This is a genomic window from Campylobacter concisus, from assembly GCF_003048875.2.
GTDB lineage: Bacteria > Campylobacterota > Campylobacteria > Campylobacterales > Campylobacteraceae > Campylobacter_A > Campylobacter_A concisus_AU.
In genome coordinates this window covers 1,437,283-1,494,953 of the sequence record NZ_CP049264.1, presented here as the reverse complement: position 1 = coordinate 1,494,953, position 57,671 = coordinate 1,437,283, and the positions used below count along the sequence as shown (strand labels likewise).

At 39.1% G+C, this 57,671-nt stretch carries 59 protein-coding genes, 1 tRNA gene and 2 pseudogenes (2 of these 62 only partly in view); 47 read left to right on the top strand and 15 right to left on the bottom strand.

The window, feature by feature from the left end:
• The 22 genes and pseudogenes from CVT07_RS07465 to CVT07_RS07360 all read left to right on the top strand — a co-directional run.
• On the top strand, positions 1-426 hold the 3' portion of the coding sequence (locus tag CVT07_RS07465; protein WP_012001332.1) for a F0F1 ATP synthase subunit B. 87 nt of this gene lie to the left of the window's left edge; only the last 426 of its 513 coding nucleotides appear in the window; its start codon lies beyond the left edge, outside the window; the stop codon is at positions 424-426.
• The gene (locus tag CVT07_RS07460; RefSeq protein WP_107937380.1) at positions 426-956 is read left to right on the top strand and encodes a F0F1 ATP synthase subunit delta; all 531 of its coding nucleotides are present in this window, start codon (positions 426-428) and stop codon (positions 954-956) included. Before CVT07_RS07465 ends, CVT07_RS07460 begins: the two co-directional genes overlap by 1 nt.
• A gap of 14 nt (positions 957-970) precedes the next feature.
• Positions 971-2,488 (top strand): F0F1 ATP synthase subunit alpha, encoded by a 1,518-nt coding sequence (gene atpA / locus CVT07_RS07455; protein WP_107937382.1) that lies wholly within the window; start codon positions 971-973, stop codon positions 2,486-2,488.
• 9 nt (positions 2,489-2,497) lie between these two features.
• Entirely contained in the window at positions 2,498-3,385 is an 888-nt protein-coding gene (gene atpG / locus CVT07_RS07450; protein WP_002939426.1) for an ATP synthase F1 subunit gamma, read from the top strand.
• Positions 3,386-3,396: 11 nt separating this feature from the next.
• On the top strand, positions 3,397-4,794 hold the full coding sequence (gene atpD, locus CVT07_RS07445; RefSeq protein WP_002939420.1) for a F0F1 ATP synthase subunit beta: 1,398 nt from the start codon (positions 3,397-3,399) through the stop codon (positions 4,792-4,794).
• Between the two features lie 18 nt (positions 4,795-4,812).
• Positions 4,813-5,202 (top strand): ATP synthase F1 subunit epsilon, encoded by a 390-nt coding sequence (gene atpC / locus CVT07_RS07440; protein WP_002939398.1) that lies wholly within the window; start codon positions 4,813-4,815, stop codon positions 5,200-5,202.
• Entirely contained in the window at positions 5,203-5,787 is a 585-nt protein-coding gene (locus tag CVT07_RS07435; protein WP_051282749.1) for a MotA/TolQ/ExbB proton channel family protein, read from the top strand.
• Positions 5,788-6,186, top strand: a complete 399-nt coding sequence (locus tag CVT07_RS07430; RefSeq protein WP_002939405.1) for a biopolymer transporter ExbD — start codon at positions 5,788-5,790, stop codon at positions 6,184-6,186.
• Position 6,187: 1 nt separating this feature from the next.
• Positions 6,188-7,135 carry a TonB C-terminal domain-containing protein gene (locus CVT07_RS07425; protein ID WP_103613481.1) on the top strand — a complete coding sequence of 316 codons (948 nt, stop codon included), beginning with the start codon at positions 6,188-6,190 and terminating at the stop codon, positions 7,133-7,135.
• A gap of 24 nt (positions 7,136-7,159) precedes the next feature.
• Complete coding sequence (gene tolB / locus CVT07_RS07420; protein WP_009294339.1) at positions 7,160-8,416, top strand: Tol-Pal system protein TolB; 1,257 nt, start codon at positions 7,160-7,162, stop codon at positions 8,414-8,416.
• Positions 8,417-8,480: 64 nt separating this feature from the next.
• Positions 8,481-8,987: an OmpA family protein gene (locus CVT07_RS07415; RefSeq protein ID WP_107937384.1), complete on the top strand. Its 507-nt coding sequence runs from the start codon at positions 8,481-8,483 to the stop codon at positions 8,985-8,987.
• Positions 8,988-9,000: 13 nt separating this feature from the next.
• Complete coding sequence (locus tag CVT07_RS07410; protein ID WP_021086867.1) at positions 9,001-9,843, top strand: tetratricopeptide repeat protein; 843 nt, start codon at positions 9,001-9,003, stop codon at positions 9,841-9,843.
• A 55-nt stretch (positions 9,844-9,898) separates the two neighbouring features.
• On the top strand, positions 9,899-10,483 hold the full coding sequence (locus CVT07_RS07405) for an FKBP-type peptidyl-prolyl cis-trans isomerase (RefSeq protein WP_223154902.1): 585 nt from the start codon (positions 9,899-9,901) through the stop codon (positions 10,481-10,483).
• Positions 10,484-10,492: 9 nt separating this feature from the next.
• Entirely contained in the window at positions 10,493-11,422 is a 930-nt protein-coding gene (fabD, locus tag CVT07_RS07400) for an ACP S-malonyltransferase (RefSeq protein WP_107937386.1), read from the top strand.
• The gene (locus CVT07_RS07395; RefSeq protein ID WP_021084954.1) at positions 11,419-12,102 is read left to right on the top strand and encodes a 5'-methylthioadenosine/adenosylhomocysteine nucleosidase; all 684 of its coding nucleotides are present in this window, start codon (positions 11,419-11,421) and stop codon (positions 12,100-12,102) included. Before fabD ends, CVT07_RS07395 begins: the two co-directional genes overlap by 4 nt.
• Entirely contained in the window at positions 12,099-12,857 is a 759-nt protein-coding gene (locus tag CVT07_RS07390; protein ID WP_103597313.1) for a tRNA 2-thiocytidine biosynthesis TtcA family protein, read from the top strand. Before CVT07_RS07395 ends, CVT07_RS07390 begins: the two co-directional genes overlap by 4 nt.
• A 135-nt stretch (positions 12,858-12,992) precedes the next feature.
• Positions 12,993-13,280, top strand: a complete 288-nt coding sequence (locus tag CVT07_RS07385; RefSeq protein WP_196375715.1) for a hypothetical protein — start codon at positions 12,993-12,995, stop codon at positions 13,278-13,280.
• 12 nt (positions 13,281-13,292) lie between these two features.
• Positions 13,293-14,096: pseudogene (locus tag CVT07_RS07380) on the top strand (Cj0814 family flagellar-dependent secreted protein); the annotation flags it as partial.
• Between the two features lie 69 nt (positions 14,097-14,165).
• The gene (locus tag CVT07_RS07375; protein ID WP_107937388.1) at positions 14,166-15,347 is read left to right on the top strand and encodes a Cj0814 family flagellar-dependent secreted protein; all 1,182 of its coding nucleotides are present in this window, start codon (positions 14,166-14,168) and stop codon (positions 15,345-15,347) included.
• Positions 15,348-15,373: 26 nt separating this feature from the next.
• Entirely contained in the window at positions 15,374-16,135 is a 762-nt protein-coding gene (locus CVT07_RS07370) for a hypothetical protein (RefSeq protein ID WP_103613487.1), read from the top strand.
• Between the two features lie 13 nt (positions 16,136-16,148).
• On the top strand, positions 16,149-16,940 hold the full coding sequence (locus CVT07_RS07365; protein WP_103613488.1) for a cell surface protein: 792 nt from the start codon (positions 16,149-16,151) through the stop codon (positions 16,938-16,940).
• Positions 16,941-16,998: 58 nt separating this feature from the next.
• On the top strand, positions 16,999-18,147 hold the full coding sequence (locus tag CVT07_RS07360; protein WP_196375713.1) for a Cj0814 family flagellar-dependent secreted protein: 1,149 nt from the start codon (positions 16,999-17,001) through the stop codon (positions 18,145-18,147).
• Here CVT07_RS07360 and recO read toward each other — a convergent pair.
• From recO to bamA, 7 genes are all read right to left on the bottom strand, one after another.
• Positions 18,144-18,758, bottom strand: a complete 615-nt coding sequence (gene recO, locus CVT07_RS07355) for a recombination protein RecO (RefSeq protein ID WP_107936428.1) — start codon at positions 18,756-18,758, stop codon at positions 18,144-18,146. The genes CVT07_RS07360 and recO overlap by 4 nt on opposite strands.
• Positions 18,759-19,682, bottom strand: coding sequence for a tRNA dihydrouridine synthase (locus tag CVT07_RS07350; protein ID WP_103613489.1), 924 nt, complete (start codon positions 19,680-19,682; stop codon positions 18,759-18,761).
• On the bottom strand, positions 19,679-20,677 hold the full coding sequence (locus CVT07_RS07345; RefSeq protein WP_103613490.1) for a uroporphyrinogen III synthase HEM4: 999 nt from the start codon (positions 20,675-20,677) through the stop codon (positions 19,679-19,681). Before CVT07_RS07345 ends, CVT07_RS07350 begins: the two co-directional genes overlap by 4 nt.
• 9 nt (positions 20,678-20,686) lie before the next feature.
• Positions 20,687-21,043, bottom strand: a complete 357-nt coding sequence (gene dksA / locus CVT07_RS07340) for an RNA polymerase-binding protein DksA (protein ID WP_009294329.1) — start codon at positions 21,041-21,043, stop codon at positions 20,687-20,689.
• Positions 21,044-21,054: 11 nt separating this feature from the next.
• On the bottom strand, positions 21,055-21,510 hold the full coding sequence (locus CVT07_RS07335; RefSeq protein WP_009294328.1) for a 23S rRNA (pseudouridine(1915)-N(3))-methyltransferase RlmH: 456 nt from the start codon (positions 21,508-21,510) through the stop codon (positions 21,055-21,057).
• A gap of 2 nt (positions 21,511-21,512) precedes the next feature.
• Positions 21,513-22,430, bottom strand: a complete 918-nt coding sequence (accD, locus tag CVT07_RS07330) for an acetyl-CoA carboxylase, carboxyltransferase subunit beta (protein WP_103607608.1) — start codon at positions 22,428-22,430, stop codon at positions 21,513-21,515.
• 129 nt (positions 22,431-22,559) lie between these two features.
• The gene (gene bamA, locus CVT07_RS07325; protein ID WP_107936426.1) at positions 22,560-24,815 is read right to left on the bottom strand and encodes an outer membrane protein assembly factor BamA; all 2,256 of its coding nucleotides are present in this window, start codon (positions 24,813-24,815) and stop codon (positions 22,560-22,562) included.
• A gap of 89 nt (positions 24,816-24,904) precedes the next feature.
• On the opposite strand from bamA, the gene CVT07_RS07320 reads away from it, so the two are divergent.
• The 12 genes from CVT07_RS07320 (at position 24,905) to ribD (ending at position 36,424) form a co-directional block, all read left to right on the top strand.
• Positions 24,905-25,735 (top strand): prephenate dehydrogenase, encoded by an 831-nt coding sequence (locus tag CVT07_RS07320; RefSeq protein WP_009294324.1) that lies wholly within the window; start codon positions 24,905-24,907, stop codon positions 25,733-25,735.
• A 61-nt stretch (positions 25,736-25,796) separates the two neighbouring features.
• Entirely contained in the window at positions 25,797-27,167 is a 1,371-nt protein-coding gene (locus CVT07_RS07315; RefSeq protein ID WP_103586809.1) for a M23 family metallopeptidase, read from the top strand.
• Positions 27,168-27,227: 60 nt separating this feature from the next.
• A complete protein-coding gene (lpxC, locus tag CVT07_RS07310) occupies positions 27,228-28,112 on the top strand; it encodes a UDP-3-O-acyl-N-acetylglucosamine deacetylase (protein ID WP_103576126.1) in 885 nt (294 codons plus the stop codon).
• An 80-nt stretch (positions 28,113-28,192) separates the two neighbouring features.
• Positions 28,193-28,555, top strand: coding sequence for a glycoprotease (locus tag CVT07_RS07305; protein ID WP_035144924.1), 363 nt, complete (start codon positions 28,193-28,195; stop codon positions 28,553-28,555).
• Positions 28,556-28,563: 8 nt separating this feature from the next.
• Complete coding sequence (gene thrB / locus CVT07_RS07300; RefSeq protein WP_107936424.1) at positions 28,564-29,448, top strand: homoserine kinase; 885 nt, start codon at positions 28,564-28,566, stop codon at positions 29,446-29,448.
• 21 nt (positions 29,449-29,469) lie between these two features.
• The gene (locus CVT07_RS07295) at positions 29,470-29,724 is read left to right on the top strand and encodes a hypothetical protein (protein WP_021085774.1); all 255 of its coding nucleotides are present in this window, start codon (positions 29,470-29,472) and stop codon (positions 29,722-29,724) included.
• Positions 29,711-32,368 (top strand): translation initiation factor IF-2, encoded by a 2,658-nt coding sequence (infB, locus tag CVT07_RS07290; protein ID WP_107936423.1) that lies wholly within the window; start codon positions 29,711-29,713, stop codon positions 32,366-32,368. The genes CVT07_RS07295 and infB overlap by 14 nt, the downstream gene beginning before the upstream one ends.
• Positions 32,365-32,730, top strand: a complete 366-nt coding sequence (rbfA, locus tag CVT07_RS07285; RefSeq protein ID WP_107936422.1) for a 30S ribosome-binding factor RbfA — start codon at positions 32,365-32,367, stop codon at positions 32,728-32,730. The genes infB and rbfA overlap by 4 nt, the downstream gene beginning before the upstream one ends.
• Positions 32,723-33,139, top strand: a complete 417-nt coding sequence (gene rimP, locus CVT07_RS07280; protein WP_107936421.1) for a ribosome maturation factor RimP — start codon at positions 32,723-32,725, stop codon at positions 33,137-33,139. The genes rbfA and rimP overlap by 8 nt, the downstream gene beginning before the upstream one ends.
• 1 nt (position 33,140) lies before the next feature.
• Positions 33,141-34,790, top strand: coding sequence for a formate--tetrahydrofolate ligase (locus CVT07_RS07275; protein WP_107936420.1), 1,650 nt, complete (start codon positions 33,141-33,143; stop codon positions 34,788-34,790).
• 11 nt (positions 34,791-34,801) lie between these two features.
• Positions 34,802-35,353, top strand: coding sequence for a hypothetical protein (locus tag CVT07_RS07270; RefSeq protein ID WP_103581554.1), 552 nt, complete (start codon positions 34,802-34,804; stop codon positions 35,351-35,353).
• A gap of 15 nt (positions 35,354-35,368) precedes the next feature.
• Positions 35,369-36,424 carry a bifunctional diaminohydroxyphosphoribosylaminopyrimidine deaminase/5-amino-6-(5-phosphoribosylamino)uracil reductase RibD gene (gene ribD / locus CVT07_RS07265; protein WP_107936419.1) on the top strand — a complete coding sequence of 352 codons (1,056 nt, stop codon included), beginning with the start codon at positions 35,369-35,371 and terminating at the stop codon, positions 36,422-36,424.
• A 1-nt stretch (position 36,425) separates the two neighbouring features.
• On the opposite strand, the gene CVT07_RS07260 is transcribed toward ribD, so the two are convergent.
• From CVT07_RS07260 to CVT07_RS07250, 3 genes are all read right to left on the bottom strand, one after another.
• Positions 36,426-37,289 carry a VIT1/CCC1 transporter family protein gene (locus tag CVT07_RS07260; protein WP_004317231.1) on the bottom strand — a complete coding sequence of 288 codons (864 nt, stop codon included), beginning with the start codon at positions 37,287-37,289 and terminating at the stop codon, positions 36,426-36,428.
• Positions 37,290-37,349: 60 nt separating this feature from the next.
• Positions 37,350-37,434: transfer RNA gene (locus tag CVT07_RS07255), tRNA-Leu, on the bottom strand.
• Between the two features lie 47 nt (positions 37,435-37,481).
• Positions 37,482-37,784, bottom strand: a complete 303-nt coding sequence (locus CVT07_RS07250) for a F0F1 ATP synthase subunit C (protein WP_004317263.1) — start codon at positions 37,782-37,784, stop codon at positions 37,482-37,484.
• Between the two features lie 206 nt (positions 37,785-37,990).
• On the opposite strand from CVT07_RS07250, the gene CVT07_RS07245 reads away from it, so the two are divergent.
• From CVT07_RS07245 to pckA, 7 genes are all read left to right on the top strand, one after another.
• Positions 37,991-39,337 (top strand): sodium-dependent transporter, encoded by a 1,347-nt coding sequence (locus tag CVT07_RS07245; protein ID WP_107936418.1) that lies wholly within the window; start codon positions 37,991-37,993, stop codon positions 39,335-39,337.
• The gene (locus tag CVT07_RS07240) at positions 39,337-40,668 is read left to right on the top strand and encodes a sodium-dependent transporter (protein ID WP_107936416.1); all 1,332 of its coding nucleotides are present in this window, start codon (positions 39,337-39,339) and stop codon (positions 40,666-40,668) included. Before CVT07_RS07245 ends, CVT07_RS07240 begins: the two co-directional genes overlap by 1 nt.
• A gap of 1 nt (position 40,669) precedes the next feature.
• The gene (locus tag CVT07_RS07235) at positions 40,670-42,022 is read left to right on the top strand and encodes a sodium-dependent transporter (RefSeq protein ID WP_107936414.1); all 1,353 of its coding nucleotides are present in this window, start codon (positions 40,670-40,672) and stop codon (positions 42,020-42,022) included.
• Positions 42,015-42,536: a TRAP transporter small permease subunit gene (locus CVT07_RS07230; RefSeq protein WP_103608333.1), complete on the top strand. Its 522-nt coding sequence runs from the start codon at positions 42,015-42,017 to the stop codon at positions 42,534-42,536. The genes CVT07_RS07235 and CVT07_RS07230 overlap by 8 nt, the downstream gene beginning before the upstream one ends.
• Positions 42,524-43,912, top strand: a complete 1,389-nt coding sequence (locus CVT07_RS07225; RefSeq protein WP_087581112.1) for a TRAP transporter large permease — start codon at positions 42,524-42,526, stop codon at positions 43,910-43,912. The genes CVT07_RS07230 and CVT07_RS07225 overlap by 13 nt, the downstream gene beginning before the upstream one ends.
• A 121-nt stretch (positions 43,913-44,033) precedes the next feature.
• Positions 44,034-45,836: a biotin/lipoyl-containing protein gene (locus CVT07_RS07220; protein WP_107936411.1), complete on the top strand. Its 1,803-nt coding sequence runs from the start codon at positions 44,034-44,036 to the stop codon at positions 45,834-45,836.
• Between the two features lie 105 nt (positions 45,837-45,941).
• Entirely contained in the window at positions 45,942-47,516 is a 1,575-nt protein-coding gene (pckA, locus tag CVT07_RS07215) for a phosphoenolpyruvate carboxykinase (ATP) (RefSeq protein WP_196375761.1), read from the top strand.
• A 538-nt stretch (positions 47,517-48,054) separates the two neighbouring features.
• Here the strand turns inward: pckA and CVT07_RS07210 are convergent.
• From CVT07_RS07210 to CVT07_RS07195, 4 genes are all read right to left on the bottom strand, one after another.
• Entirely contained in the window at positions 48,055-48,747 is a 693-nt protein-coding gene (locus CVT07_RS07210) for an aspartate/glutamate racemase family protein (protein ID WP_009294309.1), read from the bottom strand.
• A gap of 165 nt (positions 48,748-48,912) precedes the next feature.
• A complete protein-coding gene (locus CVT07_RS07205; protein WP_087581109.1) occupies positions 48,913-50,268 on the bottom strand; it encodes a cation:dicarboxylate symporter family transporter in 1,356 nt (451 codons plus the stop codon).
• A gap of 11 nt (positions 50,269-50,279) precedes the next feature.
• Positions 50,280-50,774, bottom strand: coding sequence for a peptidylprolyl isomerase (locus tag CVT07_RS07200; protein ID WP_103558829.1), 495 nt, complete (start codon positions 50,772-50,774; stop codon positions 50,280-50,282).
• Positions 50,775-50,785: 11 nt separating this feature from the next.
• Positions 50,786-51,493, bottom strand: a complete 708-nt coding sequence (locus CVT07_RS07195) for a YebC/PmpR family DNA-binding transcriptional regulator (protein WP_021093135.1) — start codon at positions 51,491-51,493, stop codon at positions 50,786-50,788.
• Positions 51,494-51,643: 150 nt separating this feature from the next.
• On the opposite strand from CVT07_RS07195, the gene CVT07_RS07190 reads away from it, so the two are divergent.
• From CVT07_RS07190 to CVT07_RS07175, 4 genes are read left to right on the top strand one after another with little or no spacing between them, the layout of a single operon-like run.
• Positions 51,644-52,198 carry a GNAT family N-acetyltransferase gene (locus CVT07_RS07190; protein WP_107936407.1) on the top strand — a complete coding sequence of 185 codons (555 nt, stop codon included), beginning with the start codon at positions 51,644-51,646 and terminating at the stop codon, positions 52,196-52,198.
• Positions 52,195-52,398 (top strand): heavy-metal-associated domain-containing protein, encoded by a 204-nt coding sequence (locus tag CVT07_RS07185; protein ID WP_004317198.1) that lies wholly within the window; start codon positions 52,195-52,197, stop codon positions 52,396-52,398. The genes CVT07_RS07190 and CVT07_RS07185 overlap by 4 nt, the downstream gene beginning before the upstream one ends.
• Before the next feature lies 1 nt (position 52,399).
• Positions 52,400-54,577 carry a heavy metal translocating P-type ATPase gene (locus CVT07_RS07180; protein ID WP_107936405.1) on the top strand — a complete coding sequence of 726 codons (2,178 nt, stop codon included), beginning with the start codon at positions 52,400-52,402 and terminating at the stop codon, positions 54,575-54,577.
• 2 nt (positions 54,578-54,579) lie between these two features.
• Positions 54,580-55,119, top strand: a complete 540-nt coding sequence (locus CVT07_RS07175; RefSeq protein WP_107936403.1) for an oxidoreductase — start codon at positions 54,580-54,582, stop codon at positions 55,117-55,119.
• Between the two features lie 2 nt (positions 55,120-55,121).
• Here the strand turns inward: CVT07_RS07175 and CVT07_RS07170 are convergent, their stop codons facing one another.
• Positions 55,122-55,511 carry a hypothetical protein gene (locus tag CVT07_RS07170; protein WP_012001374.1) on the bottom strand — a complete coding sequence of 130 codons (390 nt, stop codon included), beginning with the start codon at positions 55,509-55,511 and terminating at the stop codon, positions 55,122-55,124.
• A 269-nt stretch (positions 55,512-55,780) separates the two neighbouring features.
• Between CVT07_RS07170 and argH the strand changes: the two genes are divergently transcribed.
• On the top strand, positions 55,781-57,181 hold the full coding sequence (argH, locus tag CVT07_RS07165) for an argininosuccinate lyase (protein ID WP_107936401.1): 1,401 nt from the start codon (positions 55,781-55,783) through the stop codon (positions 57,179-57,181).
• A 457-nt stretch (positions 57,182-57,638) separates the two neighbouring features.
• A pseudogene (locus CVT07_RS10400) lies at positions 57,639-57,671 on the top strand (methyl-accepting chemotaxis protein); its annotated part runs 273 nt beyond the window's last position; the annotation flags it as partial.

Below are 57,671 nucleotides of genomic sequence, written 5' to 3'. Positions count from 1 at the left end.
AGAACGCTAAACTTCTTACTTTTCTTTGCTATTTTGGTCTATTTTGCTGCTAAACCACTAAAAGCTCTTTATCAAAGCAGGATCGACAGGATCGCAAATAAGCTTGAGAGTATCCAAGAGAAACTTCGTGAGTCAAAAGCTAAAAAAGATGATGTTTTAAAGCGTGTAGAAGAGGCTAAGCAAAATGCAAATGCTCTAATCGAAACTGCGAAAAAAGAGGCTGTAAATTTAGCTGCTAAAGTTAAAAAAGAGGCTCAAAACGATATCGCAAATATCGAAAAAGGCTACAAAGAGCAAAAAGAATTTGAAGAGCGCAAGATGACAAAAGGCGTTGTAAATGAAATTTTGAGCGACATTTTCTCAAGTGATAGCCTAAAAGTCGATCAAAAAGAGCTTGTAAATATCATACTTAAAAAGGTTAGCTAATGAATGAAGTAGTAGCTAAAAAATACGTAAAGGCGATCTTAAGCGACGTAAAGTCTAATGAACTTAATGTATTTGTTGAAAATTTATCAGAGCTAGCTGCTGCTTTTGCTAGCGATAAATTTAAAAGCATTATAAGTTTGCCGACATTAAAGGCTTCACAAAAGGTTGAATTTGTATTATCTTTGGTTAAAAATCAAGATGTTAAATTTGCAAATTTTATAAAGCTTCTTGGTGCGAACAAAAGACTAGAGCTCATACCTGCGATACTAGATGAGATGAAGATAGAGCAATCTTTACTTGAAAATACATATCGCGGCGAGGTTGTTGGAAATTTTGATCTAAGCGCTGAGCAGCTAAAAGCTTTAGAAGAGAATTTCTCTAAGAAATTTGACTCTAAGATCAAGCTTGATGGCTCAAAGAGCGATTACAACGGTGTAAAAGTTGAGTTAGATGATTTAGGTGTCGAGGTAAATTTCTCTATCGACAGACTAAAAAGTCAAATGAGTGAATATATATTAAAAGCAATTTAAAAAGGAGTGAAAGCGTGAGTGCAAAAATTAAAGCTGACGAAATTAGCACGATAATCAAAGAGCGTATTGAAAATTTTGATTTAAGTGTTGATGTAGAAGAGACCGGTAAAGTCATCTCAGTCGCTGATGGCGTTGCTAACGTTTATGGTTTGAAAAACGTTATGGCTGGTGAGATGGTAGAGTTTGAAAGCGGCGAAAAGGGTATGGCTCTTAACCTTGAAGAGAGCAGTGTTGGTATAGTTATCCTTGGAAAAACTAGCGGTATTACAGAAGGAAGCTCTGTAAAAAGACTTAAAAAACTTCTACGTGTGCCAGTTGGCGACGCATTGATCGGCCGTGTTGTAAATTCACTCGGTGAGCCAATCGATGCAAAAGGTCCAATCGAAGCTACTGAATCTCGCTTCGTCGAAGAAAAAGCAAAAGGTATCATGGCTAGAAAAAGCGTTCATGAGCCACTTCAAACAGGTATCAAAGCTATCGACGCACTTGTGCCAATCGGTAGAGGCCAAAGAGAGCTGATCATCGGCGACCGCCAAACTGGTAAAACAACAGTTGCTATCGATACTATCATCAACCAAAAAGGTCAAGATGTCATTTGTATCTACGTAGCTATCGGTCAAAAACAATCAACCGTTGCTCAAGTCGTTAAAAAACTTGAAGAATATGGCGCTATGGATTATACGATAGTTGTAAATGCTGGTGCTAGTGACGCAGCTGCGCTTCAATACCTTGCACCATACGCTGGCGTAACAATGGGTGAATACTTTAGAGATAACTCTCGCCACGCGCTAATCATCTATGATGACTTGTCAAAACACGCGGTTGCTTACCGTGAGATGTCTTTGATCCTAAGAAGACCACCAGGTCGTGAAGCTTACCCAGGTGACGTTTTCTACCTTCACTCAAGACTTCTAGAAAGAGCAAGTAAGCTAAATGACGCACTAGGTGCTGGATCTTTAACAGCTCTGCCTATTATCGAGACTCAAGCAGGCGACGTTTCAGCTTATATTCCAACAAACGTTATTTCTATTACAGATGGTCAAATTTTCCTTGAGAGCGACCTATTTAACTCAGGTATCCGCCCAGCGATCAACGTCGGTCTTTCTGTTTCTCGTGTCGGTGGTGCAGCTCAGATCAAAGCTATCAAACAAGTTTCTGGCACACTAAGACTAGACCTTGCTCAGTACCGTGAACTACAAGCTTTTGCTCAGTTTGCAAGCGACCTTGACGAGAGCTCAAGAAAACAACTAGAGCGTGGTCAAAAGATGGTTGAAGTACTAAAACAATCTCCATATTCTCCGCTTCCAGTTGAGAATCAAGTAGTTATTATATTTGCTGGTGCTAAGGGTTATTTAGATGACGTTGCGACTGCAAATGTAACAAAATTTGAAGCAGAGCTATATCCATATATCGAGGCAAAATACCCTGAAATTTTTGAGCAGATCAGAACTAAAAAAGTTCTTGATAAAGAAGTAGAAGAAATTTTACATAAAGCGTTGAAAGATTTTAAAGCGACTTTTGCCGCTAACTAGGGCTAAGATATGTCAAATTTAAAAGATATAAAACGAAAGATCAAGAGCGTCCAGAACACTCAAAAGACGACGCGTGCGATGAAGCTTGTCTCTACAGCAAAGCTTCGTAAAGCTGAAGAGGCTGCACGCTACTCTAGAGTTTACGCACTTAAGATCAATGAGGTTTTATCAGAGATAGCTTATAAGATCAATCAATACGCTTCAGTTATGACTGAGAGTAAATTTTTCAACACAACAAAAAGTGTAGAAAAGGTTGATATTATATTTGTTACCGCTGATAAAGGGCTTTGCGGTGGCTTTAATGTCCAGACTATAAAGACAGTTAGGCGCATGATCGATGAGCTAAAAGCCAAAAAGATCAAAGTTAGACTAAGAGCTGTTGGTAAAAAAGGCATTGAATTTTTCAATTTCCAAGGCGTTGAACTACTCGAGACTTACGTTGGAGCTAGCTCATCACCTACATATGAAAAAGCTCAAAAAATCATAAAAGATGCTATTGATGATTTTACAAACGGCATAACAGATAAGGTTGTGCTAATACACAATGGCTATAAAAATATGATTTCTCAAGAGATTAGAGTAAATGATATTGTGCCTATTGAGCCGTCTAAGATAGTTGCGGTTGAGACAAATTCTTTGATGGAATTTGAGCCAGAGGACAACTATACTAAGATTATGGATGAATTGCTCAATAAATATTTTGAGTATAGTATGTATTATGCTTTAGTTGATTCTTTGGCGGCTGAGCACAGTGCTAGAATGCAAGCTATGGATAATGCAACAAACAATGCTAAACAACGCGTCAAACAGTTAAATCTTGCTTACAATAAAGCAAGACAAGAGTCTATTACCACTGAGCTTATCGAGATCATCAGTGGTGTTGAATCAATGAAATAAAAGGAGTATGAATGAAGGGTGTTATTAGTCAAGTTATGGGCCCTGTGGTCGATGTTGACTTTAATGACTACTTGCCGAAGATCAATGAAGCTATCGAAGTTTTCTTTGAGGTTGAGGGCAAGAAACATAAACTAATATTAGAAGTTGCTGCTCACCTAGGTGATAATAGAGTTAGAACGATCGCTATGGATATGAGTGAAGGTTTAACTCGTGGCTTAGAGGCTAAAGCGCTTGGCGCACCTATAAGTGTGCCAGTTGGCGAAAAAGTTTTGGGTAGAATTTTTAACGTAGTTGGCGATTTGATCGACGAAGGCGAGGGTATAAATTTTGATAAGCACTGGTCTATCCACCGCGATCCTCCTCCATTTGAAGAGCAAAGCACAAAGAGTGAAATTTTCGAAACTGGTATCAAGGTAGTTGATCTTCTAGCTCCTTATGCAAAGGGTGGTAAAGTTGGTCTATTTGGTGGTGCTGGTGTTGGTAAAACGGTTATTATTATGGAGCTTATCCACAACGTTGCGTTTAAACATAGCGGTTACTCTGTATTTGCAGGCGTTGGTGAGAGAACTCGTGAAGGAAATGACCTTTATCACGAAATGAAAGAAAGTAACGTTTTGGATAAAGTTGCCTTGTGCTATGGCCAAATGAACGAGCCACCAGGAGCAAGAAACCGTATCGCACTAACTGGTCTTACAATGGCTGAGTACTTCCGTGATGAGATGGGACTTGACGTTTTGATGTTTATCGATAACATCTTCCGTTTCTCTCAATCAGGTGCAGAGATGTCAGCTCTACTTGGACGTATCCCATCAGCTGTTGGTTATCAGCCAACTCTTGCAAGTGAGATGGGCAAATTCCAAGAGAGAATTACATCAACTAAAAAAGGCTCAATCACGTCTGTTCAAGCTGTTTATGTTCCAGCTGACGACCTTACAGACCCAGCTCCTGCAACTGTTTTTGCTCACCTCGATGCCACGACAGTTCTTAACAGATCGATTGCAGAAAAAGGTATCTATCCAGCTGTTGATCCGCTTGATTCAACTTCAAGAATGCTCGATCCTCAAATTTTAGGAGCAGATCACTATAAGGTAGCTCGCGGCGTTCAAGCTGTGCTTCAAAAATATAAAGACCTTCAAGATATCATCGCTATCCTTGGTATGGACGAGCTTAGCGAAGAAGATAAGCTAACAGTTGATAGAGCAAGAAAGATAGAGAGATTTTTATCTCAGCCATTCTTCGTTGCTGAAGTATTTACAGGCAGCCCTGGTAAATATGTAAGTCTTGACGAAAATATCGCTGGCTTTAAGGGAATTTTAGAAGGCAAATATGATCATCTACCAGAAGCAGCATTTTATATGGTTGGAAATATAGATGAGGCTTTAGCTAAAGCTGAGAAACTTAAGGCTTAAATTTAAAAAGGAAGCGTAATGGATAAATTACATTTAGAGATCGTAACTCCTCAAGGTCAGATATTTAATGATGACGTGAGTAGTGTAGTGCTTCCAGGTAGCGAGGGTGAGTTTGGTGTTTTGCCAAACCACGCCTCATTAATATCTCTTTTAAAAGCAGGTATTATAGATATAGAAGATAAGCATAAAAAGCATGATGTAGTTGCTATCAACTGGGGCTATGCAAAGATCGACGAAGGCAAAGTAGTTATACTAGCTGACGGTGCGGTCTATGTCTCTGGCAATAGTGAAAGCGAGCTTGCAAATTCATTAGAAGCTGCTAGAAATTTGATAGAGAGTATGAGCAGTGATACAAATGCTTTTGCAGCAACTATATCAAAAATGGAAAATGTAGTGAGAGCAAGATAAGTGGGCGGAATAGATATATTTTTAAATTACATTCAAAGAAGTAGTTTTATTACAATTATAGTTTTAACTTGGTTGTCAATATATTTTATAGTTAGTTTTACAATTCTTTTTTCAAGAATGGCTGGTATAGGAGCTTGGCAAAAACGTGAGCAAAATGCACTTGAAGCATTGCTTATGGGTGCTAAAAATATACCAAATGACTCATCTTTAAAGAAATGTGCAAGTGGTAGAATTTCGAAAGAAAAGCTAAATGTTTGCATAAGCATTGCCGAAAAGAATGCTACAAGTGGGCTTACATGGCTTAGCGTAATAGCTTCTACTTCTCCATTTATCGGTCTTTTTGGAACAGTCGTATCTATCTTGGAGACATTTTCACAGCTAGGAAATGGTACAGGCTCATCTCTTGGAGTTATAGCCCCAGCTATCTCTGAAGCGCTTGTCGCTACTGGATGCGGAATTTTTGTTGCGATCCCAGCATATACATTTAACTTGCTTATAAAAAGAAAAGCTTACGAATTAATGAGCGTTATCGAGCGTCAAGCTGACGTTATGATAGCACTTAAAAAAGATGACGAGACGTTATAGATGGCTCTTAAATTTGACGACGAAACACCAGAGTTGAACATAACGCCTCTTGTTGATATCATGCTTGTTTTGTTGGCTATTTTAATGGTTACAATGCCAACTATAACATATCAAGAAGATATAACATTGCCAGATGGCTCAAAGGCAAAAACATCTACGTCTAAGCAAAAAGATCTTATAGTCTCTATAAATGCACAAGGACAAGTTAGAATAGATCAAAGTACAATGAGCCTTGCTGAACTTCCAGATAACATTGCACTAATGAGTGCAAAATACGATAAAACCTCGCCTATATACATAAAGGCTGATAAAAATTTAAAATACGATGATGTTATGTTTGTATTAAAGACTTTAAAAGGTGCTGGTTTTAATAAAGTAGCTTTAGAGACAAACGGTTAATATGCCTAATAAAGTTAAATTTCCAACGCTTAGTTCATTTTTTGTAGCGTTTTGCATTTACATTATCATTGTGCTTGCTTTGTTTATAAAGCTTACTTTTTTTAGCGAACCTCCTAAAAAATATACTGATGACAAAGATGCTATTATGGACGTAGTTATGGTTGATAGAGAAGTCGATCAAACCATAAAAGCGCCAAAACAAGCAAAAGAGGTCGTAAAAGAGACAAAACCAGAACCTAAAAAAGAGTCAGATGAAGATAAACAAGAGACTACAAATAAACCTGTTGTGCCAGATGAGCCATTACCAACCCCAAGCTTGCCAACTCCTCCAAAAGAAGAGCCAAAGCCTGAGCCTAAGAAACCAGAACCAAAGCCTGAAATCCCAAAACCTAGTGAAGAGCCTAAAGAGGATGTCAAGCCAGAGACAAAACCTGAGCCTAAACCTACGCCAAAGCCAGTTGAAAAGCCAAAACCAAAAGAGCCAAATATAAAAGATCTCTTTAGCGACATAGACTCGACTAAGCTTAAAAAAGACGATGGTATAAAAAAGGCTGAAAATAAAGTACAAAGCCGCAAAAAAAGCGAGGCTTCTAGCTCAAAAGCTGCAAAAGAGGCTAGCGACATCATCAAGAGTTTAAAGATAGATCAAAACCCAACTGCACCAAAATCGCAAATGACTGGCACTTATGATCCATTGATGGGAGCCATAACAAAGCAAATTCAAAGAAGATGGCAAAGCTATAAAGCTGACTCTGCAAATCTTGCCAAAGTAAAAGTCATGATAGATCAGAGTGGAAATTTTAGCTATGAAATTTTAGAGCTATCATATAATGAAGAGTTTAATGCAAAGGTTAGAGAGTGCCTGGAAAAGCTTACTGCAGAGAAATTTCCATTTAATCCAGACAAAAGTACTACTTTTAATTTAAATTTAGAAGATAAAATAAACTAAAATTTATAAATTTACGGAGTAGAGATGAAGAAAATTTTTCTTTTTTTGTGCGTTGCTCTAGGGCTTTATGCTGCTGATGCGACCATATCTGTTATAAACCAAGGTGTTGCTTTGCCAAAGATAGCTTTGCAAGATGCAACTACAGCTGTTAGTGATGCGGGCTTTAAAGATAAATTCTTTAAGATCATGCTAGGCGACTTGAAAGTTAGTTCAGACTTTGAGGTTATCGAAGATCACGTGCCTTCAACTTACGAGGGAACAGCAGCTACAAATACAATGAGCGACAAAGGTGTTGAGCTTATCTTTAGATATGCTCTTGAGGGTTCTATGGGCTCACCTCTTACTTTAAGAGTAAAACTCATCGATGCAAAGACTGCAACTACAAGGTATGAGAGAGTCTATAACATGCCAGATGGTGCAAAGTATCCGTTTTTGGCACACAAAAGTATAGTTGAGCTAACAAATGAGCTAAATTTACCACCAGTTGGCTGGATGGAGAAATTTATCATCCTAGCAAAATACACTTCAGCTCGCCAAAGCTCTATTATAGTGGCTGACTACACACTTACATATCAAAAAACAATCGTAAGCGGTGGTCTAAACATCTTCCCTAAATGGGCAGGCGCTGATCAGAGTAAATTTTACTATACATCTTATGTAAATAACAGGCCAACTTTGTTTAGATATGACCTAAATTCAGGCACTAAAACAAAGATAATAGATAGTATGGGTATGCTTATAGCATCTGATGTTAGTAAAGATGGAAGTAAAATTCTATTAACCATGGCTCCAAAAGATCAACCAGATATTTTCATCTATAATACAGGTAGCAAAAAATTAACTCAGATCACAAACTATCCAGGCATTGATGTAAATGGAAATTTCGTAGATAATGACAGCAGAATAGTTTTTGTTTCAGATAGACTTGGGTATCCAAATATCTTTGCAACACCTGCAACTTCAGGCGGAAGTGTTGAGCAAATGGTGTTTCATGGCAAAAACAATAACTCAGTAAGCACTTTTGAAAACTATGTAGTTTATTCAAGTAGAGAGGCTAGTGGTGGCTTTAACATCTATCTAATCTCAACTCAAACAGATTTTATCCGTCAGCTTACAGCAAATGGTAAAAACAACTACCCAAGATTTTCAAGTGATGGTCAAAGTGTTGTTTTTATCAAAGAACTTGGCGGTCAAAGCTCACTTGGCGTTGTTAGATTAAATGAGAACAGAAGTTTCCAATTTCCACTAAAAGTAGGTAAAATTCAATCTATTGATTGGTAATATTCTGGTAATATTTAAAAAAAATATGTTATAATTCGACCAAATTTTTCAAAAAGGATATGGAATGAAAAAAGTAGTTCTAGCAAGTGTTGCAGTTGCAACTTTATTGTTGAGCGGTTGTAGCTCTAAAAACCCTGAAGTTGATATGAATGCAAATTCAAATCAATCTGCAGATAACTCAGGTAGCATGAGTGATGCTGATAGATTAGCAGCTCTTATCGCTAACATCGAGAGCCAAGTTAAAAGTGTATACTTTGACTTTGATAAATTTAATATCAAAGCTGACCAACAAGGTGTTGTTAGCTCAAATGCATCAGTATTCAACCAAGCTGACGCTCAAGCTCTTTCTATAAAAGTAGAAGGTAACTGCGACGAGTGGGGTACAGATGAGTATAACTATGCTCTTGGTCTAAAACGTGCTAAAAGTGCTAAAGACGCTCTTGTAAGAAATGGCGTTAACGCTGATAGAATCGCTGTAGTAAGCTTTGGCGAAAGCAACCCAGTTTGTACAGATAAAACAAAAGCTTGCGACGCTCAAAACAGACGTGCAGATTTCAAAGTACTTCCTTAATCTGTAAGTAATAATGAATAAAAAAATAATCATTGCGGCTCTTCTTGGAGCCGCTTTCTCTATAGGTTCAGCTCAAGAAGTTTCAGCATTTGACGCAGGTAATATGGATAGTGCAAATCCATATGGACTAACAGATGATGAAAAGGCAACTCTAAGCAACAAAAGAAGCGTTCAAAATATTGAAGAAAACATGGATAATGTTTCAGAACAACTTCAAGGTTTGCAAAGCTTGATCGAGAGTATGAGTGCTAGAATGAACAAGCTTGAGCAAAGAATGAATGATATCGAAACCAAAGTCAATGGTGGTATAAGCGATTCTGGTGTAAGTTTGACATCATTAAAAGCTTATGTTGATGAGACTAGAGATATACAAGATAAAAACTATAAAAATATTACTGCTGCCTTAAATAAATTAGGTGCAATAATGGATAAAAATGCTGCTCAACCAAAGCAAAATGCAAATCCAAAACAACAAAATAAGCCAACTTCAAATTTTAGTGGCAAAAGCGACAAAGATGTTTTAGCTGATGGCATTAAACTTTTAAATTCTGGCAATAGCACAGAAGCAGCTGAATATTTTGAATATTTAAATAAAAAAGGCTATAAAACTGGTGCTTCAAATTATTATCTAGGTGAAGTTGCTTATAGTCAAAAATCATACAGTACAGCCATACAATACTATAAAAAAAGTATACAAAGTGAAGATAAAGCTGACTACACTCCAAAACTTTTGTATCACACAGCTATAAGCTTTGATAAGATCGGTGATACTCAAAGTGCAAATAGGTTTTATAAGGCTTTAAAAGTAGGCTATCCAGATAGCAAAGAAGCCAAAGCCGCTCCCAACAGAAACTAAAATTTACTCTTTTTTAGATATAATCTCACATTAATCAAAACTAAATTCCAAGGAGATTATTGTGAGTAAAGATCAAGTTATAACAATGTTTTATGAGCTAAAAGACGCTAATACTGGCGAAATTTTAGAGTCTAATATGCAAGAAGGTGGTCAAATTTCTTTTATTACAGGACATGGCCACATTATAGAAAAGCTTGAAGAAGAAGTTAGCAAATTAAAATCAGGCGACAAGGCTACTATAAATATCAAAGCAGCTGAGGGTTGTGGCGAATACAATAAAGATGCCATTCAATCACTTCCAAAAGAGCAATTTGCTGGTATAGACCTACATGAAGGCATGGAGCTTTTTGGTCAAAATGAAGATGGCTCAAGCGTTCGCGTCATCGTTAAAGAGATCAAAGATGACGAAGTAACAGTTGATTTTAATCACCCATATGCTGGCAAAGATTTGCTATTTAATGTTGAAATTTTAGAAGTTAGAGACGCAACTGAAGATGAAAAAGCAACTGGCATGGTGGCAGGCGCTCACACTTGCGGTTGTGGAGGACATGATCATGATCACGAGCATGAGTGCTGCGGCGGCCATGGGCACGGCGAAGGTGGTTGCGGTTGCGGTGGTCACGGACATCACCACCACTAAGAAGCCAAAATGAAGAAATTTGCTTTTATTTTTGCGGGTCAAGGCTCGCAAAGTGTTGGCATGGGGAAAGATTTTTATGAAAATTTCTCTTCGGCAAAACTTCTATTAAATGACGCTTGCAACGACACAGGCATTGATTTTGAGGAGCTTTTATTTACGCAAAATGACAAGCTAGATAAGACAGAATTTACTCAGCCTGCCATCGTTTTAAACTCTCTTATGAGCTATCTAGCTTTTAGCGAGGGCATAAAAGCTAAGCCAGAGTTTAGCCTAGGTCACTCTCTAGGAGAATTTACAGCCCTTGCAGTTAGTGGTGCGTTTAGCTTTGTTGAAGCGATTAGGCTTGTAAATTTACGTGGTAAATTTATGCAAGAAGCCTGCGTTGGCAAAGATGCTGGCATGATGGTGGTGCTTGGACTTAGCGATGAAGTCGTTGAGGGGATTTGTAAAGAAGCACAGGATGAGGGCTTGCAAATTTACGCTGCGAACTACAACTGCGATGGTCAGATAGTTGTAGCTGGTGTGAGAGCTGACCTTGCTAAATATGAGGCAAAATTTAAAGAAGCAGGTGCAAAAAGAGCGATGCTTTTAAATATGTCAGTAGCTAGCCACTGCCCGATACTTGAGCCAGCTAGCGTGAAACTAGCAAACGAGCTTGAGGGCGTTTTGGCTGCGAATTTTGCCCAAGTCGTTTCAAATGTAAATGCAAAAATTTACACTGATAAAAACGAAGCGCTAGTGCTTTTAAAAGAGCAGCTAACGCATCCAGTTCGCTATAAACAAAGCATCAAAAACTACGAAAACGAGGTTGATTGCTTTATCGAGCTAGGTGCTGCGACACTTAAAGGCATAAACAAAAAGATCACTGAAAAACCGACATATAGCGTCACTGACATGGCGAGCCTTGAAGAGGTTGTGAAGATTTTGGAGGAGAGATGATAGCGATACTTGGAGCGATGCAAGAGGAGATAACGCCGATCCTTGAGATGGTTGGCGAGTATAAAACTACCGAATATGCAAATAATAAATTTTACGAGGCAAACTACAAAGGCAAAGACCTAGTCATCGCCTACTCGAAGATCGGCAAGGTAAATGCGGCGATCACCGCGACCTTGATGATAGAGAAATTTAAGGCTTCAAAACTGCTTTTTACTGGTGTTGCTGGCTCACTTGATGAGAGCTTAAAGATAGGCGATATGCTATATGCCACTAGCCTTGTGCAGCACGACCTTGACATCACAGCGTTTGGTCATCCATACGGCTTTGTGCCAGGGACAAGTATCTTCGTTAAGAGCGATGAGGGACTAAATGAGCTAGCTAAAAATGTCGCTAGCAAAAAGGGCATGAGCTTAAATTCAGGCATCATCGCAACTGGTGATCAGTTCATCTGTGACAACGAGAAAAAAGAGTGGATCAAAAAGATATTTAACGCGAGTGCTACCGAGATGGAGGGTGCGAGTGTTGCGCTAGTTTGTGAAACGCTTGGCGTGCCATTTTTCATCCTTAGAGCCATCAGCGACGGAGCTGGCAATGAGGCTGAATTTGACTTTGATAAATTTTTACAAGACTCAGCAAACGTCAGCGCTAAATTTATCCTAGAAATGGTGGAGAGCTTATGATAGAGCTTAGCAAGAGACTGCTTAGGCAAGTTGGCCAGACAAATGCTAGATACAAGATGATAGAGGGCGGGGATAAGATCTTGCTTGGCCTTAGCGGCGGCAAAGATAGTCTCGCACTCGCTCACGTGCTAAAGCACATCCAAAATGTCACGCCTGAGAAATTTGAGTTTAAGGCGGTGACGCTAAGCTACGGCATGGGCGAAGACTACGCATATCTTACCAAGCACTGCAACGAGCATGGCATAGAGCACGAGGTGATCGACAGCTCGATATTTGAGATATCAAAGGAGAAGATCCGCAAAAATTCTAGCTTTTGCAGCTTTTTCTCGCGCATGAGAAGAGGATATCTTTACACCTATGCGCTAAAGCACGGCTTTAACAAGCTCGCGATCGCTCACCACTTGGACGATGCGGCGGAGAGCTTTTTTATGAATTTTACATACAATGGCGCGCTAAGGACGCTTGCTCCAAAATACAGAGCAAAAAATGGAATCGTCGTGATCAGGCCATTTATCTTTGTGCGTGAGAGACAGCTTCGCGAAAATGCGATCAAAAATGAGCTAAGAGTTGTTGGTGATGAGGCGTGTCCTGCGATGAGATTTGATGTGAAGATGCCACACGCTAGATATGAGACCAAGCAGCTTCTAGCAAATTTAGAGAAAGAAAATCCAAAGCTCTTTACATCGCTTAAAGCAGCATTTGAAAACATCCACACAGATACATTTTTTGGTATCAACGAAGGCAGTGAAGAGTAAATTTAACTCTTCATTTATGCCCTTAAAGCTAAATTTAAAACCAAATTTCTTACAACCACCCAAAAAGTAAAACTCATTTTTAAGTAGGAACGTCCTTTGCTTACTAAATATAAATTTGATAAGCAAGGATGAAAAATGAGCATTTTTAGTGTTAGCACGCAAAAGTATAGCTCAGTAGCTACTGAGGCAAAAGCAAGGAAACTTCAAAAAGAGCAGGCTGAAAGTGCCAAATTTCAAAACGCTCTTGCAAATAATGAAAAAACAAAAGACATTGCACAAAATTTACAAAGACTTGAGCTTACAAAAGATACACAGCAAAGCATTTATAGCGTGAAATTTAAAGATAAAAATGAGCTTGGCTATCAAAGCGACAAGGCTGGCTTTATGGATGCTAGCTTTAATAAAGCAGCTGGCTTGCCATAGGACTTTAAGCTTCACAAAAGCACGATAAAAGAGTTTCTAAACTTCGCAACAAAGCAAAATAACATAAATAGCGTCCTTTACAGCAACGCAAGCGGCAAACTTTTTGACAATGACGTCTTTGAAAATCTCGACATTGCAAACACGATAGGTCAGTATTACGCCATTTTTTCTCAGGTAATGGGCAAAAGTTTAAACAAAGATAGTTTTACAGATAGCGACCTAGCAAATTTGCCAAAAGGCTACATCTCGCAAGGGATGAAAGGCATCGATTTTAACGCAGATTTGAGCGATAGATCAAATATTGACTTTTTAAATAGTCGCAAAAACGAGGTCGTGACAAACATCTTTAGTAGCGAAGATGAAATGAAGCTCGCATCAAATTTAAGCGAAGATCTAACAAAGCTAGGCATAAAAACGAACCTCAAAAAGCTAAATTTTGCAAATTTAGAGCAGAAAAACACTGGTGGCTTTAGCCCAGACCTCTCTTACTATAAAACGGAGTCTGGTTATAAAAAAGAGGCTTTGTTTATTAGCTTTTTAAAGTCAGAAAGTCCTGCGATCCTAGAGGGCGGAGAGACTGCGCTAAAGCCTGAAGTCTTGCTAAACAACGCTTTCATCGCCGCCCAGACCAAAGATCATAGAAGCAAAAGCTTAAGCGATGTGGCTACTCTTAAAAAGCTAGCAGAAGATAGAGAAAATTTTAAAAATTTAGTGCTTGAGCTACTAAAAAATAGCACCGTAAAGCCAAGCGAAGATAATATAAATTTAGCTTTTAACGAGCTAAATCAAATTTACGCCCTAGGCAGGCAAAAGTAGCTAAATTTACTAGGTAAAACTTTTTACAAAAAAGACGATATCTTTAGCATGAAGCTAAAAGGATATTAGATGATAAACACACTTGGTAGCTACCCATTAAATTTAGAACAGAACATAAAGGTATCAACCAAAGTTGCCACCAACCAAACCAGCTCAGAGATTTTAGGCTACAAGGTAGATAAAGATGGCTACTTTACAGATGAGTTTAATAAACAAGCTGGCATCCCAAGTGAATATAAAATTCACTCAAGCACGCTGGAGTCGTTAGTCAGGATAGAGACGCAGCCTGACTATATGCAAAGGGTTTTTGACAGCATCGACATACTAAAAACCGTAAATAATGCCTATAAAATTCTCTCCCAAGTAGTTGGCGAAGACACGCTAAATTCAAAAGATAGCTTTAGCTTAGATGAGATAAGAAATTTCCCACAAGGCTTTGAGTATAACCGCCAAAGTATGCAAGTAACCAAGATCCATAACTCCATTCATGAATTTGGCTCGGCTGCGGCTGATTTTAACGGCAAAGATTCCAGCAAATCTATGATAAGCACGCTCTTTTTCAATCCAAGCTTTGATGGCGGAGATGGCAGGCAGCCACTAAAGCCAACAACAGATATCTTTAACAACAACAATGGTGGCAAAGAAAACACGGTCATTGGTGTTTTTATGGATCCGCATGGAGAGAAATACACTAATAAAGACGGCTCTATAACCAAAGGCGGACTTATAGCAGCCGTTATAAACAATAACCTTGATGTGAAAGAGGGCGAGACAACAGTACAAGGCAAAAGAGAAGGCTATGATAAGAGCATAGATAGTAAAGAATTTAATAGAGCATTTGAGCTGTTCGAGCTTATGGGCGAGATGAAATTTGGACCTGGCTTTATAAATGCTACTGATAATGACATAGCAGGTATGCCTAAATATATGCAAGACTACATCAGATCTAAAAGAGACTTTGTCTATATCGACTTGCAAAGTGGCTTTGTCAGCACTCCTGAAGATAGACGTAGGGGATATGAAGAAGACGAACTCTCATTTAAAAAGATGATGGAGCATAATCTCAAAATGCTAAAGCTACTCTTTGGTGAGATAGACAAAGATGGTAAAAAGAGCAAGGATTTTATGGATAGCTTTTTGAAATTTAGCATGCCACCTTTAAATTTAGTAAAAGAGCTAAATGAAAACCCAGCTGGAAAATATCTAGTAGATATGCTTGGTATAAAAAGAGATGTTGATATAAAGGCGTAAATTTAAAAGAAACTAAGGATAGTAAAATGCAAATTTCTAATAATTTTTCAACTCCTAACTATCTCTCAAGAGAGAACATAGCAAGGGAGATGGGTTTTAAATTTAACGATATAAATGAGATACTTAGTAATGATATGGGTCATGGTATGACATTTCCTAAGTATGCAAGGCTAGATGATAAAGAAAGAGCAAGAGAATACGATAGATATGATCACTCACTTACTGGATTTGTAAAAGGCGAAGGAGAGCCAAGAGTAAGCATACTTGGTAAGCTAATGGGCTATGACGACTCTTTTTCAAAAGATGATATAGATGAGCTAAAGAAATTTATAGATGATAGCGGTGCTTTAGGGCTTGAGAGGGCTTTTGGTGACTCAGAGGCTTTATCTGTTAATGAATTTATAAAAAGATATACCAAAAAGCATGGTTTATCTGACTTTACCTTTGGTGGAACAAAAACAGCCGAGTTGCTTGATAGCGATATGAGTGTTGATGAGTTTAAAGCTAATTGGACTAAATTTGCACTAAATGAGCGCTTTGGTTTAGAGCTTGACGAGGAGCTGGCAAAAGAGACTATAAATTCTATCAATGATCTTGAAGCACAAAACGAAGAAGAGAAGAAATTTACACCTATACAAGTTACTAAAAAGTCTCAAACCTATAAGCTTGAAGCCGATGAGAGATTTAAGGAGATATATAAATTTATAAAGAGTGAATTTGATAGTGGCAAGAGTATGTTTGAAATTTTAGAAAAAGTAGCAAAGCTTAAAGTGGATAAGACAGCATGAGGGGGAACTTGAAGTGATAACTAGCATAAACGGACTTAGCAACACACCGATACAAGATAACACTATCCAAAAAGAAAATGCAAAAATGTCAAAGGAGCAAGAAAAGGCTTTAATTGATTCATATATGCAAAATTTAATAATTGATAATGTTGAAAAATACATCAAGGAAGACAGAAGTAGTGAAAACTGGATAACAGAAACCATAGAGAAGATAGACAATATGCTTTCAAAAAAGTATAGCTATACCATTGATGAAAGGCGAGCTTTATTATCAAAATATCCAGAGAACTTAGAGGAATTTGAGATCAATGTATTACAATCTCACATGGACTGGTTGCTTACCAACTCTGTTGATGGCAAACCAACAATATCTGGACTGATAGTTGGTATCGGCACAAAAGAAGAAGAAGATGAACTAGATGCTTTTATGGAAACTATGTCCTCTCTATATCCAAATAATAACAAGGAGTCGCTTAGTCTTTTAGATAGAACCGATCTAAGCATAGATGAATTTAAAACGTTATTTGCCAAAGCAAGAGAGAAAGCTACAAAGGACGTTGAAGAACAAAGAAAGCAGATAATCAAAGAAGAACAAGAATACAATGCAAATTTCGCTAAAGAGCAAAATGAAAAGAAATTTAAACCTATGCAGGTTAAAAAGAAGTATGAGACCTATGATATAAACAAGGATCAAAAATTTCTCTATGCAAGAGAGCTTTTAAATTTCAAAGAAAAAAGAGGCATAGATGTCTTAGAGCTTATGCAAAAGATAGATAAGAAGCAAATTTTAAATAAGATGGCTTAAGCTATCTTTCGGCACAACTTTTGCTTACTCTTTGAAGCTAAATTTCAAGGAGTAAGCTATGAAAGTCTCTTATAACTCCATCTTAACAAAACAGCACTACCAAAAACAGACAAAAAACGAAGGCTTTGCAAATTTCTTGCCTAGCACTCCAAATATAAATTTGATAGACCAAGCCACTATTCCTAAAAATGACTTTGTTTCATCTAGTAGTATCGACTCTCTTTATCAGGCCAAATTTACTTCACAAGAGGGCTATGGATATAGTGTAGATGCTAAAGGATTTATGGGAGCTGATTTTAACAAGGCTGCAGGCCTGCCACAGGACTTTAAAATCCACAGAAGCACACTTGATGCGATAGTGCTACACAATCAAAAACATCCAAACTATACAAATTCTATAATGGAAACAAAAAAAGATAACCAGCTCTTTGGAGAGGATAGCTTTGCAAATATTGATCTAGCAGACACTATAAAGCAATACTATAAAATTTTTGATCAAATTTCAGCTGGAGTTATTAGTAAGGGTAAAGAATTTTACTCAAATGAAGATCTAGCAAAGATGCCAAAGGGCTACTTTTCAAAAGATAAAAAAATAGAGCATGTTGAATACCTAATGGGTAGGATGACTAGCGATGAGCTAGATGGACTAACCGATAGAAGCAATGAAAAGATAACTCATATCTTTAGGACAGCCCAAGACGCAGAAGATGCACATAGGTTATGGGATGATCTAAGCGATATAAATGTAGAAGTCAATGGAAATTTCCTTGACTTCTCTCCAGAAGTGATGACAACTGAGCATACTATCCCTTATATGTGGGTTAGTAGTGCTGGATATGACTTCAAGCCTGATATGTCTGTATATGATAATGAACAAGGCTATACAAAGGAGCAAATCTTTGTCGCATTCTTGAAAAATGAGCAAGGTCTTGTGCTACAAGGTGGCACAACAAGGATAACCGACGAGGCTCTTAGTGTGTATAAAAGTTCATTAATACTTACAAAGCAAGATAGAAGTGAGATAGGCATACCAAAGGCTTATTATGATGAGATACTATCTGGCAAGAAAGATCTAAAAGATATACTAGCTAGGATTTTAAAGCTTAGAAATTTAGAGCTTAAAAAAGATCACACGCTTGAGGGACTAGCAAGTAAGATAATGGACGTTTTAAAAGAATTTGATGAGAGGACGAAGGTAAAAGCCTAAAGTCCGTCAAGTAAAATCTTATAAAGGCGGTTTATCTCATCGTCGTTTAGCTCGATCGTGCTTTTTGTATCAAACAAATTTTTGATCTTGCCAGCGTCAAATTCGCTTCTATCAAGGCAGTGCTTGTGAGAGGGCAAAAAGCCACGAGTTAAGCAAAGCTCGCTCTTGATCTCTTCGTCGCAGATAAAGCACTCAAGCTCGCTGTGAAGCCTGCCTTCAAACTCTAAAATTTTGACGTAGCTTTCGATGATAAGGCGTTTTGGGTTTTGTAGCTGCATCTGTTTGGCGCAGCGATCAAGCTCGTTAAAGTAAATTTCATCGAGCTGCTCGACCTCTTTTAGATGATCATAAAGTAGGCGCATAAACTGCTGCCAAATGATGAGCTTATCACGCTCTAGCAGCCATTTAAAGCCAAGATGAAGTATGCTTCTAAGCTTTGGTAGAAATTTCGCCTCTTGCTCGAGCTCAAAGTCGATCTTGTAGCCAGTCATGATGTTTGAGTGGCGTGCGCCAAAAAATCTATATGACTTTACGAGCAAATTTGGCGTTAGCACAAAGACTAAAAGGTCCTCGTCTCTGACTTTTTGCACGCGCAGGATGTAGCCTTGCATCTAGGCAAAAAACTCCCTTATGCGCTCTCTCATCACGCGGGCATCTTTGATGAAATTTACATCGTTTCTAAAGCTCGTAGCGCCATCTATGCCTTTGCTGTATTGGTGGAGGTGCTTTCTAAATATGCAAAGTCCGTGCTCGCCGTAGTGCTCGATCATCGCATCAAAGTGAGCTAGTATGATCTTTTGCTTTAGTGACTTATCCACGCTACTTTTGGTCTTTATCTCGTGAAATATCCAAGGGTTGCCGATGCTTGCTCTGCCGATCATTAGGGCGTCACACTTTGTGAGATTTAAAATTTCATCTGCATTTTGTGCGTTTATATCGCCATTTGCGACAACTGGGATTTTTACGCTCGCCTTTACTCTAGCGATCGCTTCGTAATCAACCTTTGCGCTGTATCCACCAGCTCTGGTGCGCCCATGCACTGCGATATAGTTTGCGCCGGCTTCTTCGCAGGCCTTTGCGATTTTCTCTTCATTTTTGTCGTTAAAACCGAGTCTAAATTTAACGCTTAGGCTCTTCTTGTTTGAGACGCTTTTAACCGCGTCAATTATGTTTTGAAGTTTGTCAAGATCATTTAGCAAAGCCGATCCCGCGCCTTGTCTAACGACCTTTGGCACGGGGCAACCGCAGTTTAGGTCGAGCCCGTAAATTCCATCAAATTTATTGATTATCTGCACGGCTTTTTTTATATTTTCTATATCACTGCCAGCTATCTGGACGACGTAGGGCTCTTCGTTTGGGGACTTTTTAAGCATTTCAAGGGTTTTGTCACTGCTCTCATAGACCAGAGCATTTGCACTGATCATCTCGCTAACAGTGACGTCGCAGCCAAATTTCTTGACGACGCTTCGTAACGGCAGGTCAGAAAAGCCAGCAAGTGGCGCTAAGAAAAGTGGCTTTTTACTAAAGTCTATCATTTAAAAAATAGCGAGCTAGGCACCATTTTGCCGTTATCTCGTAAAAATAGTAAAACCTTTATCTCTTTAAATTCATCAGGGTCGCTACCCTCGATGGCTTCTCTTACTTTATCAAGCATCTGAAGCTCAAATAGCGCATATACGTAAGCCTCGTCAGCATCAGCATGGATGCTTTTTAGCTTCTCAAAAATGCCGATAAACGCATCTGGTTTTAGCTTATTTTTAAGCATGATGGCAGCTTTGTCGTATTGTGCTTTTGTCACTTTTGCGTTGTTTAGAAGACCAAAAATTTCATCGCTGCTTAGATCGAACTCATCGTTTACAAAACGAGCGATAATGGTCATTATATCTTCGCTTGCTAGCTCTGGATCGATTTTTTTAATCTCACTAAATGAAGCTGTTTTTATGAGTTTATTAAAGGCTGCCTTTTTAAGGCTCTCGTTTTGTTCTTGGTTTTTAAGCACATCAAGATAGTAAGTAGGCAGCTGCTCGATCTTGTTTAGCTCGTTTAGGATGTTTAGCTTGCTATCTTTTGCTAGTCTAAATTTCTTTAGATCGACGATCTCTTTGTTTTTTATGCTTTTTATGGTTTGTAAGATGTTGTTTATCTCGCCGTCATCAACGCCAACGTCTTTAAGCTCGCCTACTGGTGATATAGAGCGAGTGAGCTGTGAGGCGATCTTGTAAGTGTCGGTTTTAAAGTCTTTGTTGCTCTCAAAGCCAAGAAGCGTCTCTTTTGCAAGGTCTTTGTAGAGCTGGCTATCTTTTTTTATCCATTTTTTATATCTATAAAAGGCGTATCCGTGATATGCGATGTGAAGTAGGGCAAGGAGCGCCAAAAGGGCTACTGGAAGTGCCACCCAGACAGCTACTGGCAAGGTTATGGCTTGACCTAAGAGCTCAAAGGTGAAGTCTGAACTATTAAGAGAATAGGTAAGTCCTGCAACAACTGCTGTGTAGATGATGCAGTAGACGAGAAATTTTCTGGTTTTCATATTTTCTCCTTAGTTTTTTGCTGTTTTTTCTATTATCTCACGACAAGCTATGCAGTATTTTGCATGCGGTTTTACTTTTAGGCGAGGGATGCCGATCTCCTCTTCGCACATGTCACAAATTCCATAAGTCTTGTTTGCTATCTTTTCAAGCGCCTCGTCGATCTCGTGAAGCTCGGCTCTTTGCTGGGTTGAGATAGACTGCTCTATAAGCTGGTCGGTATTTACTGAAGCTATGTCAAATTCATCGCTTACGCCACTATCTCTTAAACCGCTTACTTCAACTGATGAGTCATAAATATTTTTTTTGATTTGTAATTTTCGCTCTTCAAGTAGCTTTTTGAAAAAATTTAGCTCGTTTTGAGTCATTTTATATTCCTTTATTTGTGATATGGGTGGTTTGCATTTATGCAAAGCCCTCTAAAAATTTGCTCAAAAAGTACGAGCTTGGCGACTTTGTGCGCCATAGTCATCTTGCTTAAGCTTACGACTTTTTGTGCCTTGTTTTTTAAATTTTGGCTAAGCCCATAAGCTCCACCTATGAAAAAATTGATCTGTGAATTTGAGTTTAAAATTTGAGCAAATTCCTGGCTGTCTAGCTGTGAGCCATTTTCATCAAGCATCACGCAAAAGCCTTTTAAATTTGGCTCATAAATTTCATCATAAGCTCTTAGCGCATCGCTTCTGCCACTACTTTGAGCCTTTGCTATCTTTTCATTAAATATGATTTTGTCGTTTATCTTGGCAAATTTTGCACTCATTTTTATATATTCTTGTATCTCGTTTTCAAAGTTGTCACGCGATGATTTTTGAATGCTAAAAACCGAAATTTCCAAACTTACCCTTTGGTTTTTAGCTTTAGCTCAAAGCCAGCTTCGCTAGGAGTTGTCACTTCGCTTTTAGAGATCATAGCTTTGTTATTTGTAAGAAATTTAACCATATCGCTTATATATTTTTTGTGTTCGCTTCTTGGCACGATATCATCTATAAGGCCATGCTCAAGCAAAAATTCAGCCCTTTGAAAGCCCTCTGGAAGATCAGCGCCTATGGTTTGCTTGATAACTCTTTGTCCTGCAAAGCCTATTAGCGCGCCAGGTTCAGCGATTATTAGATCTCCAAGCCATGCAAATGATGCACTAACACCACCCATCGTAGGATCTGTAAGGATAGAAATATATGGAAGCCTTGCTTCATCAAGAAGTTTTAGGGCTGCTGAAGTTTTTGACATCTGCATTAAAGAAAATGTGCTCTCTTGCATTCTAGCGCCGCCAGATGCGCTTACGATGATTAAAGCTTGTCGTTTTTCGATCGCGCGTTTTATCGCTCTTACGATCTTTTCGCCCTCGACTGAAGCTAGTGAGCCGCCCATGAAGCCAAAGTCAAAAACAACTAGCTGGATCTCTTGTCCGTTGCATTTGCCTTCGCCACATATCACTGAGCTTGTGCGTCCTGTTTTTTCTTTATTTTCTGTGATTCTTTTTTTATATGATTTTTTATCGACAAAATTTAAAGGATCTACTGGTTTTAAATTTGCGTCAAATTCTACAAAGCTACCTTCATCGCAGATCAAATTTATGCGATCATCAGCTTTTAATCTCATGTGATAGCCGCATTTTGGGCATACATTAAAACAAGCTTCAACTTCTTTGTAATACATCAGTGAGTGACAGTTGTCGCATTTTACCCAGTGTGTAGGTGCTTCTTCTGGACGAGGTTGAGCTTTTCTTATCTTTGAAAAAATGTCTGAGAAATTCATCTTTTTACCCACTTATATTAAAAATTGTGGGATTATATCTAATGTTAGCCTTGCTTTTTCTTATATGACTTAAAGTTTGTTTGTTTGCGGGGGATTTAAGGGGCAAACTAGCCCCTTAAAAGTATCTTATTAGAAGCGTCTTCCGATAGTAAATTCAAATGTATTTGTATCATCGCCCTCTTTGGGTTTAAGAGCTTTTGCGAAGATTAGTTGAAGTGGTCCGATAGGTGTTATCCACTCGATACCTGTACCAACTGATGATCTTTTTATCTCATTTAGGCTATTTTCGCCGATCATACCATAGTCATAAAATACAACGCCACGCATTTTGACACGCTCTATTATAGGGAAGCTCATCTCAACTGAGTTGTTAAATGATGTTTCGCCGCCGTATTCATAGTAGTCGCCTTTGTATTTTACTTTTGGAGATACGGTTCTACTCTCGTAACCACGTAAGCTTCTTATACCACCAAGATAAAGTCTTTCATTGATCGGAGTATAGCCTCTCTCCCAAATTTTGCCAAAGCTTGCTTTATATCTTAGGATAAGATCGTAGTCGATATACTCTCTAAGACCTAGATAGTAGTTGAAATTTGTGCGGTTTTTAACAAAATCCATATCACCACCAAGTCCTGCTATCTCAAATGATGTGCTAGCTATGATACCACGTCTTGGCAAGTAGTAATCATCGGTGCTATTATATGTTAAAGCTGGAGTTATAGCGCTTTTTATAGCCTTGCCTTCTCTATAAATTTCTTTGCCTGTGTCTTTATTTATATTTCTTAGTTCGTCATCTTTTAGAGTAACTTTACTTTGCTCGATATTATAAGTAATTGATGCGCTTAAATTTCTAGTTAATTTTCTACCTAGTGTTGTGCTAAAGCCATAGCTTCTCTCTTTATATGTTCTCCAGTCATAGTCGTTTGCATAGAGTGTTCCGCCAAGGCTATACTCAGAGTCAAAAATTCTTGGATTTGTAAGACTTATCTGACCTGAAAGCTCTCTATCACTCTTATCTACGCTTACTTGTCCTTGAAGACCAGAGCCAAAGATGTTTGTGTCAGAAAGTGCAGCGTTAAGTAGCAAGCCATCACTGCTTCCGTATCCGATACCGCCACTTATCGAGCCAGTTGAAGCCTCTTTTACTTTTACTTTTAGATCGACTGTATTTTTATCAACAGGGTCCTCTTCTATCTCGACATCGTCAAAGTAGCTTGTTCTTTTTAATGCATCCTTTGAGTCTTGAAGGTCGGTTCTACTATATAAATTTCCTTCAGTTAGATATAGCTCACGTCTTACGACACGATCAACTGTTCTGTCATTTCCTGAAATTTGAACATTTCTTATATATACTTTTTCACCAGGATCGACTTCGTAGTCGATATCAACTGTTTTATTTTCATCAAATTTATCAGTCTTTGGATATACCTTAACAAATGCATAACCCTTGTCAGCGACCATGTCATCAAGCTTTTTCATATCTTGGCGAAGTCTTGCTGAGTTCATCGTATCGCCAGCTTCAAGTCTAAAATCATCTATGATCTTTTTAGTATCAAGACCTAGCTCTTCAGGTGCTGTGATGCTTACATTTGAAACCTTATAAGGCTCGCCCTCGTGGATGTAGTATGTAAGATCAGCTGTGTAGTTATCAAATGACGCATTTAGGTAAGGTGACGAAACAGTCGCGTCTAGATAGCCTTTTTGAAAATATTTATCTTGAATTCTTGCTGGGTCATTTTCAAGCTCAAAAAGTTTAACTTTACCGTCGTTTCTGCCCCAAAGCCAGCCCATAAATTCTCTACTTTTGTTTGCAACTACTGGCTCGATATCATCATAGTCAAACTCTTTTGCGCCGACTAAATTTACCTTTTTGATTATCATATTTTCGCCGCGGTTTATGTTTAGAGTGATGAAAAGTGAGCTGTCGTTGTCTGCAACTGGCTGTTTTTCTACGTCTACAACTGTATCAAAATAGCCTTTTGACTCGTAGTATTGGCGAATTCTCTCTTTTGTTTTTTCGATAGTTAACTCATCATACATATTGCCAGGTTTTATGTTAATCAGCGACTCGATCGCAGTTTTATCGTTTGTTACAATACCCTTTAGATCGACTCTAGCGACACTTGGCTTCTCTTTTACTTTTACTAAGAGATTGCCATTACCTGTATCTTCTATGTAGATATCATCAAAATAATTTTGCTTGTATAAATTTGTGATAGCCTTATCGCTAAGCTTTGGAGTTAGCTCTTGACCGACTTTTAGCCCCATTATCTGCGTGGCTACATCAGGTGAAAGGTGGATTAGACCTTTGAAATTTATAGACTGAATCGTCTGTGCATTTAGACCGCTTAAAGCTAGTGCTAGTAAAAATAATTTCTTTTTCATTAAATTTAACCTAGAGTTTTAGTATAAGTGCGTATAATATCATATTTTATTTTTAAAAAATTTAAATTTTATAATTTTAAAGGTTTTTTATGAAAATAGGTATCATCGGACTCGGTCTTATGGGTGGCTCGCTTGGTCTTGCGTTAAAAGATGAAAAATTGATCTCATGTGTCAGCGGATATGACAAAGATGAAAATCACAGCAAAAAAGCGCTAGAACTTGGCTTGGTACATGAAATTTTAAGCATCGATGAGATGAAAAAGAAGTGTGACATCATCTTTTTGGCCGTGCCAGTCGAAGCTATCGTGAGCATCGTGCAAAATTTAACCGACATTAGCGAAGATACGACGATCATTGATTTTGGCTCGACAAAGCAAAAGATAATAGAAGCCGTGCCAGAAAAAATTCGTAAAAATTTCATCCCAGCTCACCCGATGGCAGGTACCGAGTACTCTGGTCCCGAGGCTGCATTTAAGTCACTTTACACAGGCGCTACTGTCATAGTTTGTGACTTTGCTGAGAGTGCAGAAAAACATGTAAAAAGAAGCGTTGAGCTATTTTCTTGCCTTGGTATGAAGATCATTTTCATGAGTGCAAAAGAGCATGATCATCACGTGGGTCTCATCTCGCATCTGCCTCATGCTATTGCATTTTCGCTTGCTAGCGGGATATTAAAAGAAGAGGACAAAAGGCATATCGTTGCACTTGGAGGGCCTACATTTAAGGGCATGATACGTGTCGCAAAGAGCTCGCCATTTATGTGGAGTGATATCTTTAAGCAAAATAAAAATAACGTCGTTGCCGCTATAAATATGTTTGAAAAAGAGTTAAATTTATGCAAAGATCTCATAAAAGATGAGCGCTGGGATGAGCTTTTTGACTGGATGAGCGAAGCTAGAGCTGTAAGAGAAATTTTGTAATTAACTAAAAATTTATTGATTAAATGTAAAATTTCGCAAATAAAATTTAAGGTAATAATATATGTATAGACGTGGAATAGGCGGTTTTAGTATTGTTGTAGTTTTACTTGTTTTGATATTAGCAGGTGGCTTTGGATATGCTTTGATGTCGAAAGACTTTGAGCGAAATGAGCCAATTATCGGCGTTGCTGATAAGGTTTATTGGAACCTTCGTTCGCCTATGAATATCAAATTTAAAGATGACAGCGGCATAAAATTTGTACGCATTAGCATAAATGACGGCAAAAATGACCTAAATTTACTAAATCAAATCATACAAAATCCAAGCACTGAGCTTGATGTAAATTTAACCTTCCCAAAGACTGGCTTTTTTGCACAAAAAGATACTTATGAGATGAGCATAGAAGCGGTTGATACTAGCAAATGGGGCTTTTTTACGGGCAATAAAGCAAGCAAAAAAGTTGAGGTTGTGCTTGATACCTCTAAGCCTGATCTTTACGTGCTTTCTCAGTCTTATTCTATCTCAAAAGGCGGTAGCGCAGTTGTCGTCTTTAGAGCGACTGATAATCAGCTAAAAGAGGTCTATGTTCAGACAAATTTTGGTAAGAAATTTAAGGCCGTGCCATTTTACAAAGAGGGCTTTTACGCAGCTCTTGTAGCTTGGCCAGTGCAGGTTGAAAACTTTAGCGCTGAGGTCATCGCAAGAGACTTTGCGGGCAATGAGAGCAAATCTCACGTGAGATATTTTTATGAAAATGTAAAATACAAAACTTCAACTATTGCCTTAAATGATAGATTTTTAGACGGAAAGATCGTTGATCTAACAGATCAATACGCCAAAGATCCAAACGCTCTTTCAAGGCTTGAGAAGATGAAATTTGTCAATGAAACACTAAGAAATTCAAACGAAGAGAAGATAACAGCACTTACTTCAAACGTCGATACTGACATCACAAATGGCTTTAATATCATCCCATTTTACCCGCTTAGAAATGGCAAAAAAGTAGCTGATTTTGCCGACCACCGTTTCTATACATATAATAACGAGCAAGTAAGTGAGTCATGGCACATGGGTATTGACTTTGCAAGCGTGGCATCAGCTCCGATAATAGCCAGCAATGCAGGCCGCGTTGTGCTAGCTTCTGAGAATGGAATTTATGGTTTAAACATTGTGATCGATCATGGATTTGGACTTTACTCACTTTACGGACACTGCTCAAGTGCGAAGGTAAAAGAGGGTGACATGGTTGCTGCTGGCGATCAAATAGGCACAACTGGAACGAGCGGTCTTGCGCTTGGAGATCACCTTCACTTTGGAATTTTGGTCCAAGGAGAAGAGGTAAGGCCTCAGCAATGGATGGATAAAAAGTGGATAAAAGACAATGTGACAAGTGTCTTGGATGCTGCAAAGGCGATGATAGATAAGAATTAAATTTGCAAATTTGATTTTTTAGTGCTATCATAAGCGAACAAAAAAATATAAGGAAAATTTTTGAAACAAACTACTATCGCAAGACGCGTTGAGACCGTTGGTATAGGGCTTCATAAGGGTGAGCCGATAAGACTTATACTAGAACCTCTTGATGCAAATTCAGGTATTATTTTGCACCGCGAAGATCTTGGTATTAGTTTTAAAGCTGAGCCTAAAAACGTTATAAATACGCAAATGGCAACCGTCGTTGGCAACGAAAAGGGCTTTATCAGCACGATAGAGCACCTAATGGCAGCTGTAAATGGATACGGCATTGATAATATTAGAATTTCAGTTGATGCAAATGAAATTCCTGTCATGGACGGCAGTGCGATAAGCTTTTGTATGTTGCTTGATGAAGCTGGTATAAGGCATCTTGACGCTGGTAAAAAAGTCATCCTTGTCCGCCGCGAGGTCGAGGTGATTGAGGGGTCAAAATTTGTGAGAACTTCGCCTTCAAGAAATCCAAAATTTGACTATACGATCAAATTTGACCACCCAGTTATCGGCGAGCAAAGATATGTTTTTGAATTTAGCAAGAGCTCATTTGTAAAAAATATAGCTCGTGCTAGAACTTTTGGCTTTTTAAAAGATTTGCAACGCTTGCAAGCTCAAAATTTAGCCCTTGGCGCATCTCTTGATAATGCCGTGGCTATCGATGATACGCATATTTTAAATCCAGAGGGTTTGAGATTTGAAAATGAGTTTGTAAGGCATAAAATTTTAGACGCAGTTGGCGATTTGAGCTTGCTTGGAGCACCTTTACTAGGTGACTACACAGCATTTGCGGGTAGCCACGATCTAAACCACAAACTAACACTTGCTTTAATGGCAGATGAGAAAAATTATGAGATCGCAACGCTTAGTGGCGAGCTTTTAAAAGAGTATCAAAAGGTATTTGCATAAAAAATATTGAAATTTTAGTAGTCTCTTTATCGACTCCGCTTTTAGTTGGAGTCTATAAAGATGGCGTAAAATTTGATGAGATCACAACTGACGAGCACGTCAGCGAAGCCTTGATAAAAATCCTAGAAAATTTATCCTCTAAATTTAACATCACAAAGATCATCTACGCAAACACGCCAGGCAGTTTTATGGGGCTAAAGGTGGCCTACGTCATCTTAAAGACTTTTTCTTTGGCAAAGGGCTGTGAATTTTACGCAGTAAGTGGCTTTAGTCTAAATGGCGGCCAAGCGATCAGGGCAAATAAAAATTTAAGCTTTGTCTTGAAAAATGGCGAAATTTTGCTTGAAAAAGTTGAGCCTGTGAGATTTGTGTTGCCTTTAAATTTAGATGAATTAAAACTAAATTCAGATACACTGCCAAATTATATCATTCAAGCTGTTTAGGAGAAAATTTGAATATCTTAATCCCTGCCACAAGTGCAAATTTAGGACCTGGTTTTGACGCTTTAGGACTTAGTTTAAAGCTTTTTAATAGCGTAAAGATCGAACCATCTAAATTTAGCTCTGTCTCGATAAATGGCGAGGGGAGTGATAGTACAAATTTAAAAAGAAACAACATTTTTCTAAGCATTTTTAATGAAATTTTTTTAGAGCTAACCGGCAAAAATGAAAACTTCAGAATAGTTTTTGAAAACAATATCCCATTTTCAAGAGGGCTTGGTAGCAGCTCTGCAGTGATCGTCGGAGCCATAGCTTCAGCTTACGAGATGGCTGGATTTAAGGCTAGCAAAAGTGTCGTTTTAAATAAAGCTATCATCTATGAAACCCATCCAGATAATATCTCGCCAGCAGTTCACGGCGGATTTGTCAGTGCTATCGTAAAAAACGGCAATGTTTATGCAAATAAAATAAATTTAAGCGATGATATAAAAGCAGTCGTCGTCATCCCAAATAAGCCGATGAGCACTGCATCATCAAGGCAAATTTTGCCAAAAAACTACACTATGAAAGAGTGCGTAAATAACCTCTCACATGCTGCATTTTTGACGTCTTGTTTTTATGAAAAAAGATATGATCTTTTAAGGGTAGCAAGCGAAGACATGATGCATGAAGAGCGCAGAATGAGCGCTTTAAAAGAGCTTTTTGAGGTGCGAAAGGTAGCTTATGAAAATGGAGCGCTAATGAGCACACTTTCAGGCTCAGGCTCAAGCTTTTTAAATATCGCTTACAAAGATGATGCTAAAAATTTACAAGATGTTTTAAAGAGTAAATTTAGTGATTTTAGAGTTGAAATTTTTTCATTTGATAACGATGGATACGAAATTACGCAAAGCTAAAAACAAGTTTAAAAAGGTATAATGAATAAAAATAATCCAGTAAGGACATGCGTCGCTTGCAAAGTTAAATTTTCTCAAAACTTGCTAAAAAGATACCGCTTGGTAGGCAAGAATTTAGAGTGTGGCAAAGGAAACGGCCGCAGTTTCTATCTATGTGATGGCTGTTTGCAAAAAGACGACAAAATTTTAAAAAAAATAATTGATAAACAAACTAAAGGTGCCCTCGGACTTGACGCACCGAAGTTAAAGGAGATACTCTTAAATGAGCAATGTTAGGATTTCAGAGATCGCAAATGAGCTTGGCTACCCAAGTAAAGAGATAGTAGAAAAAGCTCAAGAACTAGGACTAAAGGTCAAAACTCACTCAAATGCTGTGAGCCTTGAAGAGGCTGAAGCAATATATGAATACGTTCAAACTGGCGTAATACCAGATAAATTTAAAAAGAAAAAGAGCGAGCCAAAGGCAAAAAAAGAGTCTAAAAAAGAGGCAGAAAAAGAGCCATCAAAAAAAGAAGAAAAGCCTAAAACTGAGCCTAAAAAGGCAGCTACTAAGGCCGAGCCAAAGTCTGAAAAGGCAAAAGCAGAACCTAAAAAAGAGGTGCAAATTTCAGAGGAAAAACCTAAAGCTGAGCCTAAAAAAGAAGAGCCTGTAAAGGTCGAGCAAAAGCCAGCAGAAGCACCAAAACCAAAAGAGAGCTTGGCTGATGTGACTCAAAAAAGACGCGGCCTTGTGATAGTTAAAAAGAAAAAAGATTACGAGGCGCCAGCTCCTGTAAAAGAGGAGAAAAAGGCTGAGGCGGCTGTGACTAACATTAGCGACTTTAAGAGTATGTTTTCTGCTAGCGATGAAAATTTGGCTAGAAAAAAGAAAAAAGAGAAAAAAGTAACAGTTGTAAGCAAAAAAGATAGCGCTGAGAAGATGGACCTGCTTGGCGGAAGCGACTTTGGTGACATCGTGCTTGAAGATGAGGATGTGGTGGTGTTGCCTGATTTTAGCTTTAAAACCCCAGCTCCAGCTCCGATGCAAAGGACAAAACAGCCAAGTGCGATGAAGACAACCGTCAATAACACGATAAATTCGTTTGGCGAGGGTGGCATACAAAGAAGAGCTAGAAAAAAGCACAAAAAGCCTGAAAATAAACAAAATAGCGAAGCTGTAACTTCGATAAATATCCCAAAAGAAATTCGTGTTTATGAATTTGCTGAGAAACTAAATAAGCAGCCAAGCGAGGTCATAGGTAAGCTATTTATGCTTGGCATGATGACAACTAAAAACGACTTTTTGGATGAAGATGCGATAGAAATTTTGGCTGATGAGTTTAATGTCGAGGTAAATATCATCGACGATCAAAAAGAATTTGACTATGTAGCAGCCTATGAGGAGGAGATAAAAGATGATGAAAATCTCCAGCCAAGAGCACCAGTTATAACCATCATGGGGCACGTCGACCACGGCAAAACCTCGCTACTTGACTACATAAGAAAGTCTCGCGTAGCAGCAGGCGAGGCTGGTGGCATCACTCAGCACGTGGGCGCTTATATGGTAAATAAAAACGGCAGAAACATCACATTTATCGACACTCCAGGCCACGAGGCATTTACAGCTATGCGTGCAAGGGGTGCTGGCGTAACTGATATAGTTATCATAGTTGTTGCAGCAGATGACGGCGTAAAACCTCAGACAAAAGAGGCAGTCAGCCACGCAAAAGCCGCTGGTGTGCCAATAATCATCGCGATAAACAAAATGGATAAAGAGTCAGCAAATCCTGATCTAGTAAAAACTGGTCTTGCTGAGCTTGACATCATGCCAACAGAGTGGGGTGGCAAGTATGAATTTGTGCCGATCTCTGCAAAAACAGGCATGGGCATAGATGATCTACTTGAGATCGTGCTTTTACAAGCTGATCTTTTGGAGCTAAAGGCAAATCCAAAGGCAAACGCAAAAGCTACTGTCATCGAGAGCTCACTTCAAAAAGGCCGTGGTCCAGTGGCTACCATCATCGTTGAAAACGGCACGCTTCATGTCGGAGACACAGTCGTAGCAGGTGTTGCATACGGTAAGATAAGAAGCTTGCTTGATGATCAGGGCAGGCCATTAAAAGAGATAAAACCAGGCGAATGTGGCGTGATAGTGGGTCTTAGCGAGATAGCAGAGGCTGGCGAGACGCTAATAGGCGTAAAAACTGATAAAGAGGCTCGTGAATACGCGCAGAAAAAGGCTGAATATATCCGCCAAAAAGAGCTTAGCAAGAGCACAAAGGTTAGTATCGATGAGCTTAGCGCTAAGATAGCTGAGGGCGAGCTAAAAACACTTCCAGTCATCATCAAAGCTGACGTTGGCGGCTCGCTTGAAGCGTTAAAAGCAAGCCTAGAAAAACTAGCAAATGACGAGATCAGAGTAAATGTGATCCACTCAGGCGTTGGCGGCATCACGCAAAGCGACGTTGCACTTGCAAGCGCAAGTAACGACTGTATCATCCTTGGCTTTAACATAAGGCCAACTGGCGAGATAAAAGAGAAGGCAAAAGAGAGCGGCGTCGAGATAAAAACTTACAATGTTATTTATAACTTAATCGACGACGTGAAGGCGATTTTAGGCGGACTGATGTCACCTATCATCAGAGAAGAGCAGCTTGGACAAGCGCAGGTTCGCCAAGTGATCCACGTGCCAAAAGTTGGCACTATCGCTGGATGTATCGTCACTGAGGGCACGATAAACAGAGGGGCAAAAATTCGCCTTATTAGAGAAGGTGTGGTCGTTTATGAGGGCTTAGTTAGCTCATTAAAACGTTTCAAAGATGACGTTAAAGAGGTTGCTAAAGGCTACGAGTGTGGCGTTGGCATTGAAAATTTCAACGACATCAGAGAAAATGACTACATCGAAAGCTTCAAAGAAGTCAAGGAGAAAGCTACTCTATGAACGCTAACGAAATAAAGCGTATGAGAACAGAGAGTGTGCTAAAAGAGCTCATACCAGAGGCTCTAGCTACTCTTGAAGATGGCATTTTAAAGGGGCTTTGCGTCACTGACGTCGAGTGCAAAAAGGGCAGATACGACGCCTTTGTCTATCTTGACAAGATGATGTTTGATGAGTGCGAGCAAGAGTATATTTTGGGGCATCTAAAGCGCGTTTGCAGGCATTTGCAAAACCACTGCATGGCAGCTGAGGGCTGGTATAGATGTCCAAATTTTCACTTTAAATTTGACGATAGATTAGAGTATCAAAACCATATGGATAAGTTGTTTGATAAAATTTCAAAGGATTTAAACAAAAATGGATAATTTAGACAAACTAGTACGCGAATGCGGCGTAGAGCTTTACGACAGCGAGATCGCAAATGAAAATGGCAGGGCTATTTTTAGAGTTTATATCACGAAAGATGGTGGAGTGAGCCTTGATGACTGCGAAAAAGTGAGCCGTCTGCTCTCGCCTATCTTTGACGTGACACCGCCAGTTAGTGGGGATTATAGCCTTGAGGTTAGCTCGCCTGGTCTTGAGAGAAAGCTTAGCAAGCCTTCACACTTTAAAGCGAGCGTTGGTGAGCTAGTTAAAGTTCAAACCGAGGCTGAGAAATTTGCAGGAAGGCTTGTAAAAGCAGACGAAGAGAGCGTCGCAGTAGAAAACGAAGAGGGAATTTTTGAGATCAACATCAATGAGATAAAAAAAGCAAAAACATATTTGGAGTGGTAAAATGCTAAGCGACATCGAGATAACTCACCAAACGAAACTTGAACACATCAGTAAAGTTGCCGCAAGACTAGGCTTAAACGAAGACGAGCTTGAGCTTTACGGCAAATTTAAGGCTAAAATTTCCCCTAGACTTGAGCCATCAAACTCAAAGCTCATCTTAGTCACCGCGACTAACCCAACCCCATACGGCGAGGGCAAAACGACTATGTCGATCGGTCTAGCTGACGCACTAAATTCGCTTAATAAAAAGGTTTGCCTAGCACTTCGCGAGCCATCTTTGGGACCAGTTTTTGGCATAAAGGGCGGAGCAGCAGGTGGTGGTTACTCGCAGCTTGCGCCGATGGAGGATCTAAATTTACACTTCACTGGCGATTTTCACGCGATAACATCGGCAAATAACCTTATTTCAGCGATGATAGATAATAGCCTCTATCAAGAAAACCCACTAAAAATCGAGAAAATTTTATGGAAGCGCTGTATGGATATGAACGACCGCGCGCTTAGATTTATCACTGTGGGTCAGGGTGGCAGAACGGACGGCGTGCCAAGAGAAGATGGCTTTAATATCACCGCTGCAAGCGAGATCATGGCTGTACTTTGTCTAGCAACAAGTCTTTCTGATCTAAAAGAGCGCGTGGCAAACATCATGGTCGCCTATGATAGCGATAAAAAGCCTATCTACGTGCGTGATCTAGGCTGCCAAGACGCTGTTTGCATACTTTTAAAAGATGCGATCAAACCAAATTTATTTCAAACGCTTGAACACACACCTACGCTCGTGCATGGTGGCCCATTTGCAAACATCGCACATGGCTGCAACTCGGTCATCGCAACAAAAACAGCTCTAAATTTAGCCGACTACGTCATAACTGAAGCTGGCTTTGGCTCGGAGCTTGGAGCGGAGAAATTTTTAGATATAAAATGCAGGGTTGCTGAGATTAAACCAAGCGCTGTGGTGCTTGTAAGCACGATCAGATCGCTAAAATATAACGGCGAAGCAAATAAAGATGAGATCACAAAACCAGATATGAATGCCCTTAAAAAAGGTATCGAAAATCTTGGCGGCCACATCGAAAATTTAAAAGGTAAATTTGGTCAAAACGTGGTTGTGGCGCTTAATAAATTTGGCTTTGACACCGATGAAGAGATAAATTTCGTAAAAGAGTATTGCCGTGAGCTTGGCGTAGAAGTGGCAGTATGTGAGAATTTCTTAAAAGGTGGCAAAGGTGCGCTTGAGCTTGCCGAGCTAGTTTTAAAAGCGTGCGATAAGCCAAGCAAGATAAATTTCACCTACGAGATGAGTGACGATACGAAAACTAAAATCGAAAAGGTCGCTAAGGAAATTTATGGAGCTGGCGAGGTGGTCTTTGAAGAGGCTACTCTTAAAAAGCTTGAGATGATAAAAGAGCTAAATTTGAGCCATTTGCCAGTTTGTATCGCAAAAACTCAGTATTCATTTAGTGACGATGCGAAGCTTTTGGGCAGAGCAAAGGGCTTTACATTTAGCGTAAAAGACCTTGACATTAGAACGGGAGCTGGCTTTATCGTCGCGGTTTGCGGTAAGATCATGCTAATGCCAGGACTTCCAAAAGTGCCAGCTGCGGTCAATATGAGAATAGACGCAGACGGCAAGATTGACGGCTTGTCGTAAATTTAGAAAATATGAAATTTGTAAAAATACTATTTTTAATAGTTTTAGGTGCTTTCTTTGTTGGATGCGCGGGAAGATATAAATATAATGTTGAGCCAACGCCGATACAAAAAGGCGTGGCTAAATACATTGTTAGTGATTTTAACCTGACATTGACAAATCAACCAACTAGATACGAGTACAACCCTAACTATAAAAATGAAAGCGAACTTCGTGATGAATTTGTGGAATTTATAAACAAACATCTAAAAGAGCAGGGCATTTTAGGAGACGAAAATAGCTTTAAGATAAAAATACAAATGGATTATGAAAGATGGTTTAACTGGGGTGGCAAGGCGTTAAACAAGCCTCACTTTAGCTACAGCGTGAAAATTTATGATAACGCAGATAGGCTATTGGTCTCTTATGCTATACCAGTCTCTACGACAAAATATAGCTATTTCAAAGAGATGGCTGTTTTGGCGGAGATTGCTGCATTTAGGTGGGATGCACAGGATGAGCCGACCGATATCGACTTGATCTCAAAAACACTTGTTGATGAGATAAAAGATATAGGAAAATAAATATAGTCTGCTAAGATGAACGACGAATTTTACATGGATCTTGCTTTAAGTGAGGCTTGGAAATTTCAGATCCTGACCTACCCAAATCCAGCTGTTGGGTGCCTTGTCCTTGATGAAAATGGGCAAATTTTATCTTGCAAGGCTCATGAAAAGGCTGGATATTTACACGCTGAACCGACAGCGGTACTCTTTGCGCTTTGCAAAAAAAGTGAAAAATTTAAAGATGATTTTATAAAAGCGTATAACGCTAAATTTAGCTCTAAGATAAAAGATGGCGATTTTGGCCTTTTAGAGCCAAAATTTACCTATGAATTTATACTAAACAACCACTCAAATTTACTAAAAAATGCAAAAGCTTATGTCACGCTTGAGCCTTGCTCGCATCACGGCAAAACGCCACCTTGTGCAAATTTGCTAAAAGAGCTTGGTTTTGGTGAGGTCATAATTGGCAGCCACGATGAAAATAAAATAGCAAGTGGCGGTGGAAATTTGCTTCAAAGTGCTGGAGTGAAAGTTAAATTTGGCATTTTAAAAGAGCGCTGTGATAAGCTGCTTGAGCCATTTTTGGCATATCAAAATGGTGGATTTAGCTTTTTAAAAATCGCTCTTAGTAAAAATGGCGTGGCAAGCGGTGGCATCATCACAAATGAGCTTAGCCGCACGCATGTGCATAAACTAAGAAGCGTCATAGATACATTGGTGATCGGTGGCAACACAGTGCGGACAGACCGACCAAGGCTCGATACCAGACTTATAAAAAATGGCAAAAACCCAGACGTCATAATCTACTCAAGAGGCGATAAATTTGATGAAACATTGCCACTTTTTAGCGTACCAAATCGCAAAGTTAGCATTCAAAAAGAGCTTGATCTAAAAGGACTTTGCATGTTTGAAGGAGCTGGCGAGTTTTTAAAACTTGCAAAAGAGGGCAAGCTAGCAAATGTAAAGTGGCTACTTATCTATCAAAGCTCAAATTTTAAAAATGGTGAAAATTTGAGCCTTGATCTAAATTTAAAGCCACTTTTTAGTGGGAATTTTGGGGACGATAGCTACGGCTGGTTTGAAATTTAGGTTAGACATCTAGTCCAAAATAGTGTTTTACTAAAAAGCCGATGCCAAAAGATATGATCGCAACGCCAAAAGTTATCACGCACATCTCAATCACTCTTGGTAAAAATTTAAGCTCCTTTGCCACGCTTATATAAAAGTTGTAAGTAATAATGGCAACTAGCGCAAAGAAAAACATCGACAAGACGGCGTAAAGACCGCTTGTAAAGATGAAAAATGGAAGTATCAAAAATGCCGTTGTTATGATGTATGAACCGCCTGTGTAGAGCGAGTAGGTAAGCGGTTTGATCTCGTCGCTTGGATTTTCTTTTGACTCGAGATACGCTGAGCCAGCCATAGAGAGTGCAGCTGCCACGCCCATGATAAGGCCTGTTGCGCCAACTGATTTTGTATTTGAAAATGCAAGCGCGATGCCGCTAAGTGTGCCTGTTAGCTCAACTAAAGCATCATTCATACCAAGCACGATGCCACCAGCATTTACGAGTTTTGTGTCTTTTAACATGGAGATTAGACTATTTTCGTGGTTCATCTCCTCTTCGTAAATATCACGAGCCTCAGGATATTCATCTACGATGTCAAGATAAAATTTCTCAGCATTTTCTTCGCGTGACTCCATAAATTTCAGAGTAAAAGAGGTGCCAAAAATTTTAACAAGTATCGTATAGAAAATGACTTTGAATAAATTTGCACTTCTGCTCTCGCCAGTTATCTTTTGACAAAAAGCATAGTGGCGTCTCTCTTCTGCGATTAATTTTCGAAGTACCTTTTTGTTCTCTTCGACTTTTTCGCTAGCTTCTAGAAGTGAGTATATAGCAACATCGTCTGCTTCGTTTTGTAATTGTTTTAAGGCACGTTTTTTATCTAACATAAAATTTTCCTTTTTTATAGCTTAGAAATTTAAGATTTTGATTTAGAAAGAGAGTTAAGATGGTGCGATCAGCGAGACTCGAACTCGCACACCTAGCGGCACTACCCCCTCAAGATAGCGTGTCTACCAATTCCACCATGATCGCAAAAAGAACAAAAGCCCCAAAAAAGGGGCTAAATTTAAGCTTTACGCTTAGCCAAGCATTGGGTTTGCGTAAAGAACGATAAGTGTAATAACAAGTGCGTAGATAACTTGTGCTTCGATCATCGCAAGTGCGATAAACATTGTAGTCATAAGTTTGCTACCTACACCTGGGTTTCTAGCTGTTCCGCTGATAGTTGCAGCAGCTGTGTTACCCATACCTATAGCACCGCCAAGAGCTGCAAGGCCAAGGCCGATACCGCCAGCGATAACTGAATATGATCTGATCATCTCGCCGTCAGCGCCAAATGCAAATGCAGCAAGACCAAGAATTAAAAACACGATCTTTTTCATCGTTGCTCCTTTAAAATTTTAAAGCTCTTTCGGATCTGTCCCCTACTTGAACTTCATGAGCCGTAATATTACAAAAACAAAACTTTGTTTCAAATAAAAACACTAAAAATTTAAATTGCCTATAAAAAATTCTTGGCTTAGAAAAATGAAAGTTTTTTTATGCTATCTTTGAAAGAATTTAATTTATTCTTAATCTTAGGTTTTCAATGATAAACGAGAAATTTTCAAAGATAGGCTTTGTCCTTGCTATGGCTGGTTCTGCTGTGGGTCTTGGCAATGCTTGGAAATTTCCTACGATGGTGGGAAATAACGGCGGTTCGGCATTTATAATTTTATATTTGCTTCTTACATTTGCTATCGCGTTTGTGGCGTTTTTAGCGGAGCTTAGCATCGGCAAACTTGGCGAAAGCGACATCGTAAGCTCACTTTACAAGCTTGCTCCAAAAAATAAAAAAGCCTGGTCGCTCTCCGGCTTTTTCATGATCGGAGCGATACTTATAGCTTCATTTTATATGGTTGTTATTGGCTGGATTTTAAAGTATATCTATCTTAGTTTTTCGCCACTTTTATCTGATACAAAAGCTGCAGGCGAGCAGTTTAACACGCTTTTATCAAATGATCTAAGCAGTGCCGTGCTTTGCTTTAGCCTAGTCTTTTTGATGGTCTTTTTTGCAGTTTCAAAAGGTGTAAAAAGTGGCATAGAAAAGCTGAATATATGGATGATGCCAAGCCTTTTTGTTTTGCTGGTTTGCATGCTTTTTTACGCGCTTAGCATGGGTGATGGCTTTGTGAAGGCGGCTAAATTTTTATTTGTACCAAATTTTAGTGCGATCACGCCAGATGTTGTCTTGCAGGCTCTCGGCCTTGCGTTTTTCTCGCTATCTATGGGCGTTGGCGTCATACCAACATACGCTGCAAATTTACCAGAGCGCACAAATTTAATAAAATCAACGCTCTCTATCATCTTTATAAACATCTTAATAGGCATTATGATGGGGCTTGTTGTATTTACCTTTATATTTGCTTATGGGGCTGATAGCACGGCAAGTGGTCCGGGCCTTATCTTTATCTCGCTTGTCACACTTTTTGCAAAGCTTGGCATCGTTGGCAACGTTATGGCGGTCGCATTTTTCGTATCGCTATTGTTTGCTGGCATTACAAGTGCGGTTTCGATGATCGAGCCTTTTGCTTATTATTTGGTTAGAAAATTTGAAATTTCAAGAAAAATGGCGCTTCTTTACATCGGCGCCTTTGTCTATATCTTGGGCATCTTTTGCATACTTTCATATTATTCAGACACTTCAAGTGCTTTTAGCGTTTGTGGTAAGCCATTTTTTGACGCGCTTGACTTTCTCACATCAAATATCATGATGCCAATAGGCGCTATCGTATTTAGCTTTTTTGTTGGCTATAAGCTTAAAAAAGAGAGTTTGTATCTGCTCTTTGGCGAATTTATGGGAAGAGCATTTTTTGAAATTTGGTATTTTTTCTTAAGATATGTCGTGCCAGTTGCTATTTGTGCGATAATGATCTACCAGATGGCAGGTAAATAATGGCAGAGAGATTTAGTAAAATTGGCTTTGTATTATCGATAATTGGAGCGGCTATCGGCCTTGGTAATGCGTGGAAATTTCCATACATGGTCGGCAGTAACGGTGGCTCGGCATTTATCCTTATATATCTATTTTTTGCCTTTGCTGTTGGTCTTAGCATATTTTTTGCTGAGATGGCGATGGGTAAAATTTCACGTCTTGATACGGTTGGAGCGTTTAAAAGTCTAGCTACAAAAGGGGCAAATTCTTGGAAATTTGCCGGTATTATCATGATGACTGGGCTATTTATCGCTTCGTTTTACACGCTCATCATTGGCTGGGTTTTAAAATACGTCATTTTAAGCCTTAGCGAGCTACCTAAAGATATGGCAAGCTCAGAGATGCTTTTTGTAAATTTCACTTCAAATAGCATTGGTGAGCAAATTTTATACTTTAGTATCGCATTTTTTGCCTACTTTTTCATCCTTACAAAAGGTGTAAAAAGCGGCATCGAGCGCATAAATGTCTATCTCATACCAGCTCTTTTTATCTTGCTTTTGCTTATGCTTGGCTACTCTTTTGGTATGGATGGCTTTGATAAAGCGGCTAAATTTCTACTAGTGCCTGACTTTTCAAAGATAGATCAAGCAGCTGTTTTAAATGCTCTTGGACTTGCCTTTTTTACGATGTGCGTTGGTATCGGCTGCATCCTTACCTACTCATCAAGTCTAAGCGATGATACAAATTTATTTATCTCTTCGCTCTATGTCGTCTTTGCGAACATCATAATAAGCGTTATTATTGGTCTTATCGTCTTTACGTTTACATTTGAGTTTGGCTCAGAGCCATCAAAAGGCGCAGGGCTTGCTTTTATCTCGCTACCAACGCTATTTGCTAAGCTTGGCTTGCTTGGAAATTTCTTGGCATTTACATTTTTTATATCACTATTTTTTGCTGGCATCACCTCGGTTATCTCGATGGTTGAGCCATTTATATTTTTCTTAAGCAAAAGCCTAAAATTTAGTAGAAACAAATCGATCCTAGTCGTCGCTTGCGTGGTTTATGTTTTAGGAATTTTATGCGCGTTAAGTGGCACAAGCGAATTTAAAGATGCGCTTACATTTTTTGGTAAGAGCTTTTTTGACCTGCTTGATTACCTTAGCTCAAACATCATGCTCCCACTTGGTGGCATCTTGTTTGCTATCTTTGTTGGCTACTTTATGAAATTTGAGCTTTTAAAAGAGCTATTTGTGCCTTATATGGGCAAGGTTATATTTAAAATTTGGTATTTTTTAATTAGATTTGTGGCTCCACTTTTAGTTCTGGTGGTGTTAATAAGGGAGATCTCATAATATGGCAAAAGAACAATTTTCTAAAATAGGCTATGTCCTAGCAGTCGCTGGATCGGCTGTCGGACTTGGCAATGCATGGAAATTTCCATACATGGTTGGTGAAAACGGCGGTTCGGCATTTATTATCTTATATCTTTTGATAACTTTTCTAGTCGGCGTGCCTATCTTTATGGCAGAGCTTAGTATCGGCAAGCTTAGCGAGAGCGACAGTGTAAATGCTTTTAGAAAGCTAGCAGCTAAAAATAAAAATTTATGGCAGCTGGTTGGAATTTTAGCCATGGTTACAGCAGCTATCATCTCGTCATACTACATCGTGATAATAGGCTGGGTCTTTAAGTATTTTGTCCTATCTTTTTCTGGCTTGCCAAGTGATATAGATAGCTCAAAAGTGATATTTAACGATCTTTTGACGCATGGTCTTGGCGAGCAGACGCTATATTTTGTTATAGCATTTGCAGCTTGCTTTTACATCCTTTCAAAAGGCGTAAAAAGCGGCATAGAAAAGCTAAATGTTTGGATGATGCCAAGCCTATTTATCATGGTTTTGATCATGCTTATATTTTCTATGACGATGGATGGCTTTTCTAAATCAGCCGAGTTTTTGCTCATCCCTGACTTTAGTAAAATTTCATTTAACTCGCTCTTGCTAGCTCTTGGACTTGCATTTTGGACGCTATCTCTTGGTATGGCAGCGATCATTACCTATTCAGCCAGCCTAAGCGATGATACAAATTTAGCCACTTCAACGCTAAGTATCGTTTTTATAAACATCGCGCTTGCTATTATGATAGGTCTTGTTATTTTTACCTTTATATTTGAATTTGGCGCTACTCCGTCTCAAGGTCCAGGACTTGTATTTATCTCGCTGCCAACGCTATTTGCTAAGCTTGGTGTGATAGGTCAAATTTTAGCTGTGGCGTTTTTTGCTGCGCTTATCTTTGCTGGTATAACTTCAGCGATCTCTATAGTTGAACCATTTGTATTTTTCTTGATCAGAGAGTATGGCATGAGCAGAAGAAAGGCTCTTAGCATAGTTGGAGCTGGGATTTTCATAGTGGGATTTTTATGCCTTTTATCAAATATAGAAAATATCGGCGATAAATTTATGCTCTTTGGTAAAAATTTCTTTGATTTTCTTGATTTTACTGCTTCAAATATTTTGCTACCAATTAGCGGCATCGGCGGAGCGATATTTGTAGGATATTTTATGAAAAAAGATGCTTTATATGTGCTATTTAGCCCATATATGAGTGATTTTGTATTTAATGCTTGGTATTTTTTACTAAGATATGTAGCGCCAGTTTGCGTGCTCATTATCATGATAAATGAACTATTAAAGGTTTTTAATGGATAAGATTGAGAGATTTTTCGACAAGGCTGGCGATATAGTCGGCTATATTTGTATGTTTATTATGGCTTTGATGATAATAGACGTATTTTTTAACGTTGTGGCAAGATACTTTTTCTCTTACGGCAATGTTGCTTTTCAGGAGCTTGAGTGGCACTTTTTTGCTGTGATATTTCTACTTGGCATGAGCTATGCTCTAAAAGAGGATGCACACGTTAGGGTTGATATCTTTTATGCTAAATTTTCAGAAAGACAAAAAGCCCTTGTAAATATGCTTGGTACTGTATTTTTTGTCATACCATTTGCGCTTTTGGTTTCAAATTTATCATTTGGATTTGTAGGAGATGCTTATAGCTCAGCAGAAGCCAGCGCAGATCCAGGTGGTCTTACTCACAGATGGATCATAAAAGCGATGATCCCTTTTTCATTTTATGTGCTTGTATTTTTTGCGATCGGCTTTTTTATAAAAAATTTAAATCGCTATAAGAAAGCTAGTAAGGAGAAAATATGGCGGGATTAATAATGTTTATAGCCGCACTATTGATGCTTGGCATTGGCTTTCCAGTGGCATTTACTTTTGGTGCGGTCGCAATGATATTTGGCATGGTTGGCAGCGTTGTAGAGAGCCTTAGCGATGGCGATGGGCTACTTGGCAGTATAGAAGTATTTAAAGATATGTTTAACTTCATGCCATATAGAATTTTTTCTATCATGGAGAGTAGAATTTTCATAGCCGTTCCGCTTTTTGTCTTTATGGGCGTCGTGCTTCAAAAGTCAAAGCTAGCTGAGAGACTGCTTGAGAGTATGGGCATGCTCTTTGGAGAAATTCGTGGCGGTATCGCTATTAGCACCATCTTGGTTGGCGCGCTTCTTGCAGCATCAACTGGCGTCGTAGGAGCTAGCGTCGTTGCTATGGGTGTTATAAGCTTACCTGTAATGCTAAAGTATAAATACGATCAATCCCTAGGTTGTGGCACGATATGTGCTGCTGGTACGCTTGGTCAGATCATCCCACCTTCTATCGTGCTTATCATCTTAGGCGACATCTTTTCAGTGCCAGTTGGCGAGCTTTTTCACCAAGCTGTTGTGCCAGGACTTACGCTAGTTGGAGTTTATATAGTTTATATTTTGATAGTTGCTTATCTTAAACCAGAGGTCGCTCCTATCGTAAAAGATGAGAGTGGCGTTAGTAAATTTAAGCAGATCATTAGAGCACTAACTGCGATCTTCCCGCCACTTTTGCTAGTTATTTGTGTGCTTGGCTCTATCTTTGCAGGTATCGCTACGCCGACTGAAAGTTCAGCATTTGGCTGCGTGGGCGCTATTATCCTGGCAATGTTTTATAGGACATTTTCATTTTCTATGATGAAAGAGGCTTTGGCTGAGAGCGTAAAAACGACAGCTCTAGTCTTTGCCATACTTGTTGGCGCGACCGCCTTTTCTATGGTCTTTAGCTACACTGGAGGCGATGAGATAGTTGAAAATTTCATGACAAATTTACCAGGCGAGAAGTGGGGCTTTATCATCTTTAGTATGGCTGTTATCTTTGTGCTTGGCTTTTTTATCGATTTTGTTGAAATTTCATATATCGTGCTTCCTATCTTGGTGCCAATCGCCGCAAAACTTGGCATAAATCCAGTCTATCTAGCGATCCTAGTTGCTATGAATTTACAAACTTCATTCTTGACGCCGCCATTTGGATTTAGTCTATTTTTCTTAAGATCGGTCGCACCTGCTGAGATAAAAACAGCTGCTATTTATAAAGGTGTAGTGCCTTATATCATCATTCAAGTGGCAGTTTTGGTCTTTTTCTGCGTCTTTTTGATGGAGATAAAGCCGATGCTTGATGCGAGCCACGGCGGATTATTTAACTTCTTACTCTCACTTTTTAAATGATATAAAAGTTTTTGGTTGTAAAATACCAAAATAAGCAAAATGGCTAATTTGAGTTTCTACCCAACTTAGCCATTTTTTATGACCGCTTTTTAGTAAATTTATAAATTTAATGAGGTGAAATATGGCAAAGAAATTTATCGATGTTATGGATACGACCTTTAGAGATGGCTTTCAGTCGGTTTATGGCGCTAGAGTGCTTATGAACGACTTTTTGCCCGCGCTTGAAGCAGCCAAAGAGGCTGGCATAGAGCATTTTGAATTTGGCGGAGGAGCGAGATTTCAAAGCCTTTATTTTTACCTAAATGAAGACGCTTTTGCGATGATGGATAAATTTAGAAGCATCGTAGGACCAAAAGCAAACCTTCAAACCTTAAGCAGGGGCGTAAATACCGTCACACTTGATACTGGTAGCCGCGAGCTGATCGACCTTCACGCAAAACTTTTCAAAAAACATGGAACCACTACTATTAGAAATTTTGACGCACTAAATGATGTTGAAAATTTAAAATATTCAGGCGAGAGGATCGCTCATCACGGGCTAAAACACGAAGTTGTCGTTACTATGATGGACTTGCCAAGTGGCTGTGTGGGAGCTCATGATGTTAAATTTTATGAGAAAATTTTAAGAGAAATTTTAGATGCAAATATCCCTTATCACAGCGTTTGCTTCAAAGATGCAAGTGGCACAAGCAGCCCACAAAAGGTCTATGAAACCATAAAAATGGCTAGAAAGCTACTCCCAGAAAAAACTCATATCAGACTTCACACGCATGAAACCGCAGGCGTAAGTGTCGCTTGCTACCTTGCAGCGCTTGAGGCTGGTGTTGATGGCATAGATCTAGCTGCAAGCCCAGTAAGTGGCGGCACAAGTCAGCCAGATATCCTAACCATGCTTCACGCAGTAAAAGGCAAAAACTACGATCTTGGCGGACTTGACGTGGAGAAAATTTTAAAATACGAAAGCGTTTTGAATGATTGTTTAAAAGAGTATTTCTTACCGCCTGAAGCTGTGCAAGTAAGCCCTCTAATACCATTTTCACCGATGCCTGGTGGTGCGCTCACTGCAAATACTCAGATGATGAGAGATAACAACATCTTAGATAAATTCCCAGAGGTCATCCTTGCTATGCGCGAAGTGGTGCAAAAGGGCGGATACGGCACTTCGGTGACCCCCGTTAGCCAGTTTTACTTCCAACAAGCCTTTAATAACGTGATGTTTGGCAAGTGGAAAAAGATCGCTGAGGGATACGGTAAAATGGTGCTTGGCTACTTTGGCAAGACCCCAGTTACGCCTGATAAAGAGATCATTAAGCTTGCTAGTGAGCAACTAGGCTTAAAACCAACCACAAAACACGCAGTTGATATAGCTGATAAAGATGAGAGCAAGTCACTTGCGCACGTAAAAGAAATTTTAAAACAAAATAAGATCAAAGTTACCGAAGAAAACGTCTTTATCGCAGCGGCTTGTAAAGAAAAGGGCATCGCGTTCTTAAAGGGCGAAGCTAAAGTAAATGTAAGAAAAATAGATCCAAATGCTAAAGCAAATGAGGGCAGACAAACTCAAAGCGGCAGATATAGCGTCGTCGTAAATGGTAGCCGTTACAATGTCGAAGTAAGCGAAGGCTTTAACGACAGCATCCAAGTAAAATCGATCACTGAAGTTGAAGGCAAGAGCGTAAAAAATGCCAAAAGTGCAGTAGCAGGCGCAACAGAAAATGATATCGTTGCAAGCTTACCAGGCGCTGTGCATAAAATTTTAGTAAGCGCAGGAGATCATGTCAAAAAAGGTCAGGCCATAGTCGTGCTTGAAGCGATGAAGATGGAGATAGAGGTTAAGGCTCCAAAAGATGGCATCATAGGCTCTATCGAGGTTAGCAAAGGTCAAAGTGTCGCGAACAATCAAGTGGTGGCTAAATTTAAATAAATTTGCCCATTTTAAAAAGATAGTGTTAAGCGAAATTTGATTAACATTTTGATGACTTTTAGGTCAAATTTATAAAGAAACGAAAATTTAAAAGGAAACAACATGATAAATAAGCTAGACGAGCTAGGTCTAAAAGAGATCAAAAAGATAAATCATAATCTAAGCTACGACGAGCTTTTTGAGCTTGAAAAGGCAAACAACGAGGGCAGAGTCTCAAGTAACGGCACATTTATGGTAGATACTGGTATTTTTACTGGTAGAAGCCCAAAAGACAAGTACTTTGTCAAGCAAGATCCAAGCCAAAAATATATCGCTTGGGGCAAGATAAATCAGCCTATCACAAAAGAGCTATTTGACAAGCTTCTTAAAAAAGCAAAAGAGCAGCTAAGTGGTAAAGAAATTTTCATCCAGGATGCATTTTGTGGAGCTAGCAAAAAGAGCCAAAAATCAGTCCGCTTCTTCACTGAAGTAGCGTGGCAAGCGCACTTTGTAAAAAATATGTTCATCCGTCCAAGTGAGGCAGAGCTAGCTAAATTTGAGCCTGACTTTGTAGTTTATAACGCTTGCAAGACAAAAAATGAAGACTACAAAGCTGACGGGCTACATTCAGAAGTCTTTGTTATCTTTAATGTCGAAGAAAATGTCGCAGTGATCGGTGGCACATGGTATGGCGGCGAGATGAAAAAGGGCATTTTTTCTATGATGAACTACTGGTTGCCACTTGAGGGCAAGCTAAGCATGCACTGCTCTGCAAACGTAGGCGAAAAGGGCGATACTGCGCTATTTTTTGGACTATCTGGCACTGGTAAAACGACACTTTCAACTGATCCAAAACGCAAACTAATAGGCGATGACGAGCACGGCTGGGACGATGATGGCGTGTTTAACTTTGAGGGTGGCTGCTATGCAAAATGTATCAACCTTGATCCAAGCAGCGAGCCAGAAATTTACGCAGCGATCAGGCGTGATGCGCTACTTGAAAATGTCGTGGCTGACGAAAACGGCGTGGTTGATTATAAAGATGGCTCAAAGACTGAAAACACACGCGTGAGCTATCCGATCTATCACATCGACAACTACGAGCCAAGCTCAAGCGCAGGACACCCAAAAAATATCATCTTTTTAAGCGCTGACGCTTTTGGCGTGCTTCCTCCAGTTGCAAAGCTCACAAAAGAGCAGGCGATGTATTATTTCTTAAGTGGCTACACAGCAAAAGTTGCTGGCACAGAGCGCGGTATCACCGAGCCAGTCGCTACTTTTAGCGCTTGCTTTGGCGAGCCATTTATGCCGCTTCACCCAACTGTCTATGCAAAATTGCTTGGCGAGAAGATCGATAAGCACGGTGTTAATGTCTATCTTGTAAATACAGGCTGGAGCGGTGGTGCTTACGGCGTTGGCAAGCGTATGAGCATAAAAGCGACACGTGCTTGCATAAATGCGATCCTTGATGGCAGCATCACAAAATGCGAATTTGAAAATTTTGATAAATTTAACTTCGCTATCCCAAAAGAGCTTGATGGTGTAGAGACAAAACTGCTAAATCCAATAAATACATGGACACACCCAGCTGAGTACAATATTTCACGCGACAAGCTGGCTAAAATGTTTGTTGAAAATTTCAAACGCTACGAAGATGTAAAAGAGGGCGTCGAGTACGCCAAAGCTGGCCCAAAAGCTTAAAATTATAGCCTTGTGGGTATTTTGCCTACAAGGCTTTTAAATTTAAACTATCAAATAGTAAAAATTTTAGAGCTATAAAATATAGCTCTTTTTTAAATTTCTAATATAAAATTTAAAACATTTTGCGAAATAGCTCGATCAAATTTAACAAGACTTTTTAAAATTTTCTTACCAAAAAAATTACTCTTTATAAGCCTGAAAAATTTAATCGCCTGACATCAGAAATTTTAATACAAGTGATCTTTGCAGTTAGAATTAAAATTTAGCCAGAACACTCCAACTAAATTTAAATTAAAATACTAAATTTCACTAGATTTTCTAAAGCTTCTCACTATAAAACCACACTTATTAAGCATTAAAAATCACCCATCAGATATCAAAAATTTTTAATATAAGCAATCTTTGCAGTTAGAGCTAAAATTTAGCCAAAACACTCCAGCTAAATTTGATATCAAATTTCTACTATAAAAGTCGCTGTTGTATTTAGTGTAAGTTGCAGTTAAAACGAAAATTTAGCCAGGTATCTGGCTAAATTTAATCAAAATACTCTCTTTTCTAGTCCAAATTCTACGCCAGCTTTTGCTAGCTCAAATGTCGCATCTATAAATTTATACTCGCTGCTGATAAATGGTAAAAACATCGGTATCTCGGTGCAGCCTGCGATATAAACGTCAGCTTCAATGTTAGAAAGCACTTCATAAAACACTGGCACATACTCTTCTAGCTTGCCAGCTTTGACGCCTTTGTAGATGCACTCCATGATGACATCTTGCGTCTCTTTGCTAAAATCCACACTTTTTAGCCCGCGCTCTTTTAAAATTTGATCATAAACGCCAGCTTTTTTTGTGCCACTTGTTGCGATGACAGCGATATTTTTAGCGTGTGGATATTTCTTTTGCAAGGCATCTACTGTAACTTTTGCAATGTGCAAAATTTTCACTCCAGCCTCTTTTTCGATGCTTGGGGCAAAGTAGTGAGCTGTGTTACAAGCCATTAGCATCGCCTCGCATCCTGCATTTTTTAAAAGTTTAGCACTTTGAATTAGCTTTGGAAGCGGACTTTCTCCCTCACCCATGATAAATTTTGTCCTATCTTCTATCTGAGCGTATGAGTCGATAACGATGTGTAGGTGCTCTTGATCGCAAGTTGCTGGGGTTATATCGATGATCTTCTTGTATAAATCAGCCGTGGCAAGTGGTCCCATGCCGCCTATGATGCCTAATGTCTTCATAACTCCTCCAAATTAAAATTTTCAATAATTATAATATTAGTTTCTATATTTAAAAATAAAATTTCTAAATTTTCATTGGGTATTGTAAAAATAGGGGATAAGCACTTTAAGTTTTGAAGTAAATTTTAAGATAAAAAGGGGCGATTTGCCCCTTAAAAAATTCTATTATGAGTGGAAGTGAAATTCGTCTGGATGATCTAGCGCGTATCTAAATTTCTCCATATCGACCTTTTTATCCCAGATAGAAACGATCATGCAGCCAACGGCATTACCGCAAAGGTTACCAACAGCACGCATCTCTGACATAAATTTATCAACGCCAAGTAGCACAGCCACGGTGACTACTGGTATGCCAGTGCTTGGAAGTGCGCTTAGTGTGCCAGCAAGGACGACAAAGCCAGATCCTGTAACGCCAACCGCGCCTTTGCTTGTGATCATTAGCACGATTAAAATGCTTATTAGGTGCTCAAAGCTTAGCGGGATGTTGAAAGCTTGCGCTAAGAAGATAACGCTTAGGCTTAGATAGATGTTGGTGCAGTCAAGGTTAAATGAGTAGCCAGTCGGGATGATAAGGCCAACTGCACCTCTATTTATGCCAGCTGCTTCTAGCTTTTGCATAAGTGGCGCAAGAGCTGTCTCGCTCGAGCTTGTCGCAAAAACGACCAAGACTTCTTTTGAGATAAAGCGCATAAATTTAAAGACATTGACTTTGGCAAAGTAGCAAATGACGCCAAGCACGACAAAGATGAAAAAGCAGCTTGCAAGCGCCATAACGATAAGAAGCTCCATCATACCAAGAAGCGTTCCGATGCCAAATTTACCGATCAAATAAGCCATCGCCGAAAAGGCCGCCACTGGGCTAAATAGCATAAGCCAAGTAAGAAGTTTTAAGACGTAGTGTTGGATAAATTCAAGCGGTTTTAGACAAGCTTGCTTTTTATCATGAGCAAGTAGTGAAAGCACGATGGCAACGACTATCGCCATGAAAAGTACTTGAAGTGTGTTTGACTTTATAAATGGATCAAGTATATGCACGTAAGGGAAGATGTCATCTACTGGCACAGCGCCTCTTAAAAGATGAAGCGTGTGTGCTAAAAAGCCGCTATTTGCGTCCATATTTCCAGCTTGAGATGTAAATTTAGCCACGCTTGAGGCGTCAAGCTGAGTGTAGTCAAGGTTCATGCCGTGTCCTGGACGAAGCGTCTCGCCAAAGATGATACCAACAGCAAGAGCAAGCGTACTAACTATCTCAAAGTAGATAAACGCCTTAAGTCCGATGGTGCCAAGATCTTTTAAGCTCTCAAGTCCGACGATGCCTGAGACGATTGTTAAAAAGATGATAGGGCCGATTAAAATTTTAAGGGCTTTTATAAAATAATCAATGCCTGGCTTGCTCGCTATGCCAAGCTCAGGTGCGACCATACCGACGATAACACCGCCAACTATACCTATCACAACCCAAATGGCGAGATTGGTAAATAGCCTCACAAAGAGACTTTTTTGCGTTTTTGCACTCTCCATAAATTCCCCTTTTATAGGCTCTGCTTGATCTCTGCTGAGAGGATCTTGTCGCCTTGCCTGATAGCATCAAGTACCTTTAAGCTCTCATCGTCAGCGCACTTTCCAAAGACTGTATGCACGCCGTCAAGATGAGGTTGCTTGCTGTGGCAGATGAAAAACTGTGATCCGCCAGTGTCGCGACCTGCGTGAGCCATGCTAAGGCTGCCACGTTCATGCTTTACCTTTTGATTATCGCACTCGCATTTTATCCTCCAGCCAGGACCGCCTGTGCCTGTGCCATTTGGGCAGCCACCTTGGATGACGAAATTTGGTATAACTCTGTGGAAATTTAGGCCATTATAAAAGCCTGTTTTTATCAAATGGACAAAATTTGCAACAGCTTGCGGTGCATCCTCGGCAAAAAGCTCAAGTTTGATATCGCCTTTTTCTGTCTTTAAAACTGCAAATTTATCTTTTTTTAGCTCGTCTAAATTTATATCATAAACTTTTAACTCATCAAAACGCATGTTGCTCCTTTTTACTCGATATTTGTATAAACTGCTTGGACGTCATCGTCGTCTTCTAGCTTGTCAAGAAGTCTCTCGACCTCAAGCATTTGCTCTTCATCTAGGCTCACGGTTTGATTTGGCAAGTACTGAAGTGAAGCTTTTTTAACTACTAAATTTAGCTTCTCTATGCCCTCATGAAGTGTGCCAAAATTTGCGTAGTCGCCATAAACAAATAGCGCGTTTTCATCTTCTTCAATGTCACTTAGTCCATAATCAATCAGCTCAAGCTCGATCTCTTCGATATCTGCGCTTGGTTTTTCAAGCTCAAAAACGCTCTTTCTTGTAAACATAAAGCTAAGGCTGCCACTTGGCAAAATTTCTCCGCCATTTTTGCTAAATATCGCTTTTACATTTGCAACTGTCCTTGTTGGGTTGTCAGTAGCGCACTCGACGATGATTTGCACGCCGTGAGCTGCTTTGCCGTCATAAAAGATAGTCTTGATATCAGCGCTATCTTTGCCATTTGCTCTTTTTATAGCCGCATCGATGTTATCTTTTGGCATATTTTCAGCTTTTGCTGCTGCGATGGCTGCACGAAGTTTTGGGTTCATATCTGGATCACATCCGCCATCTTTTGCAGCTACTGTTATAGCCTTTGCAAGTTTTGGAAATACCTTGCTCATCTTATCCCATCTAGCTTCTTTTGCCGCTCTTCGGTACTCAAATGCTCGTCCCATAAATATCCTTAAATAAATTTTTTACGGATTATAACTAAAAAAATTTTATACTTTTTTAAAACATTTTTAGTTTGCCTGTTAAAGCGCCTGATTTGTAAATTTGAAAATAATATTTGGTAAAAATTTAAGCTAAAGGCATATAATCATGCCATGATAAAAAATGCTCAAAAACAAGATGCAAAAATCTGCATAAAACTACTAAATTTAGCGATGGAGGATATCGCCTACAAGCTAAGTGGCTACGACGATCCTATAAAAAGCGATGAAATTTTGGAGAAATTTTTTGAAAGCGAGACAAACAGACTTAGCTATAAAAATGTCTATGTCTATAAACGTGACGACGTGATCATCGCTGCGATGTGCGCTTACTTTGGTGGCGACGCATGGCAGCTTGATAGAGAAATTTCACAGCATCTAAAGGCGCTTGGCAAAGATGCCAAGGTAGAAAAAGAGTGCTTTGATGATGAGTTTTATATAGATAGCATCGCTGTGGATGAGAAATTTAGAGGCCAAGGTCTTGCAAAAGAGCTTATCTTGCACTCATTTGCCAAAGCAAAAGAGCTAGGACATAAAAAGGTCTCGCTGATAGTTGATGTAAATAAGCCAAAAGTTCGTAAATTTTACGAGAGCCTTGGCTTTAAATTTAACACCAAAAAGATCATAAATTTACACGAATACGACCACATGATAAAGGAGATAATATGAAAACATTTGAGGTAAATAACGTGCATTGCCAAAACTGCGCAAATACTATAAAAAACGCACTTGAAGATGACTTTGGCGAGATAAAAGTCGATCTTAGCAAAGAGCCAAGACAAGTAAGCCTTGATATAAAAGATGGCGATGTAGAGAAATTTAAATCAGAAATGGCTGATCTGGGATTTGACGTTATAAAGGAGCTTTGATATGCCTTTAAAAGTCAAGCTAAATATAGCGGGAATGAGCTGTGTAAATTGCTCAAATGCTATCGAGAAAGTTTCTAAAAAGATAGATGGGGTGCTTGAAGCAAATGTAAATTTTGCAAATGCAAGCGGTGAGTTTGTCCTAAAAGACGCCAGCGTGCGTGAAGTTTTAGAGCAAAAGATAAAGAAGCTTGGCTACTTTGTGGCGACAAATATCGATGAATTTGAAGCCAAAAGAGACGAGCATATAACCTCGATAAGAAATAAATTTATATTTGCATTTATCACAAGCATCGTGATAATGGCGCTTGAGATGTTCGCACCTCAGAGCTTGCTAGTAAATTTACTCATGCTAGTTTTAGCATTTTTGGTGCTAGCTTTTAGTGGCAAAGACTTCTTTGTTCACGCCATAGAGGCTGTTAAAAACAAAAACTACGATATGAACGTGCTTGTAGCTCTTGGAAGCGGTAGTGCGTTTTTATACTCGCTTTTTGTTGTGATCTTTTCAAATTTCATCCCAGATGATCTAAAAAACGTCTATGTCTCAGGCGCAGCGATGATAATAGCCTTTGTTTTGCTTGGCAAGTACCTTGAAGAGCGCTCAAAAGCAAAAGCTGGCGACTACCTAAAGACGCTACTTAAAATTTCACCAAAGACCGCCTTTTTGGTTATGCCAGATGGAAATAGTAAAGAGGTAAATGTAAATGAGCTAAAAGTAGGCGACATCGTCATCGTAAAAAATGGCTACAACATCCCAAGTGATGGCGTGATAGTTCAAGGTGGCGCTGAGATAGATGCTTCTATGCTTACAGGAGAGAGCTTGCCAGTTTATAAAGAGGTGGGAGATAGCGTATTTGCCGGCACTCTAAACACAAATGGCTACATAAGCGTCAAGGTGACAAAGAGCTCTTTTGAGAGCTTGCTATCTCAAATTTTAAGCCTACTAAGCGACGCTAGCTCTAAAAAGATGCCTATCGGACGGTTGGCTGACAAGATAGCAAACATCTTTGTGCCAAGCGTCGTGGCGATCTCAGTTCTTACATTTTTTATATGGATAATTTTTAGTGGAAATTTCGCCTATGCGATCTCTAGCGCGATCTGCGTGCTCATCATCTCATGCCCATGCGCACTAGGACTTGCCACGCCAATAGCAATCGTAAGCTCCCTCTCGCGTGGTGCAAAAGCTGGGATTTTGGTGAAAAATCCAGAGGTTTTGGAGCTTATAAAAGATGCTAAATTTGTAGCATTTGACAAAACTGGCACGCTAAGTAAGGGGCTAATCAGCGTCAAAAGTTCAAATTTGAGCGAAAAAGAGCTAGAGCTAGTGGCATCTGCTGAAAATTTAAGCGAGCATCCGATCTCAAAAGCGATCGTAAGATACGCAAAACAAAATTACATAAATTTACAAAAGCTAAATGGCAAATTCCAAAACGTAGTTGGTCAAGGCATCGTCTATGAAGACGAGAGTAACAAGATAATAATAGGTAACAAAAAGCTGCTCGCAGCAAACGATATCTTGCTAAATGAAGCTGATAGTTTGGCGATAAAAGAGGCTACAAATGATGGCAGTGGCGTCATACTTTGTGCGGTAAATCAAAAATTTAGCGGATTTTTAACACTAAGTGATGAGCTAAAAAATGAAGCAAATAGCGTTATAAACGAGCTTTCAAGGCTAAATTTACAAAGCGTGATCCTCTCAGGTGATGATAAAAAAGTAGTGGCAAATATCGCTAGCAAGCTAAATGTGAGCGAGTATTATGCAAATATGCTGCCAGAGGATAAATTTAACAAAGTAAAAGAGCTCATGAGCCGAGGTGGCGTGATCTTTGTAGGGGACGGCATAAACGACTCGCCATCGCTTAAAGAAGCAAGCGTTGGCATCGCTATGAACTCAGGCTCAGACATCGCTAAAGGCGCTGGTGATATCGTGCTTGTAAAAAATGACTTGCGTGGCGTGAGCGGGCTTGTAAAGCTTGCAAATGCGACTATTGCTAACATAAAAGAGAATTTGTTTTGGGCATTTATGTATAACGCCATTTGCATACCAGTGGCTGCTGGCGTGCTCTATCCTATATTTGGACTGCTTCTAAGCCCAGTTTATGGCTCGATGGCGATGTGCTTAAGCTCGGTTACTGTCGTGCTAAATGCACTTAGACTTAGATATTTGCAACTTAAGGATTAAATTTGAGACTTGGAGAGCTTTACAGCGTCGTAGCGGCTGCACTTGCTACAAATTTTAACGGCATCTTGGGTGTCTCATCTTTTATGCGTATCAAAAAGACAAATGCGTGGATAACGCAGACAAAGAGCGATGCGAATGTAAAAGGAAATGAGCTTTACGCTAAATTTATCAAAGATGAGAGTAGTGCGGCCTTGTGTGATGATTTTGTCATTTTGAAGGCAAAATTTGAAGCAAGCTACTATTTTTCAAGCGCAAAAGATGATTTGGCGCAATTTTATAAAGCAATAAATTTTGAGCCAAAAATGGGTGAGGTTGATAGTATTTCAAATCAGCTCATTTTGATAGCAAATATCTTAAAAAAAGAGGCGACAAAAGAGTCTATGCAACTTCTTGCTGCTTTTAGCCTCTCATTTTTCTTACCTTATGCCGAGCAACTTGCAAAAGAGCTAGAACAAAATACTAGCAGTAACTTCTATAAGTCAATGGGATACTTTTTAGAGGATTTTTGTTTGGTTTTAAAAACTATTATCGGTAAGGCTTAGTCTTAAGCCTGTACCATTTCTGTCATCTGAGTTTTAATACTTAAAATGTTATTCTGAATGCTTGATTGTTCTAAATTTAGATGATGAAGCATCTGCATAGAATCACGATCTTTCAGGTGTTGGATGCTTGAAATTTGATCAGCTATATCACTTCTTTGATCTTGTAATTTTTCTAAATTTTTTTGTAACTCTGTGACATCTTCTTTTCTAATAATTGTAGGTTTTTGTCTAACCTCTTCTCTTTGTTCGACATGCACATCATTACTTCTAACGATATCTTTTGTACCATAGCCAGAAGATACTAATATGCTGGTTTTAGCGCTACTTGATGATATAGATGTGTAGCCGTTGTGATAGAAAACATTTGAGTTCATATTTGCATCTATTTGCATATCGTCCTTCCTTTTTAGTTTATTTCTTCATTTATAACTATATCGGCAAAAAATCAAAAAACTTGAAATAGTTTTTAAAAAGTTGCTGAGCGAATTATATTTTAATAACCTTAAATGTAAATTATATATATAACTTTTTTACTACTCTAGCATAATTTTTATATTACATTTCTCTTTTTTGATCAAAAATTTTATTTTTAAAATGCTTGTAAAAGCCTAGTTAAGCACCTTTTTGTTAAAATCATGCAAAACTAATCAAAGGCAAAGCTATGAAAAAAGATGAAAACGCACATAAAAAGATGTGGGAGGGCAGATTTAGCGAGGCTAGCTCGAAGTTGCTTGAGGAATTTAACGCTTCTATAAATTTTGATAAAAATCTTTTTGAAGAGGACATCGCTGGCAGTAAGGCGCACGCTAAAATGCTAGGAATTTGCGGAATTTTGAAAAAAGATGAGTCAGAGGCGATCATCAAGGGGCTTGATGAGGTTTTAGCTGAGATAAGGGCTGGTAAATTTGCTTTTAAGATAGAGGATGAAGATATCCACATGGCGGTTGAAAAGCGCCTTAGCGAGATCATCGGAGCTGAGCTTGGTGGCAGACTTCACACAGCTAGAAGCAGAAATGATCAGGTTGCGCTTGATTTTAAATTTTATGTTTTGAAGAAAAATTTAGAAATTTCATCTCTCATTAAAGAGCTCATCGCTACGCTTGCAAATTTAGCCAAAAACCACAAAGATACGCTAATGCCAGGCTACACGCACCTTCAGCATGCCCAGCCAGTAAGCCTTAGCTACCATTTACTAGCCTACGCGTTTATGTTTAAGAGGGATTTTGAGCGATTTGTTAGCTCTTATGAGCGAAACAACCTAAGTCCGCTTGGCTCAGCAGCCCTTGCAGGCACGCCGCACAAGATAGATAGGAGCATCGTTGCAAGCGAGCTAGGCTTTGCAGGCTGCACGCAAAATGCGATGGATAGCGTGAGCGACCGCGACTTTGCGCTGGAGATTTTATTTAACATTAGCGTTTTTATGACGCACGCTTCTAGGCTTTGCGAGGAGCTCATACTCTGGAGCTCGCAAGAATTTGGCTTTGTAAGCATTAGTGACGCTTATAGCACTGGCAGCTCCATCATGCCTCAAAAGAAAAATCCAGACGTCGCTGAGCTCATACGCGGTAAAACTGGGCGTGTAAATGGAAATTTAGTAGCGCTGCTAACTACGATGAAGGGCTTACCACTTGCTTACAATAAAGATATGCAAGAAGATAAAGAGGGCGTTTTTGATAGTGTTGCGACCATTTTAAGCTCTGCTACTATCCTAAATGAGATGATAAAAACGGCTAAATTTAATGAAAAAAATATGCTAAAAGCGACAAAAACAGGGCATCTAAGTGCCACTGATCTAGCGGACTATCTAGTGCGTGAGAAAAATATCCCATTTAGAACGGCGCATTTTATCACCGGCAAGGCTGTGGCAAAGGCTGAAAGCTTGGGGCTTGATCTAAGCGAGCTAAACAAAGAGCAGCTAAAAAGTGTCGATGAAAATTTAGATGAAAATGCCATTAAATTTCTAGATCTGCACGCTTCAAAAGAGGCTCGCACTTCAAAAGGCGGCACGGCAAATAAAAGCGTTGAAGAGCAAATTCAAATTTTAGACGACTGGCTTAAGTAAAAAGAGTTATAATTACGCAAAATTTACGAATTTTAAAGGATGAAAAATGTTTTTTGACAGCAAAAGTAAAGAGCTTGGTAGTAAAAATGAAGCTTTAGAGAGAGAAAATGAAGCTTTAAAAGCTGAGATTTTAGCACTTAAAAATGAGCTAAAAAATGCCAAAACTTGCGAGCCAAAAGAGCAAGCTAAGGATAAGCAAGAGGCTGTAAATTTGTTGCTTACTAGCTATCAAGATGGTATGAATTTCTTACAATCAACCATCGAAGAAAACCTAAAAATGCTTGAAAATATAAACCATTTAAATGAAAAAACCTTCAAAGAAACAGGCGAGCTAAAGTCTCAAACGGCTGAAATTTTAAGCTCGATCGAGCAAGTAAGCCAGATGAGTGGCGATCTCTCAAATGACGCTTCTTCGCTTGATGGAAGCGTAAATTCTATCGTTGAGATCATAAATCTCATAAAAGATATCTCAGATCAGACAAATTTGCTA

Bases quoted from the DNA above. Each gene is read 5' to 3' on its own strand.
- CVT07_RS07385 (WP_196375715.1), top strand. From the start codon at position 12,993: ATGAGCATTTTTAGTGTTAGCACGCAAAAGTATAGCTCAGTAGCTACT.
- CVT07_RS07375 (WP_107937388.1), top strand. From the start codon at position 14,166: ATGATAAACACACTTGGTAGCTACCCATTAAATTTAGAACAGAACATA.
- CVT07_RS07205 (WP_087581109.1), bottom strand. From the start codon at position 50,268: ATGGAGAGTGCAAAAACGCAAAAAAGTCTCTTTGTGAGGCTATTTACC.
- CVT07_RS07230 (WP_103608333.1), top strand. From the start codon at position 42,015: ATGGATAAGATTGAGAGATTTTTCGACAAGGCTGGCGATATAGTCGGC.
- rbfA (WP_107936422.1), top strand. From the start codon at position 32,365: ATGAACGCTAACGAAATAAAGCGTATGAGAACAGAGAGTGTGCTAAAA.
- CVT07_RS07260 (WP_004317231.1), bottom strand. From the start codon at position 37,289: ATGTTAGATAAAAAACGTGCCTTAAAACAATTACAAAACGAAGCAGAC.
- CVT07_RS07350 (WP_103613489.1), bottom strand. From the start codon at position 19,682: ATGATAGACTTTAGTAAAAAGCCACTTTTCTTAGCGCCACTTGCTGGC.
- recO (WP_107936428.1), bottom strand. From the start codon at position 18,758: ATGCAAGGCTACATCCTGCGCGTGCAAAAAGTCAGAGACGAGGACCTT.
- CVT07_RS07250 (WP_004317263.1), bottom strand. From the start codon at position 37,784: ATGAAAAAGATCGTGTTTTTAATTCTTGGTCTTGCTGCATTTGCATTT.
- CVT07_RS07275 (WP_107936420.1), top strand. From the start codon at position 33,141: ATGCTAAGCGACATCGAGATAACTCACCAAACGAAACTTGAACACATC.
- CVT07_RS07460 (WP_107937380.1), top strand. From the start codon at position 426: ATGAATGAAGTAGTAGCTAAAAAATACGTAAAGGCGATCTTAAGCGAC.
- CVT07_RS07345 (WP_103613490.1), bottom strand. From the start codon at position 20,677: ATGAAAACCAGAAAATTTCTCGTCTACTGCATCATCTACACAGCAGTT.
- atpC (WP_002939398.1), top strand. From the start codon at position 4,813: ATGGATAAATTACATTTAGAGATCGTAACTCCTCAAGGTCAGATATTT.
- CVT07_RS07240 (WP_107936416.1), top strand. From the start codon at position 39,337: ATGGCAGAGAGATTTAGTAAAATTGGCTTTGTATTATCGATAATTGGA.
- CVT07_RS07430 (WP_002939405.1), top strand. From the start codon at position 5,788: ATGGCTCTTAAATTTGACGACGAAACACCAGAGTTGAACATAACGCCT.
- tolB (WP_009294339.1), top strand. From the start codon at position 7,160: ATGAAGAAAATTTTTCTTTTTTTGTGCGTTGCTCTAGGGCTTTATGCT.
- CVT07_RS07235 (WP_107936414.1), top strand. From the start codon at position 40,670: ATGGCAAAAGAACAATTTTCTAAAATAGGCTATGTCCTAGCAGTCGCT.
- bamA (WP_107936426.1), bottom strand. From the start codon at position 24,815: ATGAAAAAGAAATTATTTTTACTAGCACTAGCTTTAAGCGGTCTAAAT.
- CVT07_RS07170 (WP_012001374.1), bottom strand. From the start codon at position 55,511: ATGCAAATAGATGCAAATATGAACTCAAATGTTTTCTATCACAACGGC.
- fabD (WP_107937386.1), top strand. From the start codon at position 10,493: ATGAAGAAATTTGCTTTTATTTTTGCGGGTCAAGGCTCGCAAAGTGTT.
- CVT07_RS07395 (WP_021084954.1), top strand. From the start codon at position 11,419: ATGATAGCGATACTTGGAGCGATGCAAGAGGAGATAACGCCGATCCTT.
- CVT07_RS07410 (WP_021086867.1), top strand. From the start codon at position 9,001: ATGAATAAAAAAATAATCATTGCGGCTCTTCTTGGAGCCGCTTTCTCT.
- CVT07_RS07415 (WP_107937384.1), top strand. From the start codon at position 8,481: ATGAAAAAAGTAGTTCTAGCAAGTGTTGCAGTTGCAACTTTATTGTTG.
- CVT07_RS07245 (WP_107936418.1), top strand. From the start codon at position 37,991: ATGATAAACGAGAAATTTTCAAAGATAGGCTTTGTCCTTGCTATGGCT.
- CVT07_RS07295 (WP_021085774.1), top strand. From the start codon at position 29,470: ATGAATAAAAATAATCCAGTAAGGACATGCGTCGCTTGCAAAGTTAAA.
- CVT07_RS07195 (WP_021093135.1), bottom strand. From the start codon at position 51,493: ATGGGACGAGCATTTGAGTACCGAAGAGCGGCAAAAGAAGCTAGATGG.
- CVT07_RS07220 (WP_107936411.1), top strand. From the start codon at position 44,034: ATGGCAAAGAAATTTATCGATGTTATGGATACGACCTTTAGAGATGGC.
- atpD (WP_002939420.1), top strand. From the start codon at position 3,397: ATGAAGGGTGTTATTAGTCAAGTTATGGGCCCTGTGGTCGATGTTGAC.
- CVT07_RS07315 (WP_103586809.1), top strand. From the start codon at position 25,797: ATGTATAGACGTGGAATAGGCGGTTTTAGTATTGTTGTAGTTTTACTT.
- CVT07_RS07320 (WP_009294324.1), top strand. From the start codon at position 24,905: ATGAAAATAGGTATCATCGGACTCGGTCTTATGGGTGGCTCGCTTGGT.
- ribD (WP_107936419.1), top strand. From the start codon at position 35,369: ATGAACGACGAATTTTACATGGATCTTGCTTTAAGTGAGGCTTGGAAA.
- CVT07_RS07200 (WP_103558829.1), bottom strand. From the start codon at position 50,774: ATGCGTTTTGATGAGTTAAAAGTTTATGATATAAATTTAGACGAGCTA.
- CVT07_RS07270 (WP_103581554.1), top strand. From the start codon at position 34,802: ATGAAATTTGTAAAAATACTATTTTTAATAGTTTTAGGTGCTTTCTTT.
- CVT07_RS07225 (WP_087581112.1), top strand. From the start codon at position 42,524: ATGGCGGGATTAATAATGTTTATAGCCGCACTATTGATGCTTGGCATT.
- argH (WP_107936401.1), top strand. From the start codon at position 55,781: ATGAAAAAAGATGAAAACGCACATAAAAAGATGTGGGAGGGCAGATTT.
- infB (WP_107936423.1), top strand. From the start codon at position 29,711: ATGAGCAATGTTAGGATTTCAGAGATCGCAAATGAGCTTGGCTACCCA.
- CVT07_RS07210 (WP_009294309.1), bottom strand. From the start codon at position 48,747: ATGAAGACATTAGGCATCATAGGCGGCATGGGACCACTTGCCACGGCT.
- atpG (WP_002939426.1), top strand. From the start codon at position 2,498: ATGTCAAATTTAAAAGATATAAAACGAAAGATCAAGAGCGTCCAGAAC.
- CVT07_RS07370 (WP_103613487.1), top strand. From the start codon at position 15,374: ATGCAAATTTCTAATAATTTTTCAACTCCTAACTATCTCTCAAGAGAG.
- rimP (WP_107936421.1), top strand. From the start codon at position 32,723: ATGGATAATTTAGACAAACTAGTACGCGAATGCGGCGTAGAGCTTTAC.
- accD (WP_103607608.1), bottom strand. From the start codon at position 22,430: ATGAATTTCTCAGACATTTTTTCAAAGATAAGAAAAGCTCAACCTCGT.
- CVT07_RS07190 (WP_107936407.1), top strand. From the start codon at position 51,644: ATGATAAAAAATGCTCAAAAACAAGATGCAAAAATCTGCATAAAACTA.
- dksA (WP_009294329.1), bottom strand. From the start codon at position 21,043: ATGACTCAAAACGAGCTAAATTTTTTCAAAAAGCTACTTGAAGAGCGA.
- CVT07_RS07185 (WP_004317198.1), top strand. From the start codon at position 52,195: ATGAAAACATTTGAGGTAAATAACGTGCATTGCCAAAACTGCGCAAAT.
- CVT07_RS07390 (WP_103597313.1), top strand. From the start codon at position 12,099: ATGATAGAGCTTAGCAAGAGACTGCTTAGGCAAGTTGGCCAGACAAAT.
- CVT07_RS07425 (WP_103613481.1), top strand. From the start codon at position 6,188: ATGCCTAATAAAGTTAAATTTCCAACGCTTAGTTCATTTTTTGTAGCG.
- CVT07_RS07360 (WP_196375713.1), top strand. From the start codon at position 16,999: ATGAAAGTCTCTTATAACTCCATCTTAACAAAACAGCACTACCAAAAA.
- CVT07_RS07180 (WP_107936405.1), top strand. From the start codon at position 52,400: ATGCCTTTAAAAGTCAAGCTAAATATAGCGGGAATGAGCTGTGTAAAT.